Source organism: Mycetocola sp. CAN_C7 (assembly GCF_015752285.1).
In the GTDB taxonomy this organism is placed as follows: domain Bacteria; phylum Actinomycetota; class Actinomycetes; order Actinomycetales; family Microbacteriaceae; genus Mycetocola_A.
Genome location: NZ_JADOUY010000001.1, coordinates 568369 through 626039, shown reverse-complemented (window position 1 = coordinate 626039; position 57671 = coordinate 568369). Strand labels below are relative to the sequence as shown.

The following is a 57671-nucleotide window of genomic DNA, read 5'->3' as shown; positions in this document are numbered from 1 at the left end:
GTCTTCGTAGCCGTCCGTGAGGAGGAAGGCGACCTTCTTGCCTGAGAGTGTGTGTGTCATAGTGCTCCTTTCCGGCTGGCCACGTTACGCGGGCGACCCGAAACCAGGTGGGGCCTTGACAGGGCGCGGACGGATGCCGTGACGCGCGGCAGGCAGAACGGCGTCAGTCCGTGCGGGTCACCGCGGCGTTGAACCGGTGCTCAGGGTCGAGTTTGGCGAGCACCCGCCCCATCACCCGGTCGAGGTCGGCCACATCCTCCTCGGTGAGCGGCTCGAGCACGTTCTCGCGCACCGTCTCCACATGCCCCGGAGCAGTCTCCACGACCTTGCGCCAGCCGGCATCCGTCAGGGTGGCGTTCGTCGCCCGGCGGTCTTCGGCGCACGCGGTCCGTTCCACGAACCCGCGCTTCTCGAGCCGCGAGACGACGTGCGAGAGACGCGGAAGCGTGGCGTTCGTCGCCGACGCGAGCCCCGTCATCCGCAGCGTCCTCTGCGGAGACTCAGACAACATGGCGAGCACGAAGTACTCGAAGTGACTGAGCTCGGCGTCGCGCTGCAGCTGGGAGTCGAGGATGCCGGGAAGCAGTTCGACGACGGCGACGAACCTCGTCCAGGCGCGCAGTTCGTCGGGAGTGAGCCAGCGGGTGTCGTCCATGACCCCAGTCTAGCAAATACTTGACGCTACAAGTAATAAGGATTAGCGTTAGTTGTATCAACAACTAATCGGGTCGAAGCCCGGAATCCAAGGAGAACAGCATGGCCAACGTCACCATCATCGGAGCAGGCAACATGGGTTCAGCATTCGCCGGAGTCGCTCTCGCCGGAGGCAATGCGGTGCAGGTTCTCGCCCGCGACGCCGACAAGGCCGCGGTCGATTCCCGTGTCAGTGCCGGAGTGGTCGGCGACCCGATCACTGGTGATGTCGTCATTCTCGCGCTCCCCTACCCGGCCCTCGCCGATGTTCTCGGCGCATACGCCGGCCAGCTCGACGGCAGAATCGTCGTCGACCTCACCAACCCGGTCGACTTCGCCACCTTCGACGACCTCGTCGTCCCTGCTGACAGCTCGGCAGCAGCCGGGATCGCCGCCCAGGTCCCGGGCGCTCAGGTGCTCAAGGCACTCAACACGAACTTTGCCGCCACGCTCGCGACCGGGTTGATCGGCGATGCGACGACGACTGTGCTCATCGCCGGTGACGACGCCGGCGCCAAAGCCACCTTCGCGGCCGTCGTCGATGACGGCGGACTCACCGCCGTCGACGCCGGCTCGCTCAAGCGTGCCCGCGAACTCGAGGCTCTCGGATTCCTGCAACTCACTCTCGCCGCCGACGAGAAGATCTCCTGGGCCGCCGGATTCGCACTCGTCAAGTAACACCCGTTCATGTCGAAACGGCCCCGATTCGCTGCGGCGGACCGGGGCCGTCGCCGTCTCCGAACCCCCGGCATCCGCCCCCGAATACGGCGTCGTCCTCGTGTTCAGCCGTCGCCCTTAGAATGAGCACGCAGCGCCGACATCCGGTCGAGCCGCTCGCGCTCTGCGACAGCGCATTCTTCGCCTCCGGGCGAACCCATCGGGAAAGGTGGCGATTGAGACGTCAGTTAACAAGCATCACGCAAATCAGACCGAGAACTCCGTCGACGCGTTCCGCCGCGATGACCCCATCACCGCTTCGATGCCGATCATCAGCGACACCCCCGAGTTCGTGCTGCTCTCGAACGGCATGCGCGCCAGCAGGTTCACCCGCGACGACGTAGTGCTGCGCAAGGGTGAGTACACCCTCATCAACGGTCACCTGACCCCGCGGGAGTCGATGATCACAGACATCCTCTCGCTTCGTCGCGTTCTTGAACGCGCAGCCATCCCGTACCTGCTCGTGCGCGGATCGAGCGACAACCTCGTGATCGCCGTTGACCGCAAGTGCCGCAAAGAGCTCACCGCCGCGTTCGCCGACGCGTTCGCCGACGAACCCTTCTACGCGAAGCCACTCGACGCCGCCGCTCTGCAGAGTGGCAAGCGATCGAAGAAACCGGATGCCCCGGCGATGCTCCTCGCAGACGGCGCCCTGACCGCGCACCGCAAGCGGTCCGTCTTCCGGCTCTACCGCCCGCGCATCGAGCCGATCGGCCGTCTGCGCTACGGCCCGGACACTGCCGTGCAGCTCGAACTGTGGCGCTTCGGTGAAGACGAGATCGTTGCGCCGGTCGAGAATGCACTCATGCGCCGGTGGCTGCCGCGCTCGGAGGCGATCGAAGACACCGTCGAGATGTTCGGCCAGACCTGGCCGACCCTGCAGAACATGTTCGCCGAGCTCGCCAGCGACGTGAGCTTCGACATCGACATGGTGTTCTCCTGGGTCGACGGGTCGAGTGAAGAGTTCCAGCGTGCACGCGCCAAGCGGATGCAGAGCTACGTGGTCGGAGACGGCGACGACTCGGATGCCCGTTTCAGGCAGATCAACGAACTCAAGTACGCACTCCGCAGCGTCTACATGTTCGCGCCCTGGGTTCGTCGGATCTTCATCGTGACCGACTCGCCGCGCCCGGCGTGGCTCGCGGAGCATCCGTCCGTCACACTCGTGCGCAGCGAGGACCACTTCGCCGACACCAGCGTGCTGCCGACCCACAACTCGCACGCCGTCGAGGCGCAACTGCACCACATCGACGGCCTCGCCGAGCACTTTCTCTACTCCAACGACGACATGTTCTTCGGTCGGCCGATCGCACCTGACATCTTCTTCTCACCCGGCGGGATCACGAAGTTCGTCGAGGCGGCCACCCGCATCGGGCTGGGCGACAGCGACCCGTCACGCAGCGGGTACGAGAACGCGGCCCGTGTGAACCGTGGCCTGCTGAGGGAACGCTTCGGCAAGGTCACGACCCGGCACCTCGAGCACTCGGCCGCTCCGATGCGTCGAAGCGTGTTGCAGGAGCTCGAGAACGAGTTCCCCGAGGAGTTCGCCCGCACGGCGGCCAGTCGCTTCCGATCGGCCACCGACATTTCGGTCACCAACTCGCTGTACCACTACTACGGACTCATGACCGGGCGGGCGGTGGTTCAGACGACCGCTCGGGTGAAGTACATCGAGACCACGCTGCGATCGGCACTGCCGTCGATGCAGCGGTTGCTGAAGCGTCGCGACCAGGACATGTTCTGCCTGAACGACGGCTCGAAGCCCGAGATCTCGGTCGAGAAGCGCACCGACGCCGTGACCGAGTTCCTCGAGCACTACTTTCCGTTCGCTGCGCCCTGGGAGACCGAGGTCGCCATGCACTCGAGCGATCACGCAGCGACGGATGCCGTTTAGCCTGCGTCACTGAGCGGGTGGACCGCGCCTCAACTCAGAACGGGGATCGCCTCTGTCGGTGGCGCACTCGACGACACGAGCGGCTCGCTTCCGAGCGACTCGAAGCTCAACGGTGCCGTGATGCTCACTCCGAGGGCTGCCAGGCGGCGAGCACTCTCGTCGGCATCGATGTAGTCGAGCGTCGGGAAGCTGCCCAGGGGAACGACCGAGTGCAACACCGTGTTCGGGTACACGTGCACGAGGTTGAACGCCCGAGCGCCGTCGCGGCCGCGCGTGCCTCCGATCGGCACGGTGAGGTCTTGTGTGTAACAGGTGGCCGACGCCACAGAAACCGGGATACCTGCGAACATCGCCGTCGACGAATAGTGGAGATGACCGGCGAGGATGCTGCGCACGTCTGTTCCCTCGAGAACCTCGGCGAGCCCGGCCTGGTCACGGAGTTCCACGCTCGCCGCGAGGTCGAGCATGCTCGGCACAGGCGGGTGGTGAAGAGCCAGGATGGTGCCGTCGGGGGCAGGGACCGAGAGTTCCTCGGCCAGCCAGTCGAGCTGATCGCTCGTGACCGCACCGTAGTGGTGGCCGGGTACCGTCGTGTCGAGCGTGATGATCCGCAGCCCGTTCACGTCGTAGACCCGGTCGACGGGGCGCGCGGTCGGCACCTCGTTGAAGAGTCCTTCGCGGAACGCTTCGCGCTTGTCATGGTTGCCCATGACCCAGATGACCCGGGAGCCGAGGCGGCTGGCGACCGGATCGACGATGCGCCTGATGCGCTCGTAGGCTTCGGGCTCACCCCGGTCGGCGAGGTCTCCGGTGAAGACGATGGCTTCGGGGCGACCCCCGGAGGCCTCAAGTTCGGTGAATACCTGCCTGAGGTGCGTCTCGCTGTCTACTGAACCGTAAAGCTTGTTGCCTCCGGCGAGCAGATGCGTGTCGCTGATGTGAAGTATGAAGTGATCCGGCCTCGGGTACTCGGCCGTTCGCGTAGTCACAATCCGTCCAATCGGGTTTGGCGGTGCTGCTCGTTCCCTAACACCATGGTTCGGTTACGTCACTATTCGACCAGAGTATTCCGAACGTTACGTGAACGCCACGCGTCTGTGGCCTGTACGGCACCCACCTTCGGGTGTGGCGGGATGCCGTCAAGGGGTCTCCGCATCATTCGCCCCGATGCCATACTGACGACCAATGACTCAGCCAGATGCCCTTGTGATCGGAGCCGGACCGAACGGTCTGGCAGCCGCGGTGACGCTCGCGAGAGCGGGCGTCTCCGTCCGCGTCTACGAACGCGCAGACACCATCGGTGGAGGTGCCCGCACCTCGGAAGTGACACTCCCCGGCTTCCACCACGACGTCTGCTCCGCCGTGCACCCGATGGCGTACGCATCCGGGTTCTTCCAGAAGTTCGGCCTCACCGACCGCATCGACTTCGTCAACCCTGACATCGCATACGCACACCCGCTCGACCACGGCGAAGCCGGCCTGGCCTGGCGCTCCCTCGAGCGCACCGCAGACAGCCTCGGCGTCGACGGACGGGCCTGGAAACACCTGTTCGAACCCCTCTCCGGAAACGCGGATGCCATCGCGCAGTTCACATCGACCTCCCCGTTGCGCGTTCCGCGGCATCCGATCACCCTCACCCGCTTCGGCCTGCGTGTGCTCGAACAGGGCGGCCCGTTCTGGAACGCCCGCTGGAAGGGCGACGTCGCCCCTGCGCTCCTCACCGGCGTGCTCGCTCATCCGATCCGTCCGCTGCCCGGCCTCGCGCCGGCCGCAGCGGGCCTCGTTCTCGCCACCTACGCCCACGCCGGCGGCTGGCCGATCCCGGTCGGCGGCAGCCAGAGCATCGTCGACGCGATGGCGGCGGATGTCGTCGCGCACGGCGGCGAGATCATCACCGGCCACGAGGTCACCAGCCTCCGTGAACTCGAACCGAGCCGTGCCGTGCTGCTCGATACCAGCCCTCGCGGACTCCAGCAGATCGCCGGCAATCGCCTCCCGGCCGGGTACTCGGCCAGGCTCAGCCGGTTCAGGTACGGCAACGCCGTGGCCAAGGTCGACTTCGCGCTGTCGGGCCCGGTGCCGTGGACGAACCCGGAACTTGCCCTGACAGGCACCCTGCACCTCGGCGGAACCCGGGCCGAGATCGCCCGGGCCGAACGGGACGTCGCTCGCGGCAGGCATCCGGAGAACCCCTACGTGCTCGTGTCCCAGCCGAGCAGCTTCGACCCCAGCCGTGCGCCAGAGGGCAAGCACACCCTCTGGGCATATACCCACGTTCCCGCCGGGTCGACGGTCAACCGGACCGAGGCGATCATTGCGCAGATCGAGCGCTTCGCCCCCGGGTTCCGTGATCTCATCCTCGCATCGTCATCGAAGACCGCCATCGAATACCAGCACTACAACCCCAACTACGTGCGGGGCGACATCTCTGCCGGCGACGTCAACCTGCCCCAGCTGCTCGCACGTCCCGTGCTCTCCGCTCAGCCTTGGCGCACACCGCTCGACGGCGTCTACCTGTGCTCGTCTTCCACCCCACCGGGGCCAGGCGTGCACGGATTGCCCGGCTACAACGCCGCGTTGCTCGCTCTGCACGACGTGTTCGGCCGGTCGTCTGCCCCCTCGCTCGCTCCCGATTCCGCCAACCTGTAGGAGAACCATGTCCGTCAACTACCGCTACATCGAGGCGACACCAGACGAGGTGTTCGCGGTGCTGGGGAACGGCTGGCTGTACCCCAGCTGGGTCGTCGGGGCGTCCCGCATGCGCGACGTCGACGACGCCTGGCCCTCCGAGGGAGCGCGGCTGTTCCACTCGTTCGGTGTCTGGCCTTTCCTCATCAACGACTCCACCTCGGTTCTGGAGTGGGACCCGCCCCATCACATGAAGATCAAGGCTCGCGGATGGCCGATCGGCGAAGCGCACGTCACGCTCGATGTGAAGCCCCGCAAGAACGGATGCGTCGTCCGCATCGGTGAAGACGCCGTGCGCGGCCCTGGCCTCTACATCCCGGCGCCGGTCCGGCAGGCGATGCTGCACGCGCGCAACACCGAGACGCTGCAGCGCCTGGCGTACCTCGCCGAGGGTGGCGCGACGGCGAACTGACAGGCGACCGGTCGGCTACGGTGTCGTGACAAGTTCGCGTGCGAGGAACGCGGCCTCTGTGCGGGTCGATGCCCCCAGCTTGCGGAGAATCGCAGACACGTGCACGCTCGCGGTCTTTGCGCTGATGAACAGCTGTTCGCCGATCTGCCGGTTGCTGAGACCCTGTGCGATCAGCTCGAGCACCTGACGCTCACGAGCGGTGAGCTCGGCGGCATCCCTTGTCTGTCTCATCGGCTGGCCGTCGAGGGCTATCCCTGCCCGCGCAGCCACGGCGGCTGCCTCGGTCGAGATCAGTCCGGCGCCCAGAAGGCCGGCCTCGGCAACAGCCGCCTGGAGGGATGCCGTGGCAGACGCCCGGTCGCCTGCTTCGGCGTGTGCTCGACCCGTACGCAGCAGGGCATATGAGTGCAGGTGAGCGGGCGCAGCGGCATCGCCCGCGATCGCTTCGCCGGCCAGGCGCCAGGCGTCAGGATCTTGCCCGTCGCCATCTGCGCCAGACAGTTCGGCCTCGAACACAGGCAACCAGACAGGGCTCGTCGGCCAGAAAGCGAGGTCGGTGGCGAGCTCGCGCATGCGAGCTTCGGCGGTGGCGTCTTCTCTGGCAGCGAGGCCGCTGTCGCCGGACCGCAGCACAGCGAGTACCCGTGCGGCCGTTGCGAGCAAGGGCAGGTCGTATCCCGGGTACATCCGGTGCTCGGGCCCGAGCAACACAGACACGTCTGACCAGGCCTGCTCCGGGTCATTTCTCGCCAGGGCGAGCTCTGCGGCGAGGCGTGCGTGGCCGAGCGTCACCTGCATCTCGACGTGGGCCAGCGCGAGGAACCCCGCTCGCAGGCTCCGGTAGAGCCTCGCTGCACCATCGACGTCGCCGCGCCACAGCATCAGGAAGATCCGCGCGCGCTGGAGATAGGCGTTGAAGACCGCCGACGGCAGGAGGGTCAGGGCGCGATCGACCAGGTGATCGGCGCGGTCCCATTCGCCGAGCGCGATAAGCGGATCGACGGCGTTGGATTGCAGGATGATTCCCGAGCTGCGTTCGACACCCAGCTCGTGAGCGCGGGCGATGCCGAGTTCGGCGATCTGCAGGGCCGTGGCGTAGTGGCCGAGAAGATATTCGGCGTCAGAAGCGTTGACGCGGTAACGCAGCATGGCGCTCGTGTCGTTCTCTGCCAGTCGGCGGGCGTTGTCGAGGTGCACGTGTCCTTCGTCGATCTCGCCTGCGTCGATCAGGGCCGCTCCGTAGATGTTCGATGCGATCGACGCGTGACGGTCGGAGCCGGCGGCCTGGGCTTCGTCGAGACCCTCACGCGCGACCGTTTTCGCCTCGACGAAACGGCCCTCGATCATGAGGCGACCGGCCAGGCCGGTGAGCAACGCCGATCGGAGTTCCGCCGCAGTGAGGGTCGTCCCGGCAAGACCGGAAGTGCCGGCCAGCCCGGTCGATCCGCTCGGTACGAGTTCGAGGGCCTCGCGGAGCAGCGTAATGGAGCCCGGTCTGCCGCTGTTGCCGAGGTACATGGCCTTATCGCGCAGCAGCCGCGCATATCGGAGCGCGTCGTCACGCGGGCACTCCGCAAGCGCCAGGTTGACCATGGCGAGTGCCCGTTCTTCTTCCCCCGCGTTCCGCAAGGCAGATGCCGTCTGGGCGATCAGGTCGACCTTCTTGCGGTTCGCGACGGACTCGGCGTCCGGCACCTGATCCCAGAGTTCGAGCGCGCGTTCACCCATTTGGGCTGCAGACCCGTATGCGTAGGTCGCCCGGGCTTCGACCATCGCTCGGAGCGATGCCGGGAACGCTTTCGCAGCGTCATGGGCGGAAAGCCAGTGGTACGAGATCTCGGTGGCGACGCGCCGGTGGTCAGTGACGGCTTCGAGGGCTTCGGCGAAACGGGTGTGGAAGCGCGTGCGCTCCCCGGGGAGGAGGTCGGCGTGGATGGCCTCGCGCACGAGCGCGTGACGAAAGGCGTAACTGCGCTCGTCAGCGACGAGAATGTTGGCGAGCACTGCTTCGCGCACCACCCGATCGAGTACGCTGGCGTCGCCGTCATACACCGTGACGAGCAGGTCGTGCCCGACCCTCACCCCGCCTGCTGAGAGCAACCGGAGCAGATGCTGAGCCTCGTCACTGAGGCGCTCGTAGCGCGCAAGAAGAAGTTCGCGGAGCGTCCATGGGAGGTCACCCTCGCAGGTTTCGTCGAAGCCCACGAGCTCTTCGACGAAGAACGGGATGCCCTCACTGCGGGAGAAGACGCTGTCGAACGCCTCGTCGTCCGGCAGGCCTCCGAGGATCTCCTGCACCTGGCGTCGAACGTCTGACCGACCGAGTCGCTGGAGGTCGATTCTCGCGACACTCCGTGACCGTTCGAGTTCGGAGACGAGGCCACGGAGCGGATGGCCTCGCGGCACGTCTTCGGTGCGAAAACTGAGAAGAAGAAGGATGGGGCCGCGATTGAGCACCCGCAGCAGGAAGCGGAGAAGGTTGAGCGTGGCGTCGTCTGCCCAGTGGAGGTCTTCGATCACAACCACGATCGGCGAGCGGAGCGACACCGTTTCGAGCACGACGGCGACGGTCTCGTGCAATCGGTTGAGCCCGGCGTTGCGGTCGACGGTAGCGTCGCCGAGTTCGGGGAGCAGCGCGGTGAGCGCGTCGCGACCCGGCCCGCCGGCTTCGAGCAGCGCTTCGGCGCCGATCTCGTCGACGAGGCCACGCATCACGCCTTTGATCGGAGCATACGGAGCACCGACCGCTCCGAGGTCGACGCATTGGCCCGAGACGACGATCGCGTCGCGGGATGCCTCGACCAGAAACTCTTCGAACAGCCGGGTCTTGCCGATGCCGGCCTCCCCTGACACGACGACGCCCCGAGGGATGCCGAGCAGGACGCCGGCGAGCGCCGAGCGCAGTTCGGTGAGTTCGGACTCGCGTCCGATCATCGAAGGGCTGGCCGCCGGGGAGGTCATGCCCCCATGGTCCCACAGGGCGCCAACACGAATCGAGGGGATTTCGGCCATCGAGGCCAACGGTTCCGCCAACCTCTGTCGGCGAACGGGACCGCTCACCGGTGGGCTGGGGTGACCCGCGATGGGGCCGCGTGACCGCGTGCCGGCATCCGCCGCTCACGACCTCGGAACAGGGCGGCGACACGTGCACCGAGCGTCTGCCAGGCGGTGGTTCGTCCTGCCCCGTGCTCCGCGTCTCGCTCCACGGCAACCCGACGGCGTTCGAGGTCGCGGGTGAGCTGCTCCTCGGTGTATCGGATGAGCAACTCGGTTCCGTATTCTCCAGAGATCTGCATGACCCCAACTCCTCAGTTCGGTGGTGATGTCACCATCGTGTTCTCTAAGGAGGGGGTCTCAGATCAGGCGGATGCCCTATTTGTCGGACTCGAATGGCTGAGGCGTGACGCTCGACAGGAAGAGGCGTCCAGAAAGAGGCGGATTCTCCTGTTGAGCGTGCGTCCCGCGATGTCCTTCCTGTCGAGCGTGACATCGAACCGGATTCACACCTGGGGTGGCAGCAGGAACCCGTCGTCAAGAAGGGCGCGCACCCTGGGCAGCAGCTCGCCGAGCAACTCCGGGTAGTCAGCATCGAGCAGTTGGGCGATCGCCGCGACGACGGCGCCGATCGAAAGGTCGCCGTCGCTGGCACCGACGAGGGCAGAGAGCCCGGTGTCCATCCGCACGGTGCGGCCGAAACCACCACCCTGCCGCAGCATCATCGCGGTCGGGTGCTCTGCACCCGGCCAGTAGTGCCGTTCCTCGGTGACATCCGGGGCGACGGTGACGTGGGCATGCGCGAGCTCCTCGTCGGAGAGCGCCGCCTGCCAGTTCTGACCATCGAGCGCAGAAGCGAGGTGGACGCCGAGCCCGGCTTCGTTCGACCCGAGCGAACCGTGGAGTCGCTCCAGCCGCCGCAGGGTCTGGTGGCCGGAAAGCGGCATCCGCAGTGTGATGTACCCGAAGCCGACCGAGGTCACGCGGCGTTCGGTGAAGTCATCGAGCCACGCGGCGTAGAGGTTGTCGAACTCAGGGGTGCCTGAGCGGGTTCCCCCGTCGCGGATCCAGGTTTCGGCGTACTGGGCAGGATCCTGCACGTCGCGCTCGATGATCCAGGCGTCGAGACCGGTGCCGTCGATCCAGCCGCCAACGCGGCGGAAGGCATCCTGACCGATCCGGTACTCCCAGTTGCCGAGCATCTGGGCGACGCCGCCGGGGTAGAGGTGAGCTGCCGCCCCGCGGAGCACCGCCTCGACGAGCGCATCCCCGACCATGCCTGCGTCCCGGTACTCGTACGCGGGCACGCCGTCGACCCGCGGGGTGATCACGAAGGGCGGGTTCGACACGATCTGGTCGAACCGCTCGCCACGCACAGGCTCGAACAGGTTGCCGTGCCGAAACTCGATGTTGTGGATGCCGTTGAGGCCGGCGTTCATCCGCGCAAGGTCCAGTGCGCGCTCCGAGATGTCCGTGGCGACCACCGTTGACGCGTGCCGGGCGGCGTGCATGGCCTGGATTCCGCAGCCGGTTCCGAGGTCGAGGACGCTGCCCACCGGCGTCTGCATCATCAGGCCGCTCAGGGTCATCGATGCGCCGCCGACGCCGAGCACGTGCTCCTCGCCGAGCGGACGCCCGAGGACGAGTTCGCCGAGGTCGGAGATGATCCACCAGCTTCCGGCCCCGTGGGCGTCGACGAAGCTGTACGGCCGCAGGTCGAGCAGTGGGCGGATGCCGTCGTCGTCGGCCGTGACGAGCCCGAGCTCGACAGCACCGTCCACGCCGAGATCGGGCAACGCAGCCGACAGATCCTCCCGAGAAACCGGCAGCCCCAGCACGAACAGGCGGGCGAGCGTCGCGGATGCCTCCGGTGCGTCAGCGTCCAGCGCGAGCGCACGCACAGCGGGGACCCTCTCGTTGCGGTGCAGCGCAGCATCCGCTTCGTCTCCCCACAGGCCGGTGAGGGTGGTCACCGTGTAGCGGGCGGCGTCGAGATCGGATCGGAGGCGGTGCAGAAGCTCAGAGGTCACGGTTCCCAGTGTGGCACCGACCGGGCGTGCCAGACTGAGCCCATCATGAAGACGCTGCTCAACATCATCTGGCTGATCCTGTCTGGATTCTGGCTGTTCCTCGGCTACATGCTTGCGGCGCTTCTCATGTTCGTGCTCATCGTGACCATCCCCTGGGGAATCGCCGCAGCGCGGCTCGGGGTCTACGCGCTGTGGCCGTTCGGCAAGGAGGTCGTCGACCGTCCGACCGCCGGCGTCGGGTCAGCGCTCGGCAACGTGATCTGGCTCCTCCTCGCCGGCTGGTGGATCGCCCTCGGCCACATCATCAGCGGTGTCGCGCTGTGCATCACGATCATCGGCATCCCGTTCGGCTGGGCCAACTTCAAAATGGTGCCGATCGCGCTGCTTCCGCTGGGCAAGGAGATCGTCGACGCCTGACGGATGCCGTCGGTCCCGTCACGCGTGCTCGGCGCGGTACCGGTCCATGAGCCGGTCGAGCAACCCGATGAGTTCCGCCGCCATGTCATCGTCGAGCGATGAGAACGAGAACGTCGCCCTGCCGGTGCGCCGAGACCGGAGAGCATCCGACGACTGAGCGAGGTCGTCCGGGTACCGGTCGGCGATGATCAGGTACAGCCCGACGTTGTCCTTATTGCGTCTGAGCGCTACGAAATAGTCGTGACCGGTTGCGCCAGGCCAGATCAGCGCCGGGATGCCGTAGATAGTTCCGTCGACCAGCTCAGCGCGGTACCGGTCGAGGATACCGGTGAGCCGCTGCTCCACTCCCGTGGTATCCGTCATGGCGGGAGTCTATGGCGCGCAGCCTGCCCTGTCAGCCGCACCTGCGAAGCTGGACACATGACTGACACCCGCGCCGACGCCCTCGACATTCTGCGGACCCTGGTCGGTTCGCCAGACGCCGATTTTCACGAGGGCCAGTTCGAGGCGATCGAGACCCTCGTCGCCGACCGCAAACGGGCACTCGTCGTGCAACGCACCGGGTGGGGCAAGTCGGCCGTGTACTTCGTGGCGACACTGCTGCTTCGTCGTCAGGGGGCCGGCCCGACGCTCCTGGTTTCACCCCTTCTCGCCCTCATGCGTGACCAGGTCGAGGCTGCCGCGCGGGCCGGGGTGCGCGCTGTCGCGATCAACTCGGCGAACCCGCACGAGTGGGGCGACGTGCTCACCAAACTCGACAACGACGAGGTCGACGTGCTGCTCGTCTCGCCCGAGCGGCTGAACAATCCCCGGTTCCGTGAGGAACAGTTGCCGAAGCTCATTCCGCGCACCGGCCTGCTCGTCGTCGACGAAGCCCACTGCATCTCCGATTGGGGTCACGACTTCCGGCCCGATTATCGGCGACTCCGCGATCTCATCGCCGAGATGCCGCACGGGGTCCCAGTGCTCGCCACAACGGCGACCGCCAACTCGCGCGTCGTCACCGACGTCGCTGAGCAACTCGAGCATGCCGGTGGCGAGCCGGTTGTGACCATTCGCGGTCCGCTCGCCCGTGCCACCCTGCGGCTCGGGGTTCTGCGCCTGCCCGACTCGGGCACCCGGCTCGGCTGGCTGCTCAGCCACCTCGGCAACCTGACCGGCTCGGGCATCATCTACGCACTCACGGTCTCTGCGGCAGAAGACACCGCCCGCCTCCTGCGCGAGGCCGGTCACCAGGTGCAGGCATACACCGGGCGAACGGATGCCGGCGAGCGCGAAGGACTCGAACAGGCGCTCAAGAACAACGAGGTCAAAGCGCTCGTCGCAACGAGTGCCCTCGGCATGGGCTTCGACAAGCCCGACCTCGGTTTCGTTCTGCATCTGGGTGCGCCGTCGTCACCCGTCGCCTATTACCAGCAGGTCGGCCGCGCCGGTCGCGCCGCGATGATCGCCGGAAGGGCGGCGAGCGCCGACGTGCTCCTGCTCCCCGGCACCGAAGACGAAGCCATCTGGCAGTATTTCGCGACATCGTCGATGCCCGACGAGCAGAAGGCGCGTGCGGTGATCGACGAGCTCGCCTTCGAGGGCGCGCCGCTGTCGACTCCCGCTCTCGAAGCCCGGGTCAACCTCAAACGCAGCCCACTCGAGCTGCTGCTCAAGGTGCTCGACGTCGACGGGGCGGTGCAGCGCGTCACCGGAGGCTGGGTGGCGACCGGGCAGCCGTGGACCTATGACGCCGAACGCTACGAGCGCATTGCCGCCGCGCGCGTGCAGGAGCAGAACGCCATGCTCGAGTACGAGCGCACGAGCGGATGCCGCATGGAGTTTCTTCAGCGCGCCCTCGACGACGACACCGCCGTTCCCTGTGGCCGCTGCGACAATTGCGCTGCCGCGGCTGGGGAGCCGGTCTGGTATCCGACCGACGTGCGGGAGGAGGCATCCGGGCAGGCCGAGAAATCGTTGAGCCGCGTCGGCGTTGCGATCGAACCGCGGGCACAGTGGCCGACAGGGGCCGACAAGCTCGGCGTTCCAGTGCGTGGCAAGATCGCCGCAGAGGAACGGGTGGAGGCGGGGCGGGCCCTCGCCAGGCTGACCGACCTCGGCTGGGGTGGCACTCTCCGCGACCTCTTCGCGCCGAGCACTCCGGATGGGCCCGCCAGCCCCGCCCTCGTGCAGGCGTGCATCAGGGTGTTGGCCGAGTGGGGCTGGGACGAACGCCCGGCCGCTGTTGTGAGTGTGCCGTCGAGACGGCACACGCAACTCGTCGACTCGGTAGCCCGTGCCCTGTCAGACGTCGGCCGGTTGCCGTACCTCGGCGCCCTCAGCCTGAAGAACGGCGGCCCGGCCGGTGAGCCGGGCGGCAACAGCGCCTATCGGCTGTCGAGCGTGTGGGACCGGTTCGAGTTGGGACCTGAGCTGGTAACCGCGTTCGAGGGTTACCGCGGCCGTCCGGTGTTACTCGTCGACGATCTGGTCGACAGCCGCTGGACACTCACGGTCGCTGGCCGACTGCTTCGCGGCGCCGGAGCATCCGCTGTGCTGCCGTTCAGCCTCGCGGTGCAGGCGTAACGGGCAGGTCGTCGGCCATGACCGTCGAGAGGTCGGGGCCGAACACGAATCGGCGCTCCTGGTAGTCGCCGACGAGCGCAGACGGAAGCCAGTGTTTCGCGTCGTCCCACATGCGGTCGAATGGAATCTCGTCGACCGGGTGCCACCGGAGCAGCAATTCGTCTGACTCCACGATGTCGCCGGCCCAGGCCTGAGTGGCGAAAACCCAGGAGATCTGACTCCAGGCCGGCCGGAAGGGGAACTCGTAGCGGATGCGGCCCAGCGCGGTGAGGTCGTTCTCGCGCAGGCGCAGCCCGGATTCTTCGAACACCTCCCGCACAACCGCTTGAGCAGGTGTCTCGCCGGGTTCGAGCTTTCCCCCTGGTCCCACCATCTTTCCGAGGCCGAGACCCTTCTTCTTTTCGCCGAGAAGCACCTCGTAACCACCATCGGCGGTTTCACGGAGGATGTAACAGACGCAGACCTCAGGGAGGCCTGGCTTACTCGCTGTCATAGGGCGAGCGTACGCGCCCTGGCCCTCGCGGGACCGGCCACTACCGCGTTTCAGCGAGCCGGGCACAGTCGATGCAGAGGTCCGCAACCGGGCGAGCGTCGAGCCTGGCGCGTCCGATCGGCTTCGTGCACCGCGAGCAGAGCCCGAAGCTGCCGTCGTCGACGCGGGCGAGTGCCTCGTCGAGCGCGGTGAGCTGTTTGGCGGACTCGTCCTGCAGGCCGGTCAGTCGCGACCACTCCGAGGCGATCGTCGGGCCTTCGGGGTCGTGCTCGTCGTCCGACTCGCCATCGCGGGCGATTCGCACCTCGACGAGGGACTCTTCGTGGTGCGCACGCTGCCTGACGAGCTCCTCGCGCTGCTCTTCGAGTACCGCGCGGAAGTGCTCCAGTGTCGATGCGCTCAGTCGTGAGTGTTCCATAGCTCATCGTCGCACGGCGCACCCGGTTTGACCCGGATTGCGAGGGCTCGCCCCGCTGTTCGTCGCGGGCGGGACATCGAAAAACAGGCGTACGCTTTAACGACGGGAACGGCTTCAGCAACCAGAGAGGGGCCGACATTTGACTACGACGCCCTTCGATCTCGACCGGCTGCGGCGCTACGCGCGTGACGAGCTCGACGTGATCATCGAGCATCGCTGCCGCGCCGGGGAAGACCCGTACGACTTCATCCACGACCTTCCTACCGTTGATGAACTCGTGGTGTACGAACTCAAGTCCGACGCCCTCGATGCCCGCGGGCTGACCGCCGAGTACACGATGGCCAGGTACGCGTCGAGGAGCAACCGACCGGATGCCGACACGCACCGCCACAATGTCGCCAGGCTCGAGTATGAACTGCTGCGTGACATCGCGCTCGAACACCCCGACCTCACCCGCACGGTCTGGACGATGATCGGGTCGATCGGCCTGTAGGCACCCACATCGCCCACCGGGCTGCCCGACCGCGGCAGGACAGGTGTTCTGGCGCGCAGGGGAATGTGGGAGGGACACCTGCGGAGTGGCTGGCGGCATCCGCCCAGTCTCCACCCGTAGAATCAGGTCTCATGCTGGCCGAGGCCTGGAGCCAGCGAGAGCCTATGACCAAGAATCGACTGCCCAAGACGCTGCGCGTGATCATTGCCACCGCGGTCGGCTTGGTGTCCCTCGGAGTCGGCCAGACGGCCACCGCTCTACCGTCAGCAACGACAAGCCCCCTGGCCGCGACGACACACTCCTCTGTCGCCCTCGAAACGGCCGCGGATTCCGACGTCACGGTCGAGATCAGCCAGTCGGCGAGCTTCATCGGGGCGACGGATGCGATGACCCTCACGGTCTCCGTCGAGAACAGCAGCGAGGCTCCCCTCGCCGCAGGGACGCTCGTCGTGGAGTCCGGCACCACACCCATCGACTCGCGCCAGGCCCTCACCGACTGGAGTGACGGCACCGGTGCGTCCACGAGCGACCGGCCGCTCGCGACTGTCTCAGTGCCGGCGATCGATGCCGGCGCCCGTCACACGGCGAGTCCGATCATCGTCAGCACCGAACTCCTCGGGCTGGCAGGCCAGGCCGGTGCTTACCCGCTCGATGCGACCTACACGAGCACCGAGGTCACCGCGTCCAGCTTCGAGGCGATCGTCTTCACCCCGGATGCCGGCGCGAACTCCCTCGGGGTCGCGGTCGCCGCACCGATCACCGCGCCATCGACCACAACCGGCCTGCTCAGTGCCGAGGCTCTCAGTGTCTACACGGCACCGACCGGGCTTCTCACCCGGCAGCTCGACGGGCTCATCGACCGCCCTGTAGCCCTCGGGATCGATCCGATGATCATCGCCTCGATCCGGGCACTCGGCAGCGCAGCCCCCGCATCAGCGGTGAACTGGCTCGACCGCCTGAGTCGTGCCACAAACGAAACATTCCCGTTGCAGTATGCAGACGCAGATGCATCGGCGCAGGCCCAGGCGGGGCTTCCCGGTCTGCTCAACCCGACCTCCCTGCTGTTCGGCCTCGACCCGGAGAACTTCACCGAGGACACGGCACCGGATGCCACTGACGAACCCGGACCAACGCCGACGGCACCCGCATCCCCAGCCGGCGACCCGGAGGCGACCCCCAGCCCGACGCCGACTCCGGGCGAGCCGACGCTGCCCACCCTTGCTGAGCTGACCGAGTGGACGTATACGACCACCGGGATCGTGTGGCCGGACGACGACTCTGTCGTGGCCGCCGACGTGCCGGTGTTCACGGCATCGGGCGCAACCACGACCATCCTCTCGTCGGGGAACGTAACTACCAAGACCGGTTACAGCGCCGGGGCCTCGGCGAACGTGGGCGATGCATCCGTCCTGTTGTCCGACGCCGCGGCATCCGCGTCCCTTCGCCGTGCTGCGACAGCGATTTCTACCGAAGAACAGCTCGACGCCCTCGCCGATCTCGCCGGCCAGCTCATGGTCATCGCCTCCGAAAGCGACGCACCCGCTCGCACGCTCCTGCTCACGCTCGACCGCGAATGGCCGCCGACCGGCTCCCGCCTGAGCGACGCCATCACCTCGCTCATGGCCATGCCGACGGTCTCGAGTTCGGTCCTCAGCGCCGCCGTCGCCGAAGAGGCCGTCGCCGCCACGATCGTCGACCAGTCCCAGTCGCCTGAGCGCCTCGCCCTCGTCAAACGCCTCAACACCCGCGAAAGCAGCCTCGAAGGCTTCTCGACCATGCTCGATGACCCGGCTCTCCTCACCGGGCAGGAGCGGGCCGAGATCCTCGCCCTGCTCGGCGTCTCGTGGCGCTCCAACCCCGACGAGTGGACGGACGCGGCCGCCGAGCACGACGCCACGACAACCGAAACCCTCGAGTCCGTCGGCATTGCTGCGACAAGCCCGATCCTCATGGTCAGCAACCAGTCTTCGCTTCCATTCTCCGTTCGGAATGAATTCGATCTGCCGGTCACTGTCGTGCTGCAGGCCTCGAGCTCGAGCCTCAAGCTCAACGTCGACTCCAGCGTGACCCAGGTCATCCCTCCGAATGCGCGCGAAACCGTGCGCGTGCCCGTCGAGGCCAGACTCGGCAACGGCGAGGTGACCGTTCGCCTTCAGTTGTACTCGCCGAGCGGCGAACTGGTCGGCGAAAGTGGTCTCGTACCGGTGACGGTCCGCGCGGACTGGGAGGGCATCGGTGCCGCGGGTCTCTCGGTCCTCATTGCCCTTCTGTTCGTCGTCGGACTGGTCCGCACCGTCCGCAAACGTCGCGCCGAACGGCGTGAACGCGACCAGACCGACGAGCCGATCGAGACGGATGCCGCAGCCGCGACGCCGACGAGCACCCCTGGGAATCGATGACGAAGACGACCGACAGCCCGGGCATCGGACGCGCCAGCGTGTTTCTGGCAACAGGCACGATGGTGTCGCGCATCCTCGGTTTCGTGAAGGCGATGCTGCTCGCGTGGACGATCGGTCTCGTCGCGAGCAGCAGCGCCGACGCGTTCGGCGTCGCAAACCAATTGCCGAACACCCTGTACGTCATCATTGCCGGCGGTGTTCTCAGCGCCATCCTCGTGCCGTCGATCGTCCGGTCGATCGTCCACGCCGACGGGGGCAAGGCCTACGTCAACAAGTTGTTGACGATCACCCTCGTCGTGCTCATCGCCGCCACTGCCGCCGCGGTGCTGATCACCCCGTTCCTCGTTCACCTCTATTCGTTCGGGCTCGACTCTGAGACGCGCGCCCTCGCCGTGGCGTTCGCATACTGGTGCCTGCCGCAGATCTTCTTCTACGGGCTCTACACGGTGCTCGGCGAGATCCTCAACGCCCACAAGCTGTTCGGCCCGTACACCTGGTCGCCCGTTGTGAACAACATCGTCGCCATGGCCGGCCTCGTCGCGTTCATCGTGATGTTCGGTCCCGATCCCAACGGCGCCCGGTCCGTCACCGAGTGGACGCCGGGCATGATCACCCTCCTCGCGGGGACCGCCACGTTCGGTGTCGCCGCCCAGGCGCTCATCCTGTTCTTCTTCTGGCGACGCATCGGGCTCAGCTTCCGCCCGGACTTCAGCTGGCGGGGGATCGGCCTCAGGGCAACCGGGAAGCTCGCCGGCTGGTCGTTCGCGATGCTCGCTCTGACGACCCTGGCGGGTCTCGTTCAAAGCAACGTCGCCCTGCTCGCCTCAGGCAACGGGCCGTCGACCGCCACCCTCCAGAGCGCCTGGCTGATCTTCATGTTGCCGCACTCGGTGATCACACTCTCGGTGGCGACGGCCTACTTCACCCGACTCGCCGAGCACGTGCGTGAGAAGCGCACCAGTGAACTGACGACGGACGTCTCCGCCGCCGCCAGACAGATCACCCTGATCATCGTGCTGGCCACCGCCGGCCTGATGGTCCTGTCCTTCCCGTTCGCCAGCCTTTTCACCGGCGCATTCGCAGATACCGCAGCGATGGGCTTCGTTCTCATCGCCTACCTGGCCGGCCTCGTACCGTTCGCCGTGCTGTTCGTCTTCCAGCGGACCTTCTACGCCCTCGGCGACACCCGCACCCCGTTCTTCTTCACTCTCGTGCAGGTCGTGGTGTACGTCGCGCTTGCACTGTTGTGCTCGCTGCTGCCCCTCCGACTCATCGGTGTCGGGCTCGCGGTGTCGATGTCGATCTCGATCACCGTGCAGATGGTGGTGGCCGGCGTCCTGCTCCGCAAGCGCATCGCCGGTCTTGACATCGCCCGGATCGTGCGCAGCCTGGTGAAATTCACTGTCGCCGCGATTCCCGCTGTCGTCGCCGGAGCCTTCATCGTCTGGCTCCTCGGCGGGTACTCCGGTGGCTGGGCCGTTGCGTCGGTGTTCGGCGCGCTCTTCACGATGGCCCTCGTCACGATGGTGATGTCGCCGATCTACGGTGCGATGCTTCTGCTCATGCGCTCCGCGGAACTGCGCGAAGCCATCGCCCCGCTCTCGCGTCGCCTGCGCCGGTAGGTCGACACCCGCCGTTCAGACTCACGGAATATCGTCGAAGTAAGATGTGTTCCACTCAGCGACTGACATCTTTCAAGGAGCCTACGTGCGCAACGTCATCATCATCGGGTCCGGCCCGGCCGGCTACACAGCCGCCATCTACGCGGCCAGGGCGAGCCTGAACCCGCTGCTTCTCGCGTCGAGTGTTGAGGCCGGTGGCGAGCTCATGAACACGACCGAGGTCGAGAACTACCCGGGATTCCCCGAGGGTATTCAGGGCCCCGAGCTCATGACCAAATTCCAGGAGCAGGCTGAGCGGTTCGGAACCGAGGTCATCCTCGACGACGTCACCGAGGTCTCCCTCGACGGCGAGGTCAAAGCCGTCAAGACCGGTTACTCCGGTGACTTCGAGGCATCGACGGTCATCGTCGCCACAGGAAGCGCCTACCGCAAGCTCGGGCTCGCCGACGAGGAGCGCCTCTCGGGTCGCGGAATCTCGTGGTGCGCTACCTGCGACGGTTTCTTCTTCAAGGAGAAGACGATCGCGGTCGTCGGGGGCGGCGACTCGGCGATGGAAGAAGCCACCTTCCTCACCCGTTTCGCCTCGAAGGTCTACGTCATCCACCGCAAAGACACGCTGCGTGCATCGAAGATCATGCAGGAGCGAGCATTCGCCAACGAGAAGATCGAGTTCGTGTGGAACTCGGAGGTCGTCGGGATTTCTGGCGAGAACGCCGTAGACGGTGTCACCCTCAAGTCCACGCTCGACGGCACAGAGAGCCACCTCGCACTCGGTGGCCTGTTCGTGGCGATCGGAAACGACCCGCGCACTCACCTGTTCCACGGCCAGCTCGATCTCACCAGCGACGGCACGATCGCCGTCGACGGCCGCTCCTCACGGACCAACCTGCCCGGTGTTTTCGCGGCAGGAGACGTCATCGACCCGAGCTACCGCCAGGCCGTCACCGCAGCCGCGTCCGGAACCGTTGCCGCCCTCGATGCTGAGCACTACCTCGCCAGCCTCGAGCAGGAGGCTCACCACAACCCGGAGATCGCGTCAGCCGTCGCGGCAGCCGTCTAGACTTCCAACCACAAAGGAGAACACCCCATGTCAGCACGTGCAGTATCTGAGAGCACTTTCGATGCAGAGGTTCTGCAGAGCGCCCGCCCGGTGCTCGTGGACTTCTGGGCAGAGTGGTGCGGCCCCTGCCGCATGGTCTCGCCGATCCTCGACCAGATCGCGTCTGAGAACATCGACAAGCTCGACATCGTCAAGGTGAACGTTGACGAGAACCCGGGCCTTGCCATGCAGTACCAGATCACGTCCATCCCGGCACTCAAGGTGTTCAAGGGTGGCGAGGTCGCGCAGACCATCATCGGCGCAAAGCCGAAAGCAGCCCTCGAGGCCGACCTGGCCGCCTTCCTGGCGTAGCCCGACGACCCCTCGAACCTCGACCCGTCCGGCACACGCCGGGCGGGTCGTCTCGTTTAACAGCGCACCGCACGACGACCCACCAGCCCAACCCCGATAACATCGATTACGACCAGGAATGGAACGAACAGTGTCAGAAGTCGGCTCTCGCCAAGCATCCGGAAACAACCTCGACCCGTGGTACGGCTCATACGCCGCCCGCACGGCCGGGTTGGCCGCCAGCGAGGTCCGAGCCCTGTTCGCCGTCGCCAGCCGCCCCGAGGTCGTCTCGCTGGCCGGGGGGATGCCCTACGTCTCCGCCCTCCCTGAAGACCTCGTGACGGATGCCATGGGTCGCGTCATGCGCGAACAGGGCCCCGTCGCGCTGCAGTACGGCTCAGGACAGGGTGTCGAGAAGCTGCGGGAGCAGACCCTCGAGGTCATGGCACTCGAGGGCATCCAGGGCAGCGCGTCGGATGTCGTCATCACCACGGGCAGCCAGCATGCGCTCGAACTGTTCAGCAAGCTCTTCATCGATCCGGGTGACGTCGTCCTCGCCGAGGGCCCGAGCTACGTCACCGCCATGGTGATCTTCAAGAGCTACCAGGCCGATGTGCACCACGTCCTGATGGACGACGACGGACTCATCCCTGAAGCGCTGCGCGAGAACATCGCCCGGCTCAAGGCCGCGGGCAAGAAGATCAAGTTCCTTTACACGATCCCCACCTTCCACAACCCGGCGGGCGTCACCCTTTCGGAGTCCCGTCGTAGCGAGATCCTCGAGATCGCGCGGGAGAACGACATCCTCGTTCTCGAAGACAACCCTTACGGGCTGCTGTATTTCGACCAGAAGCCTCCTGAAGCCCTGCGTTCGCTCGAGAACGACGGCGTCGTGTACCTCGGCACGTTCTCGAAGACCCTCGCCCCCGGTTTCCGCGTGGGCTGGGCGCTGGCGCCGCACGCTATCCGTGAGAAGCTCATCCTCGCGAACGAGGCCGCCATCCTCTGCCCGTCGTCATTCAGTCAGCTCGTCATCTCGCAGTATCTCGACCAGGCCGATTGGAAAGGCCAGATCAACACCTTCCGCGGGGTCTACAAGGAGCGCAAAGAAACGATGCTCGCCGCGCTCGGGGAGTACCTGCCCGACCTGACCTGGACGAACCCCACCGGCGGGTTCTATGTCTGGTTGACCCTGCCCGATCGCCTCGACTCGAAGGCCATGCTTCCCCGTGCCGTCAAGGAGCTGGTCGCGTACACACCTGGCACCGCGTTCTTCGCCGACGGTGACGGCCGTCACAACATCCGTCTGTCGTTCTGTTACCCGACACCGGAAAGTATCCGTGTCGGCATCCGTCGACTGGCGACCGTGATCAACGGTGAACTCGACCTGCTCGACACGTTTGCAGGCACCGGCAGCTTGTCGAGTCCACGGAAACGTGGCTCATACACCGCCCCTCCCCCCAACATGTCCTGACGACAGCCCACCACCAGACCCAGAGAAAAGGCCTGATCATGACTAGTTTCAAGAAGCTCGATATTGTGGTGCTCGCCGGCGGGATCTCGCACGAGCGTGATGTATCCCTGCGGTCGGGTCGCCGCGTGGCCGAAGAACTGCAGGCGGCCGGGCACACGGTCACGCTCCGCGATCCGGATGCCACCCTGTTCGGTGCACTGGCCGAGAAGACACCGGATGTCGTGTGGCCTGCCCTTCACGGAGCCAGCGGAGAAGACGGCGCGCTCCAGGCGCTGCTGCGTGCCCGTGGCATCCGCTATGTCGGTTCTCACCCGGAGGCGGCAGGGCTTGCCTGGTTCAAACCGACGGCCAAGGTCCTGGTGTCCCGGGCCGGGATTGCGACGCCTGACTGGCTGTCGCTGCCGACCGAGACGTTCCGTGAGCTGGGGGCCAACGGCGTACTGGCTGAGGTGCTGTACAGCATCGGCGAGACTGCGGTTGTGAAGCCCGCCCAGGGCGGTTCAGCGCAGGGCGTGACGATCGTCACGGAGGCGTCCGAGCTCCCGCGCGCGATGGTGGATGCCTATACCTACTCCGATGTCGCCCTGATCGAGAAGAAGATCGAGGGAACCGAGCTTGCTATCACCATCCTCGACTCGGGACATGGACCGGTGGCGCTGCCTGCCGTCGAGATCCAGCCGCTGTCCGGGGTGTACAGCTTCGAGGCGCGGTACAACGCCGGCGAGACCACGTTCTACGCCCCGGCGCGGGTCTCGGACGAGGTGGCCAAGCGCGCCGCTGAGGTCGCCGTTCAGGTACACAACCTGCTCGGACTCCGCCATGTCTCCCGGATCGACCTCATCGTCGACGCCGAGGGCGTCGTTTGGTTCCTCGAAGCGAACATGCTCCCCGGGCTCACCGAGACCTCACTCGTTCCGCAGGCCATCGAGGCTGCAGGGCTCACGCTCGCCTCCGCATACAGCGCGCTGGCCATCGAGGCCGCCGGGGAGTAGTACACCCGCCAGGGCCTTCTGCCCGGTCAGCCTCCGTAGACGGGCTCGCCGATCTCATCGAGAATCCTGTTGAGGTCAGCAATTGTCGCGAAATCAATCGTGACCTGGCCTTTTTTCACACCCAATGTGACCTTCACCCGGGTGTTCAGGCGGTCACCAAGGCGTTCGCCGACCTCGTCGAGGTGGCCGTGTCGTGAACCGGGGGCCGGCTTTGTCTTCTTCGGCGCCATGCCCTGGGCGGCGGCGGCTTCCGCGGCACGCACGGAGAGGTCCTCGTTGACGATCTTGTCGGCGAGGCGGAGCATCCCCTCGGGGTTGCCGACAGAGAGCACCGCCCGGGCGTGACCGGCACTCAGGACGCCGGCTGCAACGCGTTTCTGCACTGATTCCGGAAGCTTCAGGAGACGGATCGTGTTGGTGATTTGTGGCCGTGACCGGCCAATTCGCTGTGCCAGCTGGTCTTGCGTGATGCCGAAGTCTGCGAGCAGCTGCTGGTAGGCGGATGCCTCCTCCAGCGGGTTGAGGTTTGACCTGTGGAGGTTCTCCAGCAGCGCGTCGCGCAGCATGTCTTCATTTGCGGTGTCCTTGATGACGGCCGGGATGCTGTCGAGTCCGACTTCCTTCGTCGCTCGGAGCCGACGCTCACCCATGATGAGTTCGTACTTGCCGTCTTCGCTCGCGTGCTTGCGGACGACGATCGGCTGGAGAACGCCGACCTCGCGAATGCTGTGGACCAGTTCAGCGAGGTGGTCGGCATCGAAGTGTGTGCGTGGCTGCGCAGCGTTGGGGACGATGTCGTGCGGGTTGAGGTTGACCAGGCGGGCGCCGGGGACCGCGACAAGCTGGTCTTCGGCGTCTCGTCGACTGGAGCTCTCCGGGAAGAAGACATCCACCGGGCGCCCGTTGTCTGTCATCTCCTGGGTGGTTGTCGGGATGAGAGATCCGATACCGCGGCCGAGACCGGTGCGTTTCGCAGCCATTATTCTGTTGCTCCTTCAGTGGATGTTGCTGTGTCGTGCTGTTGTGCCGCTGAAGCGGCGTGCCGCGTCGCGATCTCGGTGGCCGCTTCGAGGTATGAAATGGCCCCGACTCCGCTGGGATCGTGGCTGATGACCGTCTGTCCGAAGCTGGGTGCCTCGGAGATCCGGACAGCTCGGGGGATCATTGTGGCCAGAACTTCGCGAGGAAAATGCGCTCGCACGTCGTCAGCGACCTGGTGGGCGAGGTTGGTGCGCCCGTCATACATGGTGAGAAGGATCGTGGAGAGCTTCAGAGGTGGATTGAGGTGCTTCTGGATGAGCTGGATGCTGTTGAGGAGCTGGCTCAGCCCCTCCAGGGCGTAATATTCGGCCTGGATCGGGATCATCACCTCGCGTGCAGCCACAAACGCGTTGATTGTGAGGAGCCCAAGCGACGGCGGGCAGTCGATGAAGACATAGTGGAACGGCGTTTCCGCATCGGTGATGAACTGCTCGAGCGCCGTGCGCAGTCGGTGTTCGCGTGCAACCTGCGACACGAGTTCGATCTCGGCACCAGCCAGGTGGATCGTCGACGGGGCGCAGAACAACGTGTCGAATTCCGGGCTTTTCTGAACGACGTCTGCGAGCGGAAAGTCATCGATGATCACGTCGTAGATGCTGGGCACTTCAGCGTGATGGGCGACTCCGAGTGCCGTGGATGCGTTCCCCTGAGGATCAAGGTCGATCACCAGAACACGAGCGCCGGACTTCGCGAGCGCTGCAGCGATGTTGACGGTGGTGGTCGTCTTCCCGACGCCACCTTTTTGGTTGGAGATCGTGAAAATCCGCGTCTTTTCGGGAAGCGGGACTGTTGATTCCGCGAGATTCTTGCGGCGGTGAGTCAGATCGAGGATTTCGCGCATCAGTGGCGACGAGTCTTCCATCGTGGACGTTGTGCTCACCGACTCTCCTTCAGATTGGGGATGTTTCACGTGAAACGGTCTCCGTTCGCTCGTTGTTTCAACCGTACCTGAAGCCGCAGTCACTGCCAGCCACCGCTCCGGCGATCGTCCACCTCGGTGAGGGACCTCCTCCGCTGATCGGACCTATCGAGATCCATGCTTCGGCAGATCCCACAATGTTTCACGTGAAACCCGACCCAACCCCGGCGGTCGCGCATCCCGGCGATCTGGCCTGCCGAAATCTGGGCGCAGGACTCTTCCCACAATGTTTCACGTGAAACCCGACCCAACCCCGGCTTTCAAGCCCGCCGGGCCCACACACCGGGCGCCTCACACCCTGTATCACGTGAAACCCGGCCCATGCCGGCGATGAGCCTGCTGAGATCCGAGAGCAGAACGTGTCGACATGCTCGGCGACCACCGACTCCGGCGATCAGCCTACGGGCCGGAATCGCGGCGGCTCACGCTATGTTTCACGTGAAACGCGACGAACCTCGGTGATCGAGCCTGCTGAGATCGCTACCTGAGTGCACCTCGACAGCAGCGCGTCTCGACAAGCCCGACGACCAGTTCTCCGGGACCGGCCCGGCGCCGCCTACGAGCGCCGGGCCGGTGATCTACACCCGTCGGGGGAGAGTTGGCGTTGACGTGGCGAGTCGTGGCGACCTCGCCTTTCCTTCTCGAGCCTGATGATGGCGGATGACTCGGCAGCTCGGTCCTCGATGACAGCACGGCGCATACGGCGACTCCGACCCCCGCCTCTCGCGTCCGATTGTTCTGGATGCTCGCGTACTCGTCTGAAGACAGCAGCGTCACCGGCGTTCGGTCGAGCGTGTAGACAGCGCCGAGCCCGTCGCAGTGTCGTGAGACGCGGTTTGGGAGCTGCCACGTAATCCCGACGTCGAGGGCTCCATCGGCGCAACGCAGGATGTACACGAACGGCATGACAGTCAGGGTGGCACGTCGGCGGCAACATCTGCCCGGACTGTGAAATCCTGTGGAATCGGCGGCTTAGTGATAGTTCTGGGGAGGAGGGGCTGCATGCAATCGATGCGCATGCGATCGATGCGTTTCACGTGAAACGTGGTGGTCCCCGCCGCCAGTACTGACGGGGACAAAGGGTTACTTGCTCGCCCGGACAGTTCCGAGAATCACCCGCGTGACATCGTCCGTGATTCCCTCACCGAGGATCTGCACTCGAGCATCGGTCACCCTGAACTTGCGCATCTCCTTCGCGGCCGCCTCGATCTCAGCCTGCGCGTTCGCGCCCTTCATCAGCACCAGTTCGCCGCCATCACGGAGCAACGGAGCAGTAAGGGGGAGCAGCTTCCGGAAAGCACTCACCGCTCTGGCGGTGACCTGGTCGAGCCTGTCCGCGAGCCTGACATCTTCTGCGCGCTCCCGCAGAACGGTCACATTGCTCAATTCAAGCTCGCTGACTTGATCATTCAGCCAAGCGACGCGGCGTTCCATGGGCTCAATAAGAACGAATTGCACGTCCGGCCGCGCGATACCGAGAACCAGCCCAGGCAGACCAGCCCCTGAGCCGACATCGCCGACGACACCGGGCCGGAGCAGCGGCGCCACCAGGGCGCTGTTGAGGATGTGACGGGTCCAGAGGCGGGGAAGCTCCAGGGGACCGATCAAGCCGAGCTCTTCACCATGCCGGGCCAGATTCTCAGTGAATCGCCGAGCGAGTGCTATTCGGTCGCCGAGATGTACGGCAGCGGATGCGGGTTCGGTCTCAAGGGTGGCGTCAGTCATCTCGCATCAACTCTATTCGGTCAGACGGCCGGGGATCTCGACGCGTTCGACCACCGACCATACGCTCGACCAGCGTTTCACGTGAAACCCTGTGCGGGTCTAGGAACGCGTGATCACCGTGTGACGATCGCGGCCCTCGCCGTGCGAAGTAGACACAAAGCCCCGGTCAGAAACAACATCGTGTACAAGCTTGCGCTCATAGCTCGACATCGCCGGCAGTGCAGCAGAGGATGCTCCGTCGTCGAGCTGCGCGATCGCACGGTCGACGAGCACCGTCAATTCTGCCTGGCGAGCATCGCGCGATCCACCGATGTCCAGGATGAGCCGAGAGAACGCACCGGTCTTGCTCTGCACCGCGAGGCGGGTGAGTTCCTGAAGCGCACTCACGACATCCGGCTTGGAGAGCACGCGGATGTTGCTGCCTTCACTTGCGGTCACGGCGACGTATGCACGACCGTTCCGCACGTCGATGTCGATGTCTCCGTCGAGGTCGGCGATGTCGAGAAACTCCTCGATGTAGTCCGCCGCGACATCGCCCTCTTCCTCGAGCTGCGTGACGGTAGGGGAGTCGTTCCGAACGATCTCAACATCGGCCTGGTTATCGATGACGTCGCTCATGGCGCTACTTTCCATTGTTCTGAGGGGCCTGTCCGGCCTCGGGATTGGGTTTGGCTGCCGGGGACTTCGGCGCACCAGCAGCGTTCTTCGCGGGTGCTGCCGCTGTATTCTTCGCCGGAGCCGGCGGGTTCTTCGGGGCGGCGCTCTTCGGTCCGGTGGAAGCAGCCGCTGCCTTGGGCGCAGCCTTCTTGGCCCGGTTCTTGCCCACCGGCTGCTGGCGCTGTGCCGGCTTCTTTTCCTCGATGACGAGGGTGTCGCCGCCGCCCTCAGCGGGCTTGAGCTTGCCCTTGCGGGCGAGACGCTCCTCACGCTCCTTGGCTGCTTCGGTGCCGGGCATCGGCATGTTCCTGATGATGATGAACTGCTGGACCATGGTCCAGATGTTCGACACGAGCCAGTAGAACATGACGCCGAGAGGAAAGGCGAAACCGGAGAAGAGGAAGACGAACGGGAGGATGTAGAGCAGGATGCGCTGCTGCTTGAACATCGGGCTGGCCTTGGTCTCGTCCGAGATGTTCTTCGAAACGATCTGCAGCTGAGTGATGAACTGCGATGCCGTCATCAGGACGACCATGATTGCCGCGACGATCATGACGCCGACCTCGGGGCCACCAGCGGCGTTCATCGCAGACGAGAAGCTCATGTGCAGGGGAGCGAAGTCGAAGAGCGACGACGATCCGAACTGCTCAGACAGCTCCGCATTGAGCGGACCAACCCCGGACTTGCCGGTCTGCGAGTCGTTGAGCACCGAGAACAGAGCGAAGAAGATCGGCATCTGAACAAGGAGGGGGAGACAGGACCCCAACGGGTTGGTCCCGGTCTTCTTGTAGAGCTCCATCGTCTCGCGGCTCATGGCCTCGCGACTGAACTGATCCTTCTTGCCCTTGTACTTGTCCTGGATCTTCTTCAGCTGCGGCGCGACTTCCATCATCCGTCGCTGATTCTTGATCTGTTTCACAAAAAGCGGAATCAGGAGGGCCCGAACGACGAGCACCAGACCGACGATCGAGAGAACCCAGGTGAGACCGTCGCCAGCCGGAAGACCAACGGCGCTGAACAACGAGTGCCAGCCCACGAGAATGAGCTCTACGACCCACTTGAGCGGCCAGAGGATGATCGACAAGAGATCCATGTGGGATTTAGCCCTTTCGGTGGCTGGCTGTTACAACGAAACCGCGAGGGGTCACGGTGTATCGGAAGTTCTTTTTGAGTGGCGCGTCATCGACGCCGCCCGCTGCCCACGGGTGACACCGCGCGATCCGCTTCAGAGCAAGCCCTGATCCGATCACCGCGCCGTGCTGAGCGATGGCATGCATCGCATAGGCCGAGCAAGAGGGATAGTACCTGCAGACTTCCCCATACAGCGGTGAAATAGCTGTGCGGTAAGCGATCAATGCGGCGACGGCTGCGTTGCGTGGCAGCAACAGTGCGCTTCGCACCGCGTCCCCTCCACCGGTGTGGCCGAGAGAGATCCCGGTCACGACTTCACCGCCAGGCGTTGGGTCGAGCGCTCGACCTCGGCAGCGAGGCCGGCATATGGAGCAAAGGCGGCCGGCGGGAGAGCCCGATAGACCGTCTCGGTTCCCGGAGGAAGCGTCGGTGCGATGACCGAGGCAGCCGCTTTCAAACGACGCCGGACCCGGTTACGAACGACAGCGTTACCGACCGTTTTTGCAACAATGAACCCGAACCGCGGAGTTCCGCCATTCGGGTTCATCAATTGGTAGGTCACGCTGTTCTCGCCGACCATCCGTCGACCCCGGCGAACAACCCGTTTGTAGTCATCAGCGCTCGTGATGCGTTGCGCGTGTGCGAGCACGATGACGACGGGTGGCCGGGGTGAGGATGCTACGCGGAGAGTTCGGTACGGCCCTTGCGACGGCGGGCGCCGAGGATGGCGCGGCCGGCGCGGGTACGCATGCGCAGACGGAAACCGTGCACCTTGGCGCGACGACGGTTGTTCGGCTGGAAGGTTCTCTTGCTCATAATCACTTACTCCACGTTTGGAATCTCCACTGCGGCGTTGTGCATAGCAGGGGAAAGATTGGTGCCCGAAGGCAGAAGTCAACTGATTTAACCTACGGCCTCAACGGCTGCTGGTCAAACCGAAACCGGGCAAACGACCGATTATCCACAGGTTTATCAGGGAAGCCCGCACTGACACGCGGGCGGATTTTCGCGGTTAATTTGGGGCCTCGCGTCCGATTGGCTAGCGTGAGGGATCAGTTATCCCCAGCCTCACCTCCCTGGTTCCCAATGGATCCGCTGTTGTGAGAGCATCCGTGGATAACTCTGTGAATAACTTTTATGTGGGGAACTATGGCAAACGAGCAAGAGTCAATCACGCAGACGTGGCAGACCGTGCTCGATGAGCTCGCTACCGACGAGCGCATCACACCACCCCTGCACGGGTTCCTCAACCTCGTCGTCCCCAAGGGCATCATGGCCGGCACCTTCTACCTCGAGGTGCCGAACGAGTTCACAGCCGGGCAGCTCAACATGCGGATGCGTGCTCCCCTGCTGAAGGCGATCAGCACCCTCCAGGAATCGCACGGAGCTTCCACCTTCGCCGTCGTGGTCAACCCCGAGATCATCGACGAAGAGTACGAACCTCTCCCACAGGCACCGATCAGCCAGGAGCAGCCGAGTTACGTCAACAACGCTCCGTCGCACATGTCGATGACCGACACCGCGCTTCCGGCACGGCAGAACGACACCCGGCTGAACTCCAAGTACTCGTTCGACAACTTCGTCATCGGCCAGTCGAATCGGTTCTCCCACGCGGCAGCGGTCGCTGTTGCCGAAGCCCCCGCCAAGGCATACAACCCGCTCTTCATCTACGGTGACTCCGGGCTGGGTAAGACCCACCTCCTCCACGCCATCGGTCACTACGCGATGAGCCTGTACCCGGGCATCCGCGTCCGCTACGTCAGTAGCGAGGAGTTCACCAACGACTTCATCAACTCGATCGCCAATAACCGCGGTTCGGTGTTCCAGGCCCGCTATCGCGACATCGACATCCTTCTCATCGACGACATCCAGTTCCTGCAGGGCAAAGCAGAGACCCAGGAAGCGTTCTTCCACACCTTCAACACACTGCACGATCACAACAAACAGGTGGCCATCACAAGCGACCTTCCTCCGAAGGCCCTCACCGGCTTCGAGGACCGCATGCGATCCCGCTTCGAGTGGGGCCTCATCACCGATGTCCAGGTACCTGACCTCGAGACCCGCATCGCTATCCTCCGCAAGAAAGCCCAGAGCGAGAAGCTGCAGATCCCCGATGAAGTGCTTGAGTTCATCGCATCGAAAGTGTCGAGCAACATCCGCGAACTCGAGGGAACCCTCATCCGGGTCACCGCATTCGCGAGCCTCAACCGCACCCCGGTCGACATGAACCTGGTGCAGACCGTTCTCAAGGACCTCATCACCCTCGACGACGACAACGTCATCTCCCCGGTCGACATCATCAACATCACGGCTGCTTACTTCAAGCTCAGCGTCGACGACCTCTACGGCTCCAGCCGCTCCCAGGCGATCGCAACAGCCAGGCAGATTGCGATGTACCTCTGCCGGGAGCTCACCAATCTGTCGCTGCCGAAAATCGGTCAGCTGTTCGGAAACCGCGATCACACGACGGTGATGTACGCCAATAAGAAGATTTCCGACCTCATGCAGGAACGGCGATCCATCTACAACCAGGTCACCGAGCTCACCAGCCGCATCAAGCAAGGGCACCGCTTCACGCGCTGATTCCGGTGAATTCCCGGCGCTGACCAGTGGAAAACTGAGGCGTCGTACACAATGTGGATAACCCTGTGGAAACTCTTCGGAAAACTCGGGCGAGTCTGTGAACTCAGCCTCGACGCTTGTGGGCAATGGCCTCGGATGCCAGTAATCGCATGGGATGTTGTCGCGACGGATTACACACGCCGCCAACAACTCCCACCGGTGTAGTTCCCATACGTTTGCTTGCGTGTCGGAAGTTATCCACAGTTTCCACAACGGTTAAGACCTTTAACGATTCTTTAACTCTCTCTCCAGTCGACAACCTTCTCGCTGCGGCTCGGTCGCCGTGCACGACGTGAATGACAGTGCTTCCTCGACCCGACTAACATGGGGAACCACTCGTACCTTGAACGACAGGGGATCCACCGTGCGGTTTAGCGTCAATCGCGATGTCTTCAGTGAAGCAGTCTCATTCGCGGTGAAGCTGTTGCCCCAGAGAACCACTCTCCCGATCCTCAGCGGAGTGCTGATCGAAGCCACCAGTGAAGGACTCACACTCTCGAGCTTCGACTACGAGGTTTCTGCGCAGACGCAGATCAGCGCCCAGGTAGACGAGGCCGGGACCGTGCTCGTCTCGGGTCGACTTCTCGCCGACATCGCGAGCCGGCTGCCGAACGCTCCTGTCCAGTTCACAACAAACGAGAACCGCATCGTCGTGTCATGCGGGTCAGCGAACTTCACGCTGCTCTCGATGCCGGTTGAGGAATATCCGAGTATTCCCCAGATCTCCGGCGAAACCGGCCTGGTGCCTGGCGAAGATTTCGCTGCGGCCGTCGCACAGGTCGCCGTCGCCGCTTCACGTGATGATGTCACTCCGGTCATCACCGGCGTTCAGCTGGAGGTCACTGACAACCGGCTCAGCCTCGTCGCAACTGACCGTTACCGGGTAGCCGTCCGTGAGATCGACTGGGACAACGGCGACAATACCGCCCCGGATCAGCTCGTCGCCCTCGTCCCGGCTCGCACGCTCCAGGAGGTCGGCAAGACCTTCGGACATTCGTCCACGATCTCGGTCGCATTCACGAGCAAAGACGATCGCGAACTCATTGCGTTCACCGCTGACAAGAAGACCGTCACCTCGCTGCTGATCAAGGGTTCGTTTCCTCCGGTGCGCCGCCTGTTCCCCGACACGAGCGAGAACTACGCGGTCATCAACACCGCTGAGCTCATCGAGGCTGTTCGTCGCGTGTCGCTCGTGCTCGAGCGTGAGGCTGCCCTGCGGTTCACATTCACCATCGACGGGCTCACCATGGAGGCCGTCGGATCCGAGCAGGCGCAGGCATCCGAAGCGATCGACGCACTGCTCACCGGCGACGACATCGTCCTGAGCCTCAAACCGCAGTTCCTCATCGACGGGCTCACCGCCGTGCGAAGCGAATACGTGCGATTCTCGTTCACCAAGTCGGAGAACACCAACAAGCCAGGCCCGATGCTGATCACCAGCCAGTCCTCCAAGGATCAGCCGGGAGCCGACAGCTTCAAATACCTGCTGCAGCCGAACCTTCTCCTCCGCTAACCAGGGCCAGCCGCCCGCTTTCCCCACCCACGAAGGACTCTCGCATGCACATCGGCCTCATCGGACTCGGCAAAATGGGCGGCAACATGCGAACCCGGCTTCGCAATGCCGGCATCGAGGTCACCGGTTTCGATCGCAACCCGGATGTCACCGATGTTGCGTCTCTCGACGAACTCGTCGCCGCCCTGCCGTCGCCCCGGACGATCTGGGTGATGGTGCCTTCCGGTCAGATCACCGATGGCGTTGTGGCCGACCTCAACGAACGACTTGAAGCCGGTGACCTCATTATCGAGGGCGGCAACAGCCGGTTCACCGAGGACTTCAAGCACGCCGAGTTGCTCGCCGCGAAGGGCATCGACTACATCGACGCCGGCGTCTCAGGCGGAGTCTGGGGTCTCGAGAACGGATACGGCCTCATGGTCGGCGGATCGGCCGAGCAGGTAGAACGTGTGATGCCGGTCTTCGATGCCCTGCGTCCTGAAGGTCCGCGCGAAGAAGGATTCGTCCACGTCGGCGAAGTCGGCGCGGGCCACTACGCCAAGATGGTGCACAACGGCATCGAATACGCCCTCATGCAGGCCTATGCCGAGGGATTCGAGCTGCTCGAGAAGCGCGAAGACATCATCCGCGACGTCCCGGGAACCTTCAAAGCCTGGCAGCGCGGGACCGTCGTGCGCTCCTGGCTCCTCGAACTCCTCGTCCGCGCGCTCGACGAAGATGATGACCTGTCTGAGATCGAGGGCTACGTCGAGGATTCCGGTGAAGGTCGATGGACGATCGAAGAAGCCGTCGCGAATGCCGTTCCTGTCCCGACGATCTCGGCATCCATCTTCGCTCGCTTCGTCTCTCGGCAGGATGATTCCCCAGCGATGAAGGCTGTGGCTGCGCTGCGCAACCAGTTCGGTGGTCACTCCGTGAAGAAGGCAGACGACTGACCCTGTTGTCAGCCGCGCTCGGTAGGCTTCTCGGGTGATCGTCACCCACCTCAACCTCAGCAATTACCGCAATTACGCGGTCGCTGACGTGGCGATGGAGCCGGGGGCCAATCTCTTCGTCGGTCGCAACGGCCAGGGCAAGACGAACCTCGTCGAGGCGCTCTGCTATCTCTCGACACTCGGCTCGCACCGCGTGTCGACCGATTCTGCCCTGATCCGGGCAGGAGAGGATGCCGCGATCATCCGGGCACGACTCCAACACAACGGTCGCGACCTCCTCGCCGAGGTCCAGATCAACCGCACCGGCTCAAACCGGGCCCAGGTCAACCGCGGGCAGATCAAACCGCGTGAACTACCGCGCTACTTCTCGAGTGTGCTCTTCGCTCCCGAGGATCTCGGAATCGTTCGCGGTGATCCGTCTGCGCGCCGACGCTTCGTCGACCAGCTGCTGATCCTGCACACTCCCCGGCTCGGCGGGGTGCTCGGCGACTACGAGCGCACTCTCAAACAACGCAATTCCCTGCTCAAATCGGCCCGGGCATCCGGTCTCAAACCGAACCAGCTCACCACCCTCGAGATCTGGGACGACAAACTTGTGTCGCTCGGTTCCGAGATCATCGACGAACGTGTGTCGCTGGTCGAGGCTCTCAAACAGCCGATCCGGGATGCCTACGCCTCGGTCGTCGGCGATGACCACGGTCCGTCACTGACCCCGTTGCTGTCGATCGACGGTGTCGATGCCGAACTCGAGTCATCGCCGCCGGGTGATGACGTTGCGGGTGTGACGACCGGGGGAACGGCCGACCGGTTTCGTGCGGCTCTCGCGCTCCAGCGCAAGAGCGAACTCGAGCGTGGACTCACCCTGGTCGGCCCGCACCGCGACGACATCCTCTTCGAACTCAACAGCCTCCCGGTGAAGGGATACGCCAGTCACGGTGAAACCTGGTCGTTCGCCCTCGCGTTGAAGCTCGCGTCTGCCGAACTCCTTCGACGTGATTCCAACACCGGAGATCCCGTTCTCATCCTCGATGACGTGTTCGCCGAGCTCGACCTCAATCGCCGCGCCCGACTCGCAGCGGCTGTCGCCGGTTACGAGCAGGTGCTCATCACCGCGGCCGTTCTCGACGATGTCCCCGGCGCCCTCACGGCACACACCGTGCACATTTCGGCGGGACGAATACTCGAATCCGTTGAGGAGATCGCTCATGGCTGAGCCGGACGCCGACTCCGATCGGGGCAGTGAGTCCGCGCGGGTCTATGTGCGTTTCAAAGAACTCTTCGGCGGCCACAAGCACTACGCGCGTTCCAAACGCAGTCGCAAAACGGATGCAGCTGAGAGTGTCCCGTTCGGTCTCGGTCGTGATCCGAAAGGAGTCGGCGATGTGCTCGGAGCGCTGACCAGCCAGCTCGGCTGGGACTCGCCGCTCGCCCAGTCCGAGCTCGTCTCGAACTGGACGGAACTCGCCGGCGAAGAGACCGCCAATCACTCGTCACCGGTCGGAATCGAGAACGGTGTACTCACCGTGCAGTGCGAATCGACCGCCTGGGCGACACAACTCAGGTTGATGCGTGTCGACATCATGACGCACATCGCGGTGAGGTACCCGGAAGCCGGCATTGAGAGCATCCGTTTTCTGGGACCCAACGTCCCAACCTTCAAACGGGGCCCCAGATCGGTTCAGGGGCGTGGCGTGCGCGATACCTACGGTTAGCCAGACATTTGTGGTCGCCCCTGCGATAAAAGTGGCTCAGACGGGCATATCGCCACCGAAGCCGTCTCGTTCTTGATAGAATTACATGTCGAGTACGAACACGGTTTGGAGCCTAATTTCATATGTCATCAGAACCGAACAGGTCCGCGGATAACAGCGACTACGGCGCAAGCCAGATTCAGGTTCTCGAAGGTCTCGAAGCCGTACGCAAACGTCCAGGAATGTACATCGGTTCCACTGGTCCGCGCGGTCTGCATCACCTGGTCTACGAGATCGTCGACAACGCTGTTGATGAGGCCCTCGCCGGTTACTGCGACAACATCGAGGTGACGATCCTCGCCGACGGCGCCGTCCGCGTCGTCGACAACGGGCGGGGCATCCCCGTCGACATGCACCCTGCAGAGGGTAAGTCGACCGTCGAGGTCGTTCTCACCATTCTTCACGCCGGTGGAAAGTTCGGCGGCGGCGGATACGCGGTCTCCGGTGGTCTCCACGGGGTCGGTAGCTCCGTTGTGAACGCCCTCTCGAGCCGCCTGGACGTCGAGGTCCGCCGCCAGGGTTCTGTGTGGCGCGCCACCTTCCACGACGGAGTCGCCGAGGCGCCGCTTTCGCAGGATGAGGATTCAGACGAGACCGGAACAACGATCACGTTCTGGCCGAGTGCTGACATCTTCGAGACCGTCGAGATGGATTACGACACCCTGCGCACCCGCTTCCAACAGATGGCGTTCCTGAACAAGGGTCTGCGGATCGCGCTCCACGACGAGCGCCCCGACCACCTCGTCGAAGCACCGTCGAAGGACGGCCTCGAGCCCGAGCTCGTGCAGCAGTCGAACGTCTTTCTGTACGAGCGCGGACTCGTCGACTACGTCGAGTACCTCAACCACGCGCGCAAGGCCGACCTGGTCAACGACGAGATCATCTCGTTCGAGACTGAGGACGACAACCGCAAGATCGCCCTCGAAGTCGCCATGCAGTGGACGACGGCATACACCGAAAGTGTGCACACCTACGCGAACACGATCAACACTCATGAGGGTGGAACCCACGAAGAAGGATTCCGCGCCGCACTGACGACACTCGTCAACAAGTACGCCCGAGAGAAGGGCCTGCTCAAGGAGAAGGACGACAACCTCTCCGGTGATGACGTGCGTGAGGGTCTGACCGCCGTCATCTCGGTAAAGCTCACCGAGCCGCAGTTCGAGGGTCAGACCAAGACCAAGCTCGGCAACACCGAGGCCAAGGCGTTCGTGCAGAAGGTCGTCGGCGACCAGCTCGGTGACTGGTTCGGTCGCAACCCCGCCCAGGCCAAGGAGATCATCCGCAAGGCTTTCCAGGCAGCAACCGCCAGGCTCGCGGCCCGCAAGGCCCGCGAGACGGCGCGCCGCAAGGGACTCCTCGAGGGTGGCGGCATGCCTGGCAAGCTCAAGGACTGCCAGTCGAAGGACCCGTCGCTCTCCGAGATCTTCATCGTCGAGGGTGACTCCGCCGGCGGATCGGCCGTTCAGGGTCGCAACCCCGAGACTCAGGCGATCCTTCCGCTCCGCGGAAAGATCCTCAACGTCGAGAAGGCGCGGCTCGACCGCGCGCTCGGCAATGCGGAGGTCCAGGCGATGATCACGGCGTTCGGCGCCGGCATCGGCGAAGACTTCAACCCCGAGAAGGCGCGTTACCACAAGATCGTTCTGATGGCGGATGCCGACGTCGACGGCCAGCACATCACCACCCTGCTGCTGACGCTCCTGTTCCGGTACATGCGTCCGCTCATCGAGTTCGGTTACGTCTACCTCGCGCAGCCGCCGCTGTTCAAGCTCAAGTGGACCAACGCCGAGCACGAATACGTCTACAGCGACGCGGAGCGCGACGCTCAGCTTGCTGCCGGGATCGCGGCTGGTCGTCGCATCCCGAAAGACAACGGCATCCAGCGGTACAAGGGCCTCGGCGAGATGGACTACAAGGAGCTGTGGGAGACCACGATGGCCCCCGAGTCGCGCACGCTGATGCAGGTCAACCTCGACGACGCTGCATCGGCCGACGAGATCTTTTCCACCCTGATGGGCGAGGACGTCGAGTCGCGCCGTAACTTCATCCAAAAGAACGCGAAGGACGTGCGGTTCCTTGACATCTAACGACGACACCACCACCCCCGAAGGCGCAGAAGACATCGTGGTGGATCCGCCGGAGGACCACGGCGTCCACGGCCGGATCAGCCAGGTCGACCTGCAGCTCGAAATGCAGAGGTCGTACCTCGACTATGCGATGAGCGTCATCGTCGGTCGTGCCCTCCCCGAGGTGCGCGACGGCATGAAGCCGGTGCACCGCCGCGTCATCTACGCGATGTACGACGGTGGGTACCGCCCGGACAAGGCGTTCTCGAAGTGCGCCCGTGTGGTCGGCGACGTCATGGGACAGTTCCACCCCCACGGTGACTCGGCCATCTACGACGCCCTCGTGCGTCTCGTCCAGCCGTGGAGCCTGCGCTACCCGCTTGCTCTCGGCCAGGGCAACTTCGGTTCCCCAGGAAACGACGGAGCAGCAGCCCCGCGGTACACCGAGACAAAGATGTCGCCGCTGGCCATGGAGATGGTCCGTGACATCGACGAAGACACCGTCCCGTTCCAGGACAACTACGACGGGCGCACGCAGGAACCCGCCGTGCTGCCCGCCCGGTTCCCGAACCTCCTCGTCAACGGGTCGGTCGGTATCGCGGTCGGTATGGCAACGAACATCCCGCCACACAACCTCCGCGAGGTATCCGCCGGCGCGCTGTGGCATCTCGCAAACCCGGATGCCACTCGGGAAGAGCTCCTCGACGCCCTCATGCAGCGCGTCAAGGGACCCGACTTCCCGACCGGAGCTCAGATCCTCGGTGTGAAGGGCATCCACGACGCCTACCGCACAGGTCGCGGCTCGATCACCATGCGCGCAGTCGTCAGTGTCGAGGAGATCCAGGGTCGAACCTGCCTCGTCGTCACTGAGCTTCCGTACCAGGTCAACCCCGACAACCTCGCGGTGAAGATCGCCGACATGGTCAAGGACGGCAAGATCTCGGGCATCGCCGACATCCGTGACGAGACATCTGGCCGCACCGGCCAGCGCCTCGTCATCGTGCTCAAGCGTGATGCGGTGGCCAAGGTCGTTCTCAACAACCTCTACAAGCACACCCAGTTGCAGGAGAACTTCGGCGCGAACATGCTCGCGATCGTCGACGGCATTCCGCGCACCCTCGCGCTCGACGGGTTCATCACCGCCTGGGTGGCCCACCAGATCGACGTCATCATCCGGCGCACCAAGCACCGCCTGATGAAGGCGGAGGAGCGCGCGCACATCCTCCGCGGCTATCTCAAGGCACTCGACATGCTCGACGAGGTGATCGCGCTCATTCGCCGGTCGAAGACCGTCGAGGATGCACGTGACGGACTGATCGAACTGCTCGAGATCGATGAGTTGCAGGCCCGCGCCATCCTCGAGATGCAGTTGCGCCGTCTTGCGGCCCTCGAGCGCCAGAAGATCATCGACGAGCACGACGAGATCGAACGCGAGATCACCGAGTTCAAGGCGATCCTCGCGAGCCCGGAGCGCCAGCGCACGATCGTCAGCGACGAGCTCACCGAAATCGTGGACCGATTCGGCGACGACCGACGCACCGAGATCATGTTCGGCTACGACGGAGACATGAGCGTCGAAGACCTCATCCCTGAAGAAGAGATGGTTATCTCTGTCACCCGTGGCGGCTATATCAAGCGCACACGCAGCGACAATTACCGTCAGCAGCACCGTGGTGGCAAGGGAGTCAAGGGCGCCCAGCTCCGAGCTGACGACGTCGTCGACCACTTCTTCGTCACCACCACTCACCACTGGCTGCTGTTCTTCACGAACAAGGGCCGCGTGTATCGCGCCAAGGCGTACGAGGTGCAGGAGGCCGGCCGCGATGCGAAGGGCCAGCACGTCGCCAACCTGCTCGCGATGCAGCCGGACGAGAAGATCGCCGAGATCCTCGACATCCGTGACTACCAGGCGGCCACGTACCTCGTGCTCGCCACCCGGAACGGTCTCGCCAAGAAGACCGCGCTGAGCGAGTACGACACCAACCGAACCGGTGGCATCATCGCGATCAACCTGCGTGACGGTGACGAACTCGTCGGTGCGCTTCTCGTCGAGGACGACAGTGACATCTTCCTCGTATCGCGGCTCGGAATGTCGATTCGCTTCACGGCCAACGACGAGACGTTGCGGCCGATGGGACGCTCGACCTCCGGTGTGATCGGCATGAACTTCCGAGACGGCGATGAGCTTCTCTCGGCGTCGGTCCTTCCGGCGGATCCCGAGGCGGAGGCATACGTCTTCATCGCTACAGAAGGTGGCTACGCGAAGCGCACCGCCGTCGAACAGTACCGCCTGCAGAACCGCGGTGGACTCGGCATCAAGGTCGGCAAGTACAACGAGGATCGCGGCGATCTGGCTGGTGCGCTCATCGTGAGTGAAGACGATGAGGTGCTTGTGGTTCTTGCCAGCGGCAAAGTGGTAAGGTCTGCGGTGGCCGAAGTTCCCGCCAAGGGCAGGGACACCATGGGAGTCGTTTTCGCTCGATTTGCAGACGAGGACCGCATTATCGCCCTGGCCAGGAACAGTGACCGCAATCTCGTTTCCGCCGAAGCAGAATCAGTGGAAGTCCTCGTCGTTGAAGAATCTGCAGCGCCCGTCGGCGAAGCTGAGAAGGAAGTATAAGTATGAGTAGCGTTGCCGAGAAGCTGGCAAAGAAGTCGACGAAACGGAGCTCGACCAAGCAGGTCAGGCTCAAGTTGGTCTACATCGACTTCTGGTCGGCCGTGAAGCTGTCGTTCCTCATCGCCATCGCCCTGGCTGTCGTCACGATCGTCTTCTTCTTCCTCGTCTACACGGTTCTCGACCAGACGAACATCTTCGACCAGGTCAACAACCTGTACAAGGATGTCGCAGGCGTCGGCAACGACCTGCTCGCGATCTTCAACCTCGGCCGGGTCATGGGTTTCGCTGTCGTGGTTGCGATCCTCAACCTCATCGTCGTCACAGCACTCGGGGCGCTGTGCGCCGCGCTGTACAACCTGAGCGTGAAGATCACCGGCGGACTACTGGTCGGCTTCACGAACAACTGAGCGTGATCGGGCGGGGTCCGGAGCCCGCCCGATTATAGAAAACGGCAGATCTCAGGTAGTCTCTAATCTGCCCAAACGGGGATATAGCTCAGGCGGTTAGAGCGCTTCGCTGATAACGAAGAGGTCCCAGGTTCAAGTCCTGGTATCCCCACTCGGGAGACGTTTAGACACGGTTTTCCGGTAATCGGGGCCTTAGCTCAATTGGTAGAGCGCCTGCTTTGCAAGCAGGAGGTCAGGGGTTCGATTCCCCTAGGCTCCACAGTTCGACCAGACACCCTCCGCCGTCGCGGAGGGTGTTTTGCGTAGAGCCGGATCGACCGTGGCGAATCCGGCCGATGTGCCACGAACTGTCGCCGTTCCCCCACGGCCCGATCGATCGAGTCAGCACGCCGGCGATGGGTACTCTGGGCGCATGGACATTCGTGTGGCCTCGTACGGCGTGATCATCGACGGTGACAGGATCCTGCTCGCCCACTGGCGCGAGGGCCGCCACAACGGCTGGACGCTGCCTGGTGGCGGTATCGACCCCGGTGAGCACCCGGCGGATGCCGCGGTGCGCGAGATCCGCGAGGAGACCGGGTACATCGCCGAGCTCGACGGCCTGCTCGGCATCGACTCCTTCGTGGCCCAGCCCGAGAACCGCATCACACCAGGCGCCACCCAGCCACTTCACGGGTTGCGGATCATCTACCGAGCCCATGTCACCGACGGCGAGCTGACCTACGAGCTCGACGGGTCGACCGACCTGGCCGCGTGGCATCCGCTGAGCGAGGTTCCCACGCTCAAACGGGTCTCTCTCGTCGACATCGCACTGGGCATGCTCGAGCTGTGAGTACACGAATGGCCGGCCCCTGAGGGACCGGCCATTCGTGTCAAGCTTTGAGGATCAGAGGATCAGAGGTTCGGCAGTGCCGGTTCTTCGTCAGCAACCCAGAGTTCGTCGTCTGCGCGGAACGTCTGCCACACCGCGTATGCGACGCCGGCTGCTGCGAGGACGCCGACGCCGATGGCGATGACGCTGCCTACGTTCGACTTCTTCGGTGCGGGCTTCGACGGCTGGAACCGCTCGAGAGCCGCACGGACCCGGTGGTCCTTGGCGATGTCGCCGATCGACAGCACGCTGCCGACCACTCCACCGAGAACGGGGAGCACCGTCTTGTCGAGAACCTTCGAGGCTCCGTCGACGAGGTCGCGCGATGCGGCATAGCCACGATCGACGACGGGCTGCACCTTGTGCTCGTAGGTGCTCACAACGCTCGGAACGACCTGTTCGCGGCCGTATGCACCCAACTGCCTGCTCGCTTCACGAGCGACATGGTTGGCGTGATCCAAAATCTCCTGCTGGGATTGCCACAGCTGATTGGCTTCCCCTTTGAGTCGCTTGAGCTCCTTCTTGCGCTTCCGTGACAGACTCACCGTTGACCTCCATTGATCTCGTTTTGTGCGACAGACCTCCATCTTGCCACCGAATGCCGTGAACGCCACCCGGCTTGACTCCGATGCGTGTGTAAGAATTGAACACATGTCAAAGCACACCGCTGTCGCAACCCTCCACACAAACTATGGCGACATCAAGGTCAACCTGTTCGGTGACCACGCCCCCAAGACCGTCAACAACTTCGTCGGACTCGCTACGGGGAGCACGGAATGGACCGACGAGCGCACCGGTGACACGAAGAAGGACACGCCTCTCTACAACGGCGTCATCTTCCACCGCATCATCCCCGGGTTCATGATCCAGGGCGGCGACCCGCTCGGCAACGGCACGGGCGGTCCCGGATACAAGTTCGACGACGAGATCCACCCCGAGCTCAACTTCAACGAGCCCTACATGCTCGCGATGGCAAACGCCGGCAAGATCGCCGGGCGCGGTACCAACGGTTCGCAGTTCTTCATCACCGTCGGCAACACCAGCTGGCTGCAGGGCAAGCACTCCATCTTCGGCGCTGTCGAAGATGAGGCGAGCCGTAAGGTCGTCGACAAGCTGGCCGAGGTTCCCCGCGATGCTCGTGACCGCCCCCTCGACGACATCGTCATCGAGAGCGTCACGGTTGCCAACGTCTAAGTTCCCGACTTTTCAGCAGATGGCGGGCTCCGGCCCGTTCTCGGAAATGGGCCGATGAGCCAGTCATCTGTTCCACCCGTCAGCCGCGACAACTTTTGTTACCGTCACCCCGACCGGCAGAGCTTCGTGCTTTGCCAGCGGTGCGGGCGCACGATTTGTGGCGAGTGCCAGACGCCCGGCGCTGTCGGGGTGATCTGCCCTGAGTGCATGAAGCAGCAGCGCCAGTCCGCTCCTCGCCGCACCGGCTTCTTCAGCCGGAGCGGCGACCGGCCGGTTGTCACCTACACGCTCATCGCCGTCACGGCGTTCGTGTTCCTGTTGCAGCTCATCCCCGGGTTGAACGTCATCGACTATTTGCTGTACGCCGGGGTATATTCCACACCGGTCGCATTCGAACCGTGGCGGATGCTGACATCCGTCTTCGTTCACTCCCAGAGTTTTATCTTCCATATCGCGTTGAACATGTACTCGCTCTGGCTGTTCGGCCAGGCGCTCGAGCCCATGCTCGGCCGGGCACGTTTTCTGGCGCTGTACCTGATCTCCGGGTTCGCCGGCTCGCTTGGCGTGCTCTTCCTCACAGACGGCAGCACAGCGGTCGTCGGAGCGTCCGGAGCCATCTTCGGACTGATGGGCGCGTTCCTCGTCATCCAGCGCAAGCTCGGCGGCAACATGAACGGTCTGCTCGTGCTGGTTGGCATCAACCTGGTGATCGGTTTCATCCCCGGCATCAACGTCGCCTGGCAGGCGCACGTCGGTGGCCTGGTCGGCGGAGCCTTGGTCGGATTGATCTACTACGAGACCAGACACCTCAAGCACAAGAGCCGTCAGACGCTGCTCATCGGCGGGCTCTGCGCCGTGCTTGTCGTACTCAGCCTCATTCGGTACGTGGCGTTCTAAGCGCGCATCCGGCCCGACCGACTAGAATCGGCCCTATGGCACGCGACAAGACGAAGAGCACTCAGGCTACCCCGACCACCCAGCGCTCCGGCGAGCAGGCACCGAACCCGGTGTGGTTCAAGCCGGTGATGTTCGGCTTCATGCTGCTCGGACTGGCCTGGATCATCGTTTTCTACGTCAGCCAGGGCGCCCTGCCCATCGCCTCGCTCGAGTCGTGGAACATCGTGGTCGGTTTCGGGATCGCGTTCATCGGCTTCCTGATGACGACGCGCTGGCGATAGTTTCCCCAGCCCTCTTCACGGCGCGCCCGGGAAACATGCCATCTGCCCGAGCTCGCTCAGGAAAAATCCCCGGCCAGAGTTGTTAACAGGGTTATTAACACTGTGGACAATTACACGGGTGTAATTATCCCCAGCTTGTGGATAACCCTGTGTAGAACTCTGGAGAAGCCGTTCATCTGCCGCCGGTAGACTGGCCGGATGCCAGACAGCCCCGAGTCCGCGCCGCCCACCCGGGCGTCACGTCGTGGTCGTACCCGACGGAAGCCGAACCAGAGACCGCGCCAGCGCGTGAGCATCATTGGCGTTCTGGGCGAGCTCCTCGTCACGGGTGGCGTGCTCGTGCTTCTCTTCATCGTCTGGCAGCTGTGGCTCAATGATGCGGTCCTCCGGGCCGCTCAAGACAACGAAGCCGCAGCCCTGAGTGAGTCGTGGGCGACGAGCGTGCCGCTCCCGACAGCATCCGAGGATCCCGTCGACCCCGGAACGCCGGCCATCCTGGCCGCGCCAGGCGATGCCGAGGTCTTCGGCATTCTCCGGGTGCCGCGCTTCGGCGACGACTACGCTGCGAAGATCGCCGGTGGCGTCTCGACCTCGCGCACGCTGAACCCGATCGGCATCGGGCATTACCCCGACACGCAGATGCCGGGAGAGGCGGGCAACTTTGCTGTTGCCGGCCACCGGAACACCCACGGCAAACCGCTCAATCAGGTCGGTACGCTGCAGATCGGTGACGCGATCGTGGTGCAGGTCGAGGAGGGCTGGTACACCTACCGGTTCAGGACCCTCGAATACGTGAAGCCGTCTGGTGTCGGCGTTCTCAACCCGGTGCCGCAGATGGACGGTGTCGAGGCATCCGATTCGATCATCACGCTGACCAGCTGCAACCCGGCGTTCTCGACCGCGGAACGTATCATCGCCTATGGCGTCTTCGAGTCGTGGACGCCGACCGCGGCAGGACCCCCGGCCGCACTGACCGATCCACTGGAAGGCTGACCGTGTACGCTGCGCTGTGGCGAGCCCTGCCAGGACCCGTGTGGGTGCGTCTGATCATCCTGATCGTTCTGATCGCCGCCGTTCTGTACGCCCTGGCGACCTGGGTGTTCCCCTGGGTGCAGTCGTTCATCGACCCCCAGGAAGTGACTGTTGAAGAGTAAGAGGATTCCGTGACCCGCGTTCTTGTGATCGACAACTACGACAGCTTCGTCTACACGCTCAACGGCTATCTCCTCCAACTCGGAGCCGAGACGGAGGTCGTGCGCAACGACACCATCAGCGAGTCGGATGTCGCGGTGCGGCTCGCCGAATACGACGCTGTGCTCGTCTCCCCCGGTCCGGGTAAGCCGTCTGACGCCGGTGTATCGATCCCGATGGTGAACGCTGCCCTCGCGGCAGGCACGCCTCTGCTCGGTGTCTGTCTCGGACACCAGGCCATCGCTGAGGCATTCGGTGCGACGGTCACGAACGCCGACGAACTCATGCACGGTAAGACTTCGTTGATCGAGCACGACGCCAGTGCGTTCTACTCCGGCGTGCCGCAGCCGTTCACCGCGACCCGCTATCACTCGCTTGCCGTGGTGGACGGAACCGTTCCGGCTGAGCTTCTCGTGACGAGCCGGACCCAGGGCGGCGTGATCATGGGCCTTCGGCACAGCGACGCACCGATCTACGGCGTGCAGTTCCACCCCGAGAGTGTCCTCACCGAGGGTGGTTACCTGATGCTCGGGAACTGGCTCGCGGCATCCGGTCTGCCGACGGCGGCGGAGACGGCCAAGGGGCTGACTCCGCTGATGCAGGCTTAGCAGCGGTTCGATCGTCGCCCGGCTGACGGATGCGTCGTGCCGTCGCGTCACACCGACCGACTCCTCTCTCCTGGGGCGCGCGATACTCCCCCGTCTGAGGGGAGTCAAGCCTCGACCCGAAAATAGGCGAAGCATAAGCGTCGGGTGAAGATTTCTCACACGACCAGAGACCGCGATGTCGCTATCACTCCAGATACGGCGGGTCGGTTTCGTTCGAGGAGGAGAAATCATGACACAGACGTCAACGGGCGCCGACGAGACATCCACCACGGATCGTGTTCGCGAAGCCGGTTCGCATGTTGCCGGGACGGCGGCGGACGAGGCATCGAATGTGACGCACGAAGTCGGCGCGCAGGCGCGAAACCTGGCCGGCGAGGTGCGCTCACAGCTGAGCAGCCAGGTGTCGACCCAGCAGGAACGCGCCGCGGGCGGCATCCGTTCGATGAGTGACGAGCTCCGGTCGATGGCGGATTCATCCGAATCACACGGCGTCGCTTCGAATCTCGTCTCGCAGGCTGCCAGCCGCGCAGGCGACGTGGCTGGGTGGTTGGAAGGCAGAGACCCGTCAGCGGTGCTCGACGACGTCAAGCGTTTCGCTCGTCAGCGCCCGGGGCTGTTCATCGCCATTGCCGCCGGCGCGGGCATCGTCGTCGGACGCCTCGCGAAGTCTCTCGCGAGTGGAAACGACAGCGCAGACGGCGCGCCCGGGGCCAACGCGGCTGGTGCGACACCCACCGCGACGGTGGACACGACCGCTGGCTACTCCGCGCCGGTCGGCTACTCCGAGCCCGCCGGCTACCCGGCTCCCGCCACGGCAGGTTCTCAGGATTTCGCGAGCGGTGACATTCGATGAGTGAGCCGTACGTTCCGGATCCGAACGGCAGAACCGAATCGCTCGGTCAGCTTCTCGGTGAGGTCTCGAAGGATATCTCGACTCTGTTCCGCCAGGAAGTCGAACTCGCCAAAGCCGAGCTGTCCCAGTCCGCGAAGAAGGCGGGCAAAGGTGCCGGCATGTTCGGCGGCGCCGGCGTTGCCGGTTTCATGACGATCCTGTTCCTCTCGATCGCACTGTGGTGGGGGCTCGGATTCCTGACCGGCCTGGTCTGGTCCGCCATCATCGTCGCGGTCGTCTGGGGCATCATCGCCGCCATTCTCGCGCTCCGCGGCAAGAAAGAGATCGACGAGATCCAGGGTGCGCCGAAAACGGCGGAGACCCTCAAAAAGGTACCCGAAGCATTTAAGACAAGTGAGGACCAGAGATGACGAACAACCCGGAAGCAATCCGCCAGGACATCGAAGCAACGAGGACCAATCTGAGCTACGACGTCGACGCATTGGCCGACAAGGTCAGCCCGTCGAGCATCGCGCAGCGCCAGACCGACAAGGTCAAGGGTGTGGCCCGCAAGGTCCGAGACAGCGTGATGGGCGCCGCCGACAGCGCATCGTCGCACGTCGGCGACGCCGCTTCCCATGTCGGAGATGCTGCGTCGCGACTGGGTGACGGCCCGCACGCGGCGGTGGACAAGGCGAAGGGCAACCCCGTCGCCGTCGGACTCATCGCCTTCGGTGTCGGCCTGCTCGCCGCATCGCTGATCCCAGCCTCTGAGAAGGAGAAGCAACTCGCGCAGACGGCGAAGGACAAGGCCGCGCCGCTCGTCGATGATCTCAAGGAGACCGCGAAAGGCGTTGCCGAGGACGTCAAAGAGCCGGCAATGAAAGCAGCCGAGTCGGTGAAGGATGCTGCCGTTTCGGCGGTCTCGAACGTCAAGGATGACGCCACCAGCCAGGCCCAGGACGTCACGGGTGACGAGGGAGAGGCGGCCGAAGCCTCCGATGCCTCGGCATCAACCGAGGGCTACGTCGCCCCGGACAGCGGTGCCTCGCCTCTGTACGACGCCACGCGCACGGACGAACCGCTGCGCTAGCGGGATGACGGAAAGGGCGGTCGCGACTGGAGTCGCGACCGCCCTTTCTTCTTCGGAGAAGCTATCCAGAGCAGTAGGTGAGGTCGATGGTGGACCGCTGGGGCACATCGCCGGGCGCGAGCGACTGGTTCGTCACCGGGTTGCCGGGCTCAGCCGGACACGCGGGGTCTGGAACGGGCTGCACGGTGAGCCCGACAGCGGGGTCCTGCAGCAGGTCGGTCGCCACCTCGATCGACTGGCCGCGCACGTCCTGGATCGTCACCAGTCCGCTCGAGACGACGAGGTTGACCGTACTTCCCTCGGCGACTTCGCTGCCGGCGACCGGATCCGAACTGATGACCGAACCGGCGGATCGGTCGGGCGAATTCTGTTTCGATACCGAACCGGATGTCAGCCCGGCCGTTGCGAGATCGGCCTGCGCCTGCTCTGTTGTCTTGTTGGTGACATCCGGAACAGCGACCTTGGCCGCACCGAGCGACACGTAGACCCGCACGACGTCTTTCGGCCGCACCTTGCTGCCCTCGTTGGGATCGGTCCGAATGACGAGGCCTTCGTCGATCGAGCTGTTCTCCTCGGTCACGACGCTGGCCACCAGGTCGAGATCGGTGAGGGTGTTGACGGCGCTTTGCTCGCTCACCCCGACAAGAGCCGGGATAGTCCTCGACTCGGTCTGCAGCACAGGAGCCTGGCCGAGCGACATCACCCAGATCATCACAGCGACGAGCACCACGGCTATCGAGGCGATTCCCGCCCAGATCCAGACAACGGGCGGGCGACGTTGCGTGCGGGTGACGGAGTCGTCACTCGTCAATTGACGAAGTGCCTGCTCGGTGCTCGCGGATGCCCGTGGTGACGGGCCGAACAGCGCCGTGCTTGCGTCATCGGTGGCGCGGTGGTGCACGGGAATCTTGCCTGCAGCGGCGGTTTCGACGTCATCGCGGAACTCCGCTGCGGTCTGATAGCGCTCGAAGCGGTCCTTTGCGAGGGCCCGCATGACGACGTGGTCGAGAGCGGGAGACACCTTCGGGTTCACCGACGACGGACGCACAGCCGTTTCGCTGACGTGCTGGTACGCGACAGCAACGGCGGTGTCACCGCGGAATGGTGCGCGCCCCGTCAGCATCTCGAAGAGCACGACTCCGGTGGAGTAGAGGTCGGTGCGCGCGTCGACGGTCTCGCCCTTCGCCTGCTCGGGTGAGAAGTACGAGGCGGTACCGAGGATCGCCGTGGTCTGCGCGACCGTCGACGAGGAGTCGGAGACAGCACGGGCGATGCCGAAGTCCATCACCTTGACCTGCTCATCCGGTGTGATCATCACATTGCCGGGCTTGATGTCGCGGTGCACGACGCCGGCGCGGTGGGAGTACTCGAGGGCGGTGAGGATTCCCTCGGCGATGGCGACCGCGCGGGAGGACTCCATCGCTCCTTCGGCGATCACAGACTTCAGCGTGCGGCCGTAGACGTATTCCATGACGATGAAGGGTTCACGTGAAACACGTCCGTCCTCCTTGATCGTCTCTTCGCCGGCGTCGAAGACGCGAACGATCGTAGGGTGGGCCATTCGCGATGCGGCTTGTGCCTCCTGGCGGAAGCGGGTGCGGAACGCCGGATCGGTTGCGAGATCTGCTTTGAGGATCTTGATGGCGACAGTGCGGCCGAGCTTGGTGTCTGTGCCGCGGAAGACGTTTGCCATGCCCCCGCGACCGACCAGATCGCCGACGAGATAGCGCCCCGCAAGCAGGCGTTGTTCGTCAGCCACGCATGAACTCCTTAGATCCCAGCCACAATCACATCATCGATATCCTAGTCCGCCCCGGTTGCGCATCCCCCGGAAAGGCGGATGCTTACTCGCCGCTCGGCTGGATCGTCGCTGTTCCTGCGGGCGACTGGCTCGATTCGGATGATCCGCAGAACACGCTGTATGTGATGCTCAGCGGTCCGGGGGTGTCGCTGACGACGACCTCGCCGCTGTTCGTGGTGACGGCGCCGCCCTCTGCCGTCGGGGTGCCCCCTGTTGCGGTGATGCGGTAGCCGAGCAGCTGCATGCCTGCCGGGCACTGCGAGAACGCGGGCCAGTTCACGGTCACAGTCGATCCGGCAGCGACGTTGACGCACCCGCCGCCGCCTCCGTCGCATCCCTCTCCTGAGAGGGTCGGAGCAGTAGAGGGCGTCGGAATCTCGGCCATCGGTCCGTACACGGTGACGGTGACGAGCTGACCGCGCTGGAGGTTGCCCTCGGGGTTGATCGCGTACACGAGACCGACCTGATCTTCACTGGTTGCCGCGTTACCCTCGGCGCGCTCGGAAGCGAGACCGAGGTCGCTGAGCTTTGCCGCGGCCTGGTCGTAGGTGTCACCGATGAAATCAGAGGCGCTCACCGAGATGAGTTCGCTCGTCGGTGTGGTCGTTGGGGTCGGCGTCGGCGTCGGCGTCGTCGCTGTCGGCGTCGGGGTCGCGGATGTCGCTGGCGGGGTCTCGCCGTCGCCCTGGTTGATCAGGGCGAAGACGGTACCGGCGAGAACGATGGCGAGGATGGTGATCAGGGCGATCAACGGCCAGGTCCACCTGCTGCGCTTCTTCTTCTCCGGATCGGTGACGGGAACCTCGGCAGTCGTCGTCGTGACCTCGGTCGCGCCGAGCAGCTGGGTCGTCGCATCCGAGCCTGCCGACGTTCCCATCAGCATGGTGGCGTCGTCTGCGCCGTCGGCGATCGCGGGGACGGCAGCTGTCGCTGCGGCAGTGTCACCGCGACGGAGCGCCTGAGCAGCGCGGCTGACGTGCGCTGCCGACGTGGGCCGGTCGGACGGGTTCTTCGCGATCATCGAGAGCACAAGATTGCGCACCGGCTCGGAGACCGTGACCGGCAGAGGCGGTGGAGTCTCGTTGATCTGCGCCATCGCGATGGCCACCTGGGATTCGCCGGTGAACGGTCGCTTTCCGGCGAGGCATTCGTAGGCGACGATGCCGAGTGAATAGATGTCTGTGGTCGGCGAGGCAGCGTGCCCGGACGCCTGCTCGGGTGAGAGGTACTGCACTGTCCCCATCACCTGACCTGTCGCGGTGAGCGGAACCTGGTCGGCGATGCGCGCGATACCGAAGTCGGTGATCTTCACCCGGCCGTCCGGAGTGATGAGCAGGTTGCCCGGCTTGATGTCGCGGTGCACGAGTCCGGCGGCGTGCGCCGCCTGCAGCGCGAGTGCCGTCTGCGCAGTGATGTCGAGGACTTTGTCTGTGGAGAGCACGTGTTCGCGCTCGAGCATGGTCGACAGGGCTTCGCCCGGAACGAGTTCCATGACGAGAAAGGCGCTGCCGTCTTCTTCGCCATAGTCGAAGACGTTGGCGATGCCTTCGTGGTTCACCAGGGCGGCGTGCCTGGCTTCTGAACGGAAGCGTTCCAGGAAGTTGGGGTCGCCCAGATACTCGTCCTTGAGGATCTTGATGGCAACAGTCCGACCGATGACCAGGTCGGTCGCGTTCCAGACTTCGCCCATACCGCCGATGGCGATGCGGGACTCGAGTTCGTAGCGTCCCCCGAAGGTGACCCCTGCTGTGGGTCTCATTTGTTCAGCACCGCCTCAATTACTTTCTTTGCAATGGGCGCGGCAACGATGTTTCCTGAGCTGTGCCGCCCCAGATTTCCGTCGTTCTCAACGACGACCGCGACTGCGACCTCAGGGTTCTCTGCTGGTGCGAATCCGGTGAACCACAGTGAATATGGTTCGTCCGTTCCGTTCTGCGCCGTTCCGGTCTTCCCCGCCACGTCGACCCCCTCTATTCTTGCACCGTTCGATTGGCCGACAGCCACGCCCTCGACCATCATGTCGGTCAGTGGAACGCACTGTTCTTCTGTGAGAGCTTCGCTCATCACCTGCGGTTCGAATGTCTTGAGCACTTCGAGGTTTCTGCCGGTCACCCGGTCGACCAGAGTGGGCTGCATGACGGTTCCGTCGTTGGCGATTCCCGCCGAGACGAGGGCCATCTGCAGCGGGCTGGCCCGCACTTCGAACTGGCCGAATGCGCTGAGGCCGGTCTGTGCCTCGTCGAGGTCGCTCGGGTAGACGCTGACTCCGGTCGGAGTCGGCAGCGCCATCTCGGAGTTGAAGCCGAACTTCTCGGCCTGCTCGCGCAGCGCCTCGTCGCCGAGTTCCATGCCGAGCTCGGCGAGCGGGATGTTGCAACTCTGACGGATCGCCTCGGCGAGCGTGACGGTCTCACCCGGCCCGCAGGTGGTTCGGGTCCAGTTGTACACGACCGCGCTGCTGCCGGGCAGGGTGAGGCTTGCCGGGTTGTCGAAGGTCGACTCCGGCGTGTACTCGCCGCTCGCGATCGCGGCGGCGGCCACGACGATCTTGAAGGTCGAACCAGGCGGGTTCATGTTGCCACCGGTCGCCCGGTTGATCAGCGGGGTCAGCGGGTCGTCTTCGAGCGCGGCATAGGTTGAGATGACGCTCTGCGCGTCGTGTGAGGCGAGGAGGTTCGGGTCGTACGTCGGCGTCGACACCATGGCCAGGATGCGCCCGGTCGACGGTTCGACGGCGACGACAGCACCCTGGCGGTCGCCGAGGGCGTCGAACGCTGCCTGCTGCACGGTCGGGTCGATGGTCACTTCGACGGCAGCACCCTTCGGTGCCTGGCCGGCGACGATCCGGTTGATCCCGTCGAGGAACTGTGAGTTCGAAGTGCCCGAGAGGTAGTCGTTCATGTACTGCTCGATGCCCGCCGAACCCTGCGTCGGGTTGAAATAGCCGGTCACCGGAGCGTAGAGCGCGCCTTCGGGGTACTCCCGCTGGAAGACGAACCGGTCACCGGTCGGAACCGACTGGGCGATCACGGTGCTCCCGGCGAGGATCGGTCCGCGTTCGGTGTCGTAGCTGTCGTAGAGGGCGCGCGTGTTCCTCGCGTCGAGTTGGAGGGCATCCGCCTGGAATGCCTGGATGACGGTGGTCGAGCCGAACAGGGCGAGGAACATCACGAGGATGACGACGCTCACCCGCTTGAGTTCACGATTCACGAGGTGACCTCCGATGCGGGGCCGGTCCGGATGCTGTCACTCACGCGCAGCAGCAGCCCGACGATGATCCAGTTGGCGACGAGCGACGAGCCGCCGGCGGCAAGGAACGGAGTGGTGAGGCCGGTGAGCGGGATGACCCTGGTCACGCCGCCGACCATGATGAAGACCTGAAGGGCGATCGTGAATGCGAGCCCGATGGCGAGCAGCTTGCCGAAATCGTCCTGTCCGCGGAATCCGATGCGGATGCCGCGCGACACGAAGAGCAGGTAGAGGCCGAGAATCGCGAAGATTCCGGCGAGGCCGAGTTCTTCGCCGAGGCTGGCCATGATGTAGTCGCTCTGCGCCAGTGGGGTCAGTTGCGGTCGACCCTGGCCGAGTCCTGTGCCGATCAGCCCACCGTGGGCGAGCCCGAAGATGCCCTGCACCAGCTGGTAGCTGCCGCCCTGAGCGTCGTACACCGGTGTGCTGAAGGCGTCGAGCCAGTTCTGGAAGCGGCCGTGCACATAGGTCAGCGTCTGGGCGGCGAAGAATGCTCCTGCGGCAAAGAGTCCGACGCCGATGACGATCCAGCTCAACCGTCCGGTGGAGACATAGAGCATCACGGTGAAGAGGCCGAAGAAGAGGAGGGCGGTTCCCATGTCGTGTTGGAACACGATGATCGCCATCGAGAGAGCCCAGACGACGAGGATCGGGCCGAGGTCGCGGAGTCGCGGGAATTGCATCCAGAGGAACTTCTTGCCGACCATCGACAGGCTGTCGCGGGTGCGCACGAGGTAACCGGCGAAGAATATCGCGAGTGCGATCTTCGCGATCTCACCGGGCTGGAAGCTGACGATGTTGCCGATGCCGATCCAGACGCGGGCACCACTGACCTCGCGGCCGATGCCGGGGACGAGGGGCAGGAGCAGCAGGAGGAAGGCGAAGGCACCGAACAGGTAGGTGTAGCGGAACAGCACGCGATGGTTCTTGATCACGAGGATCACTACGATCGCCGCGATGACGGCGATGGCGCTCCAGAGGATCTGGCGAGTGGATGCCGCTGCCCAGCCGGCAGCGCCTTCCGCGAGGTCGATGCGATAGATCATGGCGACGCCGAGGCCGTTGAGCACGGTGGCGATCGGTAACAGAAGCGGGTCGGCCTGCGGAGCGACGTATCTCAGGCAGACGTGGAGTCCGAGGACGAGTGCGGAAAGACCGGCGCCGAGATAGACGAGGTCGAGGTCGATGGCTCCTGTTGCTCCAAGCTGAACGAGCAGGATCGCCACAGAGTTGATCACGCACGCGAAGAGCAGGAGGGCGAGCTCACGGTTGCGCAGCTTCTGCGGCAGGTGCAGCTTGCGCATCGTGCGCAGGACGGCAGTGTCTGCCTTGAACTCACTCTTTGACGCGGGCAGCTCGACGATGCGGCCGCCGACGGCTCCGGTGGCGCGGGTGTGAGACGAATTCGACATCAGTCGCCCCCGTTCGTCGAGGTGGTGCGCAGACGGGAGACGATCTCCTGGGCCTCATCGAGGGAGGAGGCGCTGATGGTCTGCTCGACCTGCTGGCGATCGTAGGTCGACAGCATCGAGATCGGGATGCCGGTGTCGTTGTGTTCGCTGGACAGACTGAACGGACCGACGTCCTGCTGGATGCCCTGGAAGATGACGACGGTGTCGTCGTCCGCTCCGACGAAGTAGCGGGTCTGTGTCCAGGCATAACCGAGAAGCAGTCCAAGGGCGATGGCGAGGACGAGGGCGATGGAGCCGACAAGCCAGGTGAGGCGGCGTCGCCTGGCGCGCCGGGCATCCTCTTCGATCAGTTCGTCGAGGTAGTCGTCTGACGCCGGTTCGAAGTGGCTGGGGCCCGTCGACGCGCCGCGGCCGGAGTGCAGGCGCAGGGACGGGAGCAGCCCGGTGCGGCGGGGAACGTCGTTCTGGAAGGCGAGCGGGCGTGACGCCGAACCGACGATGACGGGCGTCTGTGCGCTCGCCGACCGTTCAGCGCCGACGTCGTAGAGAACGACGGTGACGTTGTCTGGGGCTCCGCCGTCGAGGGCTTGGCGGACGAGCTGTTCGCCGACCTGCCGCGCGGGGAGTTCCTGGGCGAGGGTGGCCTGGAGGGCATCCTTGTCGACGACGCCCGAGAGGCCGTCCGAGCAGAGCAGCCAGCGGTCACCCGGGTGGGTGCGCATGACCATGGTGTCGATCTCGGGATTCGAGTCGACGTCGCCGAGCACGCGCATGAGAACGGAGCGGCGCGGGTGCACCATCGCTTCGTCTTCAGTGATCCGGCCCGAGTCGACGAGGCGCTGCACGAATGTGTGGTCGGTGGTGATCTGGCTCAGCTCACCGTCACGGAGCAGGTAGACGCGGGAGTCGCCGATGTGGGCGATGGCGACCTCGTCGCCGACCGCGGCGATGGCGTCAACCGTCGTGCCCATACCGCCGAGTTCAGGATGCTCGAACACGGCTTCGGCGAGCTCCGAGTTCGCTGCGGTGATCGCGGTGTGGAGCGCTGCTTCGGCGTCCTGCGCGCTCGTGAACTCGGCATCCGCCTGCATGATGCGTTTGATGGCGATCGCGCTGGCGACGTCTCCGCCGGCGTGACCGCCCATGCCGTCGGCGACGACGAACAGGTGGGTTCCGGCATAACCGGAGTCCTGGTTGTTCGAGCGGACCTTCCCGACGTGGGAGATGGCCGCAGAGTCGCCTGCGTGTGTCATCTGTTACCGCCGCAGTTCAAAACTGGTCGCGCCGACCTTGATCGGGGTGCCGAGCGTGATCTGCGTCGGTGAACTGATGCGCTTGCCGCCGAGGAACGTGCCGTTCGTGGAGTCGAGATCCTGGATCATCCAGTCTTCGTTCCACAGCAGCAGTTTGGCGTGGTGGGTTGAGGTGTAGTCGTCGCGGATGACGAGGCCGGAATCGGGGGCGCGCCCGATGGTGAGCGGATCACGGCCGAGCATCACCTCGAGCCCTTCCTTCGGACCGGCGGTGATGATGAGTCGGTTCACGTTGTGGACGTTGGCCTTCTCGGCCCGGCGCCCACTTGGCGGGAGTGTAGGCGGCGGGGCCGCTGCCCGCGGAGGGAGAGGTGGAGCCGCTGCGGCACGAGGTGCTGCGCCGCCTGCAGCCTGTGCGGGCTGAGCCTTGCGGGTGTTCTGGCCGAAAATGTCTGAACGGAGTGCATAGACGATCGCGAAGACGAAGAGCCAGAGCAGCAGGAGGAAGCCGATGCGAAGCACCAGCAGGGTGAGTTCACTCACGAGGAGGACCCCCAGAATCCGCCTTCGGCGTCATACGCGCGCGTCGAATCGTCGTAGTCGTCGCGCGGAGATGGAGCGGAGGATTGTGCCAGCACTCGGAACACAATACGGGTGCGACCGATCTGCACGACGGAATCCGGGGTCAGGGCGGTCTGGGTGAATGGTGTTCCGTTGAGTGTGGAGCCGTTCGTCGACCCGAGGTCGCGGGCCTGGGCGCGCTCGCCGTCCCAGAGGATCTCGACGTGCTTGCGGCTGGTACCCGAGTCGTCGATGGTGATGTCAGCGTCGCTGCCGCGGCCGATCACGGTGCGGCTCTGGGTGATCGGGTGGCGTTTGCCGCCGACGTCGAGAACCGGTGTCCATGACACCTGGCCTTTCACGTTCACCGAGTCGATCTGGAGCATCCCGTCTGACAGGCTGCCGTCGGACTTCAGACGGATGCTGATTCCGCCGGCGAACTGGTAGCCCTGGTGTTCGGCGTGCTTCTGAACGAGGCTCGTGAGCTCATCGATGAGAGCGGGGCCGATCGTGTTCATGCGCTGGTGGTCTGCGGCTGACATTCGCACGACGAACTGGTTCGGGGCGAGGATGCGATCGCGGCTCATGACGGCAGCTTTGGTGTCGAGCTCGCGCTTGAGAGCCGATGTGATTTCGACCGGCTGCAGCCCCGAACGGAAGGTCTTGGCGAACGCACCGTTCACGGCACGTTCGAGACCTTTCTCGAAGTTGTCCAGAATGCCCACAGGTCTCCCGATCGTGTCAAATGGCTAAGCACATGTTAGTAGGCGGGGCTGAGAGTGCGGCTCACGGCCAATACGGCGCCGATATCGAATGGCGATTCAATCAGCGCCATGCTAATCTCGCTGAGTTGACACGCGAGTGTCGCAACACTGCGCGAGTGGCGGAATTGGCAGACGCGCTGGCTTCAGGTGCCAGTGCTCGAAAGGGCGTGGGGGTTCAAGTCCCCCCTCGCGCACAGGGTTGAAATACTGGAAAAGCCTCCGAGAGATCGGGGGCTTTTTTCGTGCCCGGGTGCTCGTGCTCGCCCCATATGGTGATTCCATGGACATGAACCGAAGACCCCAACCGGTGCTGCTTGCTGTCGGAGAGACGATGGCGATGGTTGGTCCGACGTCGACGGGCGGGTTGCGCGATCGTCGACGGGCGGGTTGCGCGATGCCGAACTCTTTCTCGTGGATGCCGGTGGCGCCGAGTCGAACGTTGCGGCTCATGTCGCCGGGCTCGGCCACCCGGCGGCCTGGTTCAGCCACCTGGGGGACGACGTGCTCGGAGAACGCGTGGCGCGCCAGCTCACAGAGCGCGGAATCGATGTTTCCCGGGTCGTCTTCGACCCGAACCACC

At 64.5% G+C, this 57671-nt stretch carries 57 protein-coding genes and 3 tRNA genes (2 of these 60 only partly in view); 35 read left to right on the top strand and 25 right to left on the bottom strand.

Features of this window, described 5'->3' with window-relative positions; all coding sequences use genetic code 11:
- On the bottom strand, positions 1–60 hold the 5' portion of the coding sequence (locus IWX78_RS03010) for a type 1 glutamine amidotransferase domain-containing protein (protein ID WP_196831884.1). Its footprint begins 492 nt before the window's first position; the window shows 60 of its 552 coding nt (coding positions 1–60); its start codon is at positions 58–60; its stop codon lies beyond the left edge, outside the window.
- Between the two features lie 103 nt (positions 61–163).
- On the bottom strand, positions 164–655 hold the full coding sequence (locus IWX78_RS03005) for a MarR family winged helix-turn-helix transcriptional regulator (protein WP_196831883.1): 492 nt from the start codon (positions 653–655) through the stop codon (positions 164–166).
- Between the two features lie 101 nt (positions 656–756).
- Here IWX78_RS03005 and IWX78_RS03000 point away from each other — a divergent pair, with 101 nt between their 5' ends.
- Positions 757–1371 carry an NADPH-dependent F420 reductase gene (locus tag IWX78_RS03000; RefSeq protein ID WP_196831882.1) on the top strand — a complete coding sequence of 205 codons (615 nt, stop codon included), beginning with the start codon at positions 757–759 and terminating at the stop codon, positions 1369–1371.
- Positions 1372–1720: 349 nt separating this feature from the next.
- Positions 1721–3304, top strand: coding sequence for a stealth family protein (locus tag IWX78_RS02995; RefSeq protein ID WP_334684538.1), 1584 nt, complete (start codon positions 1721–1723; stop codon positions 3302–3304).
- A gap of 29 nt (positions 3305–3333) precedes the next feature.
- Here the strand turns inward: IWX78_RS02995 and IWX78_RS02990 are convergent, their stop codons facing one another.
- Positions 3334–4293, bottom strand: coding sequence for a phosphodiesterase (locus IWX78_RS02990; RefSeq protein WP_334684520.1), 960 nt, complete (start codon positions 4291–4293; stop codon positions 3334–3336).
- Between the two features lie 196 nt (positions 4294–4489).
- Here IWX78_RS02990 and IWX78_RS02985 point away from each other — a divergent pair, with 196 nt between their 5' ends.
- Positions 4490–5953: a phytoene desaturase family protein gene (locus tag IWX78_RS02985; protein ID WP_196831881.1), complete on the top strand. Its 1464-nt coding sequence runs from the start codon at positions 4490–4492 to the stop codon at positions 5951–5953.
- Positions 5954–5960: 7 nt separating this feature from the next.
- Positions 5961–6404 carry an SRPBCC family protein gene (locus IWX78_RS02980; protein WP_196831880.1) on the top strand — a complete coding sequence of 148 codons (444 nt, stop codon included), beginning with the start codon at positions 5961–5963 and terminating at the stop codon, positions 6402–6404.
- Between the two features lie 15 nt (positions 6405–6419).
- Here the strand turns inward: IWX78_RS02980 and IWX78_RS02975 are convergent, their stop codons facing one another.
- The 3 genes from IWX78_RS02975 to IWX78_RS02965 all read right to left on the bottom strand — a co-directional run bounded on the left by IWX78_RS02975 (position 6420) and on the right by IWX78_RS02965 (position 11428).
- Positions 6420–9365, bottom strand: a complete 2946-nt coding sequence (locus IWX78_RS02975) for an ATP-binding protein (RefSeq protein WP_196831879.1) — start codon at positions 9363–9365, stop codon at positions 6420–6422.
- A 95-nt stretch (positions 9366–9460) separates the two neighbouring features.
- A complete protein-coding gene (locus IWX78_RS02970) occupies positions 9461–9700 on the bottom strand; it encodes a hypothetical protein (RefSeq protein WP_196831878.1) in 240 nt (79 codons plus the stop codon).
- Positions 9701–9904: 204 nt separating this feature from the next.
- Positions 9905–11428: a DUF7059 domain-containing protein gene (locus IWX78_RS02965; RefSeq protein ID WP_334684519.1), complete on the bottom strand. Its 1524-nt coding sequence runs from the start codon at positions 11426–11428 to the stop codon at positions 9905–9907.
- A gap of 45 nt (positions 11429–11473) precedes the next feature.
- Here IWX78_RS02965 and IWX78_RS02960 point away from each other — a divergent pair, with 45 nt between their 5' ends.
- Entirely contained in the window at positions 11474–11845 is a 372-nt protein-coding gene (locus tag IWX78_RS02960; RefSeq protein WP_196831877.1) for a YccF domain-containing protein, read from the top strand.
- An 18-nt stretch (positions 11846–11863) separates the two neighbouring features.
- Here IWX78_RS02960 and IWX78_RS02955 read toward each other — a convergent pair whose 3' ends face one another.
- Positions 11864–12208, bottom strand: a complete 345-nt coding sequence (locus IWX78_RS02955) for a hypothetical protein (protein WP_196831876.1) — start codon at positions 12206–12208, stop codon at positions 11864–11866.
- 57 nt (positions 12209–12265) lie between these two features.
- On the opposite strand from IWX78_RS02955, the gene IWX78_RS02950 reads away from it, so the two are divergent.
- The gene (locus IWX78_RS02950) at positions 12266–14413 is read left to right on the top strand and encodes a RecQ family ATP-dependent DNA helicase (RefSeq protein WP_196831875.1); all 2148 of its coding nucleotides are present in this window, start codon (positions 12266–12268) and stop codon (positions 14411–14413) included.
- Here the strand turns inward: IWX78_RS02950 and IWX78_RS02945 are convergent.
- Positions 14391–14906, bottom strand: coding sequence for an 8-oxo-dGTP diphosphatase (locus tag IWX78_RS02945; RefSeq protein ID WP_196831874.1), 516 nt, complete (start codon positions 14904–14906; stop codon positions 14391–14393). The genes IWX78_RS02950 and IWX78_RS02945 overlap by 23 nt on opposite strands.
- Before the next feature lie 40 nt (positions 14907–14946).
- Entirely contained in the window at positions 14947–15324 is a 378-nt protein-coding gene (locus IWX78_RS02940; protein ID WP_196831873.1) for a TraR/DksA family transcriptional regulator, read from the bottom strand.
- A 139-nt stretch (positions 15325–15463) separates the two neighbouring features.
- Here IWX78_RS02940 and IWX78_RS02935 point away from each other — a divergent pair, with 139 nt between their 5' ends.
- The 7 genes from IWX78_RS02935 (at position 15464) to IWX78_RS02905 (ending at position 23694) form a co-directional block, all read left to right on the top strand.
- On the top strand, positions 15464–15817 hold the full coding sequence (locus IWX78_RS02935; protein ID WP_196831872.1) for a hypothetical protein: 354 nt from the start codon (positions 15464–15466) through the stop codon (positions 15815–15817).
- A 164-nt stretch (positions 15818–15981) separates the two neighbouring features.
- The gene (locus IWX78_RS02930) at positions 15982–18216 is read left to right on the top strand and encodes a DUF6049 family protein (protein WP_196831871.1); all 2235 of its coding nucleotides are present in this window, start codon (positions 15982–15984) and stop codon (positions 18214–18216) included.
- On the top strand, positions 18213–19838 hold the full coding sequence (gene murJ, locus IWX78_RS02925; RefSeq protein ID WP_196831870.1) for a murein biosynthesis integral membrane protein MurJ: 1626 nt from the start codon (positions 18213–18215) through the stop codon (positions 19836–19838). The genes IWX78_RS02930 and murJ overlap by 4 nt, the downstream gene beginning before the upstream one ends.
- Before the next feature lie 85 nt (positions 19839–19923).
- On the top strand, positions 19924–20898 hold the full coding sequence (gene trxB, locus IWX78_RS02920; RefSeq protein WP_196831869.1) for a thioredoxin-disulfide reductase: 975 nt from the start codon (positions 19924–19926) through the stop codon (positions 20896–20898).
- Positions 20899–20925: 27 nt separating this feature from the next.
- Positions 20926–21249, top strand: a complete 324-nt coding sequence (trxA, locus tag IWX78_RS02915) for a thioredoxin (RefSeq protein WP_196831868.1) — start codon at positions 20926–20928, stop codon at positions 21247–21249.
- Between the two features lie 130 nt (positions 21250–21379).
- Positions 21380–22702 (top strand): aminotransferase-like domain-containing protein, encoded by a 1323-nt coding sequence (locus IWX78_RS02910; protein ID WP_196831867.1) that lies wholly within the window; start codon positions 21380–21382, stop codon positions 22700–22702.
- A gap of 38 nt (positions 22703–22740) precedes the next feature.
- Positions 22741–23694, top strand: coding sequence for a D-alanine--D-alanine ligase family protein (locus IWX78_RS02905; RefSeq protein WP_196831866.1), 954 nt, complete (start codon positions 22741–22743; stop codon positions 23692–23694).
- A gap of 26 nt (positions 23695–23720) precedes the next feature.
- Here IWX78_RS02905 and IWX78_RS02900 read toward each other — a convergent pair whose 3' ends face one another.
- From IWX78_RS02900 to rpmH, 8 genes are all read right to left on the bottom strand, one after another.
- Entirely contained in the window at positions 23721–24674 is a 954-nt protein-coding gene (locus IWX78_RS02900; RefSeq protein WP_196831865.1) for a ParB/RepB/Spo0J family partition protein, read from the bottom strand.
- The gene (locus IWX78_RS02895; RefSeq protein ID WP_196832107.1) at positions 24674–25597 is read right to left on the bottom strand and encodes a ParA family protein; all 924 of its coding nucleotides are present in this window, start codon (positions 25595–25597) and stop codon (positions 24674–24676) included. The genes IWX78_RS02900 and IWX78_RS02895 overlap by 1 nt, the downstream gene beginning before the upstream one ends.
- 1140 nt (positions 25598–26737) lie before the next feature.
- Complete coding sequence (gene rsmG / locus IWX78_RS02890; RefSeq protein ID WP_196831864.1) at positions 26738–27379, bottom strand: 16S rRNA (guanine(527)-N(7))-methyltransferase RsmG; 642 nt, start codon at positions 27377–27379, stop codon at positions 26738–26740.
- A 99-nt stretch (positions 27380–27478) separates the two neighbouring features.
- Positions 27479–27997: a Jag family protein gene (locus IWX78_RS02885; RefSeq protein WP_196831863.1), complete on the bottom strand. Its 519-nt coding sequence runs from the start codon at positions 27995–27997 to the stop codon at positions 27479–27481.
- Positions 27998–28001: 4 nt separating this feature from the next.
- Positions 28002–29129, bottom strand: coding sequence for a membrane protein insertase YidC (yidC, locus tag IWX78_RS02880; RefSeq protein WP_196831862.1), 1128 nt, complete (start codon positions 29127–29129; stop codon positions 28002–28004).
- Between the two features lie 7 nt (positions 29130–29136).
- Positions 29137–29436: a membrane protein insertion efficiency factor YidD gene (gene yidD / locus IWX78_RS02875; RefSeq protein WP_334684518.1), complete on the bottom strand. Its 300-nt coding sequence runs from the start codon at positions 29434–29436 to the stop codon at positions 29137–29139.
- 38 nt (positions 29437–29474) lie between these two features.
- Positions 29475–29816, bottom strand: a complete 342-nt coding sequence (gene rnpA, locus IWX78_RS02870; protein WP_196831861.1) for a ribonuclease P protein component — start codon at positions 29814–29816, stop codon at positions 29475–29477.
- A 29-nt stretch (positions 29817–29845) separates the two neighbouring features.
- A complete protein-coding gene (gene rpmH, locus IWX78_RS02865; RefSeq protein ID WP_010204566.1) occupies positions 29846–29983 on the bottom strand; it encodes a 50S ribosomal protein L34 in 138 nt (45 codons plus the stop codon).
- Positions 29984–30304: 321 nt separating this feature from the next.
- Here rpmH and dnaA point away from each other — a divergent pair, with 321 nt between their 5' ends.
- From dnaA to IWX78_RS02810, 11 genes are all read left to right on the top strand, one after another.
- Positions 30305–31750: a chromosomal replication initiator protein DnaA gene (gene dnaA, locus IWX78_RS02860; RefSeq protein ID WP_442929200.1), complete on the top strand. Its 1446-nt coding sequence runs from the start codon at positions 30305–30307 to the stop codon at positions 31748–31750.
- A 403-nt stretch (positions 31751–32153) separates the two neighbouring features.
- Positions 32154–33302, top strand: coding sequence for a DNA polymerase III subunit beta (gene dnaN, locus IWX78_RS02855; protein ID WP_196831859.1), 1149 nt, complete (start codon positions 32154–32156; stop codon positions 33300–33302).
- A 44-nt stretch (positions 33303–33346) separates the two neighbouring features.
- A complete protein-coding gene (gnd, locus tag IWX78_RS02850) occupies positions 33347–34237 on the top strand; it encodes a phosphogluconate dehydrogenase (NAD(+)-dependent, decarboxylating) (RefSeq protein ID WP_196831858.1) in 891 nt (296 codons plus the stop codon).
- Positions 34238–34271: 34 nt separating this feature from the next.
- Positions 34272–35450 carry a DNA replication/repair protein RecF gene (gene recF / locus IWX78_RS02845; protein WP_196831857.1) on the top strand — a complete coding sequence of 393 codons (1179 nt, stop codon included), beginning with the start codon at positions 34272–34274 and terminating at the stop codon, positions 35448–35450.
- A complete protein-coding gene (locus IWX78_RS02840; protein ID WP_196831856.1) occupies positions 35443–35949 on the top strand; it encodes a DUF721 domain-containing protein in 507 nt (168 codons plus the stop codon). Before recF ends, IWX78_RS02840 begins: the two co-directional genes overlap by 8 nt.
- Positions 35950–36071: 122 nt before the next feature.
- Entirely contained in the window at positions 36072–38078 is a 2007-nt protein-coding gene (gyrB, locus tag IWX78_RS02835) for a DNA topoisomerase (ATP-hydrolyzing) subunit B (RefSeq protein ID WP_196831855.1), read from the top strand.
- A gap of 37 nt (positions 38079–38115) precedes the next feature.
- Positions 38116–40677: a DNA gyrase subunit A gene (gyrA, locus tag IWX78_RS02830; protein ID WP_334684537.1), complete on the top strand. Its 2562-nt coding sequence runs from the start codon at positions 38116–38118 to the stop codon at positions 40675–40677.
- A gap of 2 nt (positions 40678–40679) precedes the next feature.
- Positions 40680–41084 carry a DUF3566 domain-containing protein gene (locus IWX78_RS02825; RefSeq protein WP_196831853.1) on the top strand — a complete coding sequence of 135 codons (405 nt, stop codon included), beginning with the start codon at positions 40680–40682 and terminating at the stop codon, positions 41082–41084.
- 77 nt (positions 41085–41161) lie between these two features.
- A tRNA-Ile gene (locus IWX78_RS02820) sits at positions 41162–41235 on the top strand.
- Positions 41236–41270: 35 nt separating this feature from the next.
- Positions 41271–41343 (top strand) — tRNA-Ala (locus IWX78_RS02815).
- Positions 41344–41496: 153 nt separating this feature from the next.
- Positions 41497–41916 (top strand): NUDIX hydrolase, encoded by a 420-nt coding sequence (locus IWX78_RS02810; protein WP_196831852.1) that lies wholly within the window; start codon positions 41497–41499, stop codon positions 41914–41916.
- A 62-nt stretch (positions 41917–41978) separates the two neighbouring features.
- Here IWX78_RS02810 and IWX78_RS02805 read toward each other — a convergent pair whose 3' ends face one another.
- The gene (locus IWX78_RS02805; RefSeq protein ID WP_196831851.1) at positions 41979–42500 is read right to left on the bottom strand and encodes a DNA helicase; all 522 of its coding nucleotides are present in this window, start codon (positions 42498–42500) and stop codon (positions 41979–41981) included.
- A 106-nt stretch (positions 42501–42606) separates the two neighbouring features.
- On the opposite strand from IWX78_RS02805, the gene IWX78_RS02800 reads away from it, so the two are divergent.
- From IWX78_RS02800 to IWX78_RS02760, 9 genes are all read left to right on the top strand, one after another.
- Positions 42607–43149, top strand: coding sequence for a peptidylprolyl isomerase (locus tag IWX78_RS02800; protein WP_196831850.1), 543 nt, complete (start codon positions 42607–42609; stop codon positions 43147–43149).
- 54 nt (positions 43150–43203) lie between these two features.
- A complete protein-coding gene (locus tag IWX78_RS02795; protein WP_196831849.1) occupies positions 43204–44046 on the top strand; it encodes a rhomboid family protein in 843 nt (280 codons plus the stop codon).
- A gap of 35 nt (positions 44047–44081) precedes the next feature.
- Positions 44082–44327, top strand: coding sequence for a cell division protein CrgA (locus IWX78_RS02790; protein ID WP_196831848.1), 246 nt, complete (start codon positions 44082–44084; stop codon positions 44325–44327).
- Positions 44328–44525: 198 nt separating this feature from the next.
- Positions 44526–45320, top strand: coding sequence for a class E sortase (locus IWX78_RS02785; RefSeq protein ID WP_196831847.1), 795 nt, complete (start codon positions 44526–44528; stop codon positions 45318–45320).
- 2 nt (positions 45321–45322) lie between these two features.
- On the top strand, positions 45323–45481 hold the full coding sequence (locus IWX78_RS02780) for a hypothetical protein (RefSeq protein ID WP_196831846.1): 159 nt from the start codon (positions 45323–45325) through the stop codon (positions 45479–45481).
- 9 nt (positions 45482–45490) lie between these two features.
- On the top strand, positions 45491–46126 hold the full coding sequence (locus IWX78_RS02775) for an anthranilate synthase component II (protein ID WP_196831845.1): 636 nt from the start codon (positions 45491–45493) through the stop codon (positions 46124–46126).
- Between the two features lie 229 nt (positions 46127–46355).
- Entirely contained in the window at positions 46356–46979 is a 624-nt protein-coding gene (locus tag IWX78_RS02770; protein WP_196831844.1) for a hypothetical protein, read from the top strand.
- Entirely contained in the window at positions 46976–47389 is a 414-nt protein-coding gene (locus IWX78_RS02765) for a phage holin family protein (RefSeq protein ID WP_196831843.1), read from the top strand. The genes IWX78_RS02770 and IWX78_RS02765 overlap by 4 nt, the downstream gene beginning before the upstream one ends.
- A complete protein-coding gene (locus tag IWX78_RS02760) occupies positions 47386–48051 on the top strand; it encodes a DUF3618 domain-containing protein (protein ID WP_196831842.1) in 666 nt (221 codons plus the stop codon). The genes IWX78_RS02765 and IWX78_RS02760 overlap by 4 nt, the downstream gene beginning before the upstream one ends.
- Positions 48052–48112: 61 nt before the next feature.
- Here the strand turns inward: IWX78_RS02760 and pknB are convergent, their stop codons facing one another.
- The 7 genes from pknB to IWX78_RS02725 form a co-directional block, all read right to left on the bottom strand.
- Positions 48113–49810: a Stk1 family PASTA domain-containing Ser/Thr kinase gene (gene pknB / locus IWX78_RS02755; protein ID WP_196831841.1), complete on the bottom strand. Its 1698-nt coding sequence runs from the start codon at positions 49808–49810 to the stop codon at positions 48113–48115.
- Between the two features lie 85 nt (positions 49811–49895).
- The gene (locus IWX78_RS02750; RefSeq protein ID WP_196831840.1) at positions 49896–51611 is read right to left on the bottom strand and encodes a protein kinase domain-containing protein; all 1716 of its coding nucleotides are present in this window, start codon (positions 51609–51611) and stop codon (positions 49896–49898) included.
- A complete protein-coding gene (locus tag IWX78_RS02745) occupies positions 51608–53062 on the bottom strand; it encodes a peptidoglycan D,D-transpeptidase FtsI family protein (protein WP_196831839.1) in 1455 nt (484 codons plus the stop codon). Before IWX78_RS02745 ends, IWX78_RS02750 begins: the two co-directional genes overlap by 4 nt.
- Entirely contained in the window at positions 53059–54405 is a 1347-nt protein-coding gene (locus tag IWX78_RS02740; RefSeq protein WP_196832105.1) for an FtsW/RodA/SpoVE family cell cycle protein, read from the bottom strand. The genes IWX78_RS02745 and IWX78_RS02740 overlap by 4 nt, the downstream gene beginning before the upstream one ends.
- A gap of 107 nt (positions 54406–54512) precedes the next feature.
- Positions 54513–55766 (bottom strand): Stp1/IreP family PP2C-type Ser/Thr phosphatase, encoded by a 1254-nt coding sequence (locus IWX78_RS02735; RefSeq protein ID WP_196831838.1) that lies wholly within the window; start codon positions 55764–55766, stop codon positions 54513–54515.
- A 3-nt stretch (positions 55767–55769) separates the two neighbouring features.
- Entirely contained in the window at positions 55770–56309 is a 540-nt protein-coding gene (locus tag IWX78_RS02730) for an FHA domain-containing protein FhaB/FipA (protein ID WP_196831837.1), read from the bottom strand.
- Positions 56306–57052 carry an FhaA domain-containing protein gene (locus tag IWX78_RS02725; RefSeq protein ID WP_196831836.1) on the bottom strand — a complete coding sequence of 249 codons (747 nt, stop codon included), beginning with the start codon at positions 57050–57052 and terminating at the stop codon, positions 56306–56308. Before IWX78_RS02725 ends, IWX78_RS02730 begins: the two co-directional genes overlap by 4 nt.
- A 149-nt stretch (positions 57053–57201) precedes the next feature.
- On the opposite strand from IWX78_RS02725, the gene IWX78_RS02720 reads away from it, so the two are divergent.
- Both IWX78_RS02720 and IWX78_RS02715 read left to right on the top strand, forming a co-directional pair.
- Positions 57202–57285: transfer RNA gene (locus IWX78_RS02720), tRNA-Leu, on the top strand.
- Positions 57286–57478: 193 nt separating this feature from the next.
- Positions 57479–57671, top strand: the beginning of a protein-coding gene (locus IWX78_RS02715; RefSeq protein WP_334684516.1) for a sugar kinase. Its footprint extends 620 nt past the window's final position; only the first 193 of its 813 coding nucleotides appear in the window; the start codon lies at positions 57479–57481; its stop codon lies off the right edge, out of view.

Bases quoted from the DNA above. Each gene is read 5' to 3' on its own strand.
- IWX78_RS03005 (WP_196831883.1), bottom strand. From the start codon at position 655: ATGGACGACACCCGCTGGCTCACTCCCGACGAACTGCGCGCCTGGACG.
- IWX78_RS03000 (WP_196831882.1), top strand. From the start codon at position 757: ATGGCCAACGTCACCATCATCGGAGCAGGCAACATGGGTTCAGCATTC.
- IWX78_RS02995 (WP_334684538.1), top strand. From the start codon at position 1,721: ATGCGCGCCAGCAGGTTCACCCGCGACGACGTAGTGCTGCGCAAGGGT.
- IWX78_RS02985 (WP_196831881.1), top strand. From the start codon at position 4,490: ATGACTCAGCCAGATGCCCTTGTGATCGGAGCCGGACCGAACGGTCTG.
- IWX78_RS02980 (WP_196831880.1), top strand. From the start codon at position 5,961: ATGTCCGTCAACTACCGCTACATCGAGGCGACACCAGACGAGGTGTTC.
- IWX78_RS02975 (WP_196831879.1), bottom strand. From the start codon at position 9,365: ATGACCTCCCCGGCGGCCAGCCCTTCGATGATCGGACGCGAGTCCGAA.
- IWX78_RS02970 (WP_196831878.1), bottom strand. From the start codon at position 9,700: ATGCAGATCTCTGGAGAATACGGAACCGAGTTGCTCATCCGATACACC.
- IWX78_RS02960 (WP_196831877.1), top strand. From the start codon at position 11,474: ATGAAGACGCTGCTCAACATCATCTGGCTGATCCTGTCTGGATTCTGG.
- IWX78_RS02955 (WP_196831876.1), bottom strand. From the start codon at position 12,208: ATGACGGATACCACGGGAGTGGAGCAGCGGCTCACCGGTATCCTCGAC.
- IWX78_RS02950 (WP_196831875.1), top strand. From the start codon at position 12,266: ATGACTGACACCCGCGCCGACGCCCTCGACATTCTGCGGACCCTGGTC.
- IWX78_RS02945 (WP_196831874.1), bottom strand. From the start codon at position 14,906: ATGACAGCGAGTAAGCCAGGCCTCCCTGAGGTCTGCGTCTGTTACATC.
- IWX78_RS02940 (WP_196831873.1), bottom strand. From the start codon at position 15,324: ATGGAACACTCACGACTGAGCGCATCGACACTGGAGCACTTCCGCGCG.
- IWX78_RS02930 (WP_196831871.1), top strand. From the start codon at position 15,982: ATGACCAAGAATCGACTGCCCAAGACGCTGCGCGTGATCATTGCCACC.
- murJ (WP_196831870.1), top strand. From the start codon at position 18,213: ATGACGAAGACGACCGACAGCCCGGGCATCGGACGCGCCAGCGTGTTT.
- trxA (WP_196831868.1), top strand. From the start codon at position 20,926: ATGTCAGCACGTGCAGTATCTGAGAGCACTTTCGATGCAGAGGTTCTG.
- IWX78_RS02905 (WP_196831866.1), top strand. From the start codon at position 22,741: ATGACTAGTTTCAAGAAGCTCGATATTGTGGTGCTCGCCGGCGGGATC.
- IWX78_RS02900 (WP_196831865.1), bottom strand. From the start codon at position 24,674: ATGGCTGCGAAACGCACCGGTCTCGGCCGCGGTATCGGATCTCTCATC.
- IWX78_RS02895 (WP_196832107.1), bottom strand. From the start codon at position 25,597: ATGGAAGACTCGTCGCCACTGATGCGCGAAATCCTCGATCTGACTCAC.
- rsmG (WP_196831864.1), bottom strand. From the start codon at position 27,379: ATGACTGACGCCACCCTTGAGACCGAACCCGCATCCGCTGCCGTACAT.
- IWX78_RS02885 (WP_196831863.1), bottom strand. From the start codon at position 27,997: ATGAGCGACGTCATCGATAACCAGGCCGATGTTGAGATCGTTCGGAAC.
- yidC (WP_196831862.1), bottom strand. From the start codon at position 29,129: ATGGATCTCTTGTCGATCATCCTCTGGCCGCTCAAGTGGGTCGTAGAG.
- rpmH (WP_010204566.1), bottom strand. From the start codon at position 29,983: ATGAGCAAGAGAACCTTCCAGCCGAACAACCGTCGTCGCGCCAAGGTG.
- dnaA (WP_442929200.1), top strand. From the start codon at position 30,305: ATGTGGGGAACTATGGCAAACGAGCAAGAGTCAATCACGCAGACGTGG.
- gnd (WP_196831858.1), top strand. From the start codon at position 33,347: ATGCACATCGGCCTCATCGGACTCGGCAAAATGGGCGGCAACATGCGA.
- IWX78_RS02840 (WP_196831856.1), top strand. From the start codon at position 35,443: ATGGCTGAGCCGGACGCCGACTCCGATCGGGGCAGTGAGTCCGCGCGG.
- gyrB (WP_196831855.1), top strand. From the start codon at position 36,072: ATGTCATCAGAACCGAACAGGTCCGCGGATAACAGCGACTACGGCGCA.
- IWX78_RS02825 (WP_196831853.1), top strand. From the start codon at position 40,680: ATGAGTAGCGTTGCCGAGAAGCTGGCAAAGAAGTCGACGAAACGGAGC.
- IWX78_RS02810 (WP_196831852.1), top strand. From the start codon at position 41,497: ATGGACATTCGTGTGGCCTCGTACGGCGTGATCATCGACGGTGACAGG.
- IWX78_RS02800 (WP_196831850.1), top strand. From the start codon at position 42,607: ATGTCAAAGCACACCGCTGTCGCAACCCTCCACACAAACTATGGCGAC.
- IWX78_RS02795 (WP_196831849.1), top strand. From the start codon at position 43,204: ATGAGCCAGTCATCTGTTCCACCCGTCAGCCGCGACAACTTTTGTTAC.
- IWX78_RS02790 (WP_196831848.1), top strand. From the start codon at position 44,082: ATGGCACGCGACAAGACGAAGAGCACTCAGGCTACCCCGACCACCCAG.
- IWX78_RS02785 (WP_196831847.1), top strand. From the start codon at position 44,526: ATGCCAGACAGCCCCGAGTCCGCGCCGCCCACCCGGGCGTCACGTCGT.
- IWX78_RS02770 (WP_196831844.1), top strand. From the start codon at position 46,356: ATGACACAGACGTCAACGGGCGCCGACGAGACATCCACCACGGATCGT.
- IWX78_RS02765 (WP_196831843.1), top strand. From the start codon at position 46,976: ATGAGTGAGCCGTACGTTCCGGATCCGAACGGCAGAACCGAATCGCTC.
- IWX78_RS02760 (WP_196831842.1), top strand. From the start codon at position 47,386: ATGACGAACAACCCGGAAGCAATCCGCCAGGACATCGAAGCAACGAGG.
- IWX78_RS02750 (WP_196831840.1), bottom strand. From the start codon at position 51,611: ATGAGACCCACAGCAGGGGTCACCTTCGGGGGACGCTACGAACTCGAG.
- IWX78_RS02740 (WP_196832105.1), bottom strand. From the start codon at position 54,405: ATGCGCAAGCTGCACCTGCCGCAGAAGCTGCGCAACCGTGAGCTCGCC.
- IWX78_RS02735 (WP_196831838.1), bottom strand. From the start codon at position 55,766: ATGACACACGCAGGCGACTCTGCGGCCATCTCCCACGTCGGGAAGGTC.